This is a genomic window from Buttiauxella brennerae ATCC 51605 (assembly GCF_001654925.1).
Taxonomy (GTDB): Bacteria; Pseudomonadota; Gammaproteobacteria; order Enterobacterales; family Enterobacteriaceae; genus Buttiauxella; species Buttiauxella brennerae.
The window spans coordinates 460,936-517,621 of the sequence record NZ_LXER01000006.1 but is presented as its reverse complement, the minus strand read 5'-3'; the positions used below and the strand labels follow the sequence as shown (position 1 = coordinate 517,621).

Genomic DNA, 56,686 nt, shown 5'->3' with positions numbered 1-56,686 from the left:
CTAGCGCATTACTCTGCGTACTATTGCTCGCCATCTGCGCGGCCTTTTGCTTTTTATATGCCAGTGCAGATCCTGGAACTGGCGTCACCTTGCCGGTTTCCATCCAATTACGCAGACGGTTCGCATCTGCAAAATGGGTGTATTTCCCGAATGCATCCAACACGACTAATGCCACCGGGCGGTTATTGATCATGGTGCGCATCACCAGGCAGTGCCCGGCATTGTTAGTAAAACCGGTTTTGGTGAGCTGAATATTCCACTTATTGTTGTAAACCAAATGGTTGGTATTACGGAATGGCAGCGTATACGGCGGGTTGCTGAATGTTGCCATATCTTCTTTAGTGGTACTCAACTGGCCGAGCAGCGGGTATTGCTTCGATGCGATCAGCATTTTCGACAAATCACGTGCCGTGGAAACGTTTTGAATCGAAAGTCCGGTCGGCTCGACATAACGCGTGTGAGTCATGCCAAGAGATTTCGCTTTAGCGTTCATCGCGCGAATAAATGCGTTGTAGCCGCCAGGATAGTGGTGGGCAAGGCTCGCCGCCGCGCGGTTTTCTGATGACATTAACGCCAGCAGCATCATGTCTTTACGATCGATTTTACTGTTCAGGCGCACGCGGGAATAAATTCCTTTCATTTCCGGCGTTTGGCTGATGTCGACGCTCAGCATCTCATCCATCGGCAACTTCGCATCAAGAACCACCATCACCGTCATCAATTTGGTGATCGAGGCAATCGGGCGCACTAAATCTGGATGGCTGGAATACAAAACCTGATTGGTTTGCAGATCAACGATCATGGCACTGCCGGAAGCGATTTCCTGCGCGGCACTGGCCTGTTGTACGGTGGCTTTAGTTGCAGCCTGGGAAGCGAATGGTACGGCAATCATCAGCGCAAGGCTGAGCAACGATAGACGGATTTTTGTCGGCATGTTGACACTTCTATAATTATTCAAAAAAATAATGTGTCCTTCGAATCTCTTCACAGCGCGTATGAATAGACGAGGCGCCAGCATAATACTCTGACGCCCCGGAAAACTGCCACAATTGATTCGTAAGCGAGTATCAAAAAAGCCTGTAACCATAACCCCAGAGAATAACACTGAGGGCTAACAGCACTTCAAGGACCAGCACACCAATGGCGAGAGTGGAGCTGGAAAAACTCATTCCTTCTTCTTTATTGATGCCAAGGAACTCGGGCACGCCCACATACAACAGGTAGCCGGTATAAATAAGCGCCGCTGCGCCAACCAAAACACACAGCCAAACCAGAGGGTACAGCGCCACGAGGCCACTCAGAAACAGCGGCGTCGCAACGTAGCCTGCGAAGACCATACAACGCGCAAGAGATGGCCGATGCGGGTAGTTCCGTGCCATCCACCAGATAACACGCCCCATGACGGCAACACCTGCCAACATCAATGCATAAAACAGTACGCCTAAATAGAATCCGGTAAACATCGACAATTGAACGTACGTACCATCACCAAAATTCCAGCCAATTTGGGTCGTGCCAATAAACGCACAGATAACCGGAATGGCCGCCATGATTAACACATGGTGAGTGTAGTGATGTGAAACCGTTTCGTTCTCGCGTTTTATGTCCTGCATTTCACGATTGGGATGAGAAAAAAGCCCCCAGACATGACTCATAACGCCTCCTGACACCTCAAAAAAAACGATTGAGCACAGTCAAAGTATAATGCACAGCGGCTTGATTGTTTTTTAATCACCTAAAAATTACTCAGGCATCAGAGTCGCGGAATAAAGCGCGCTATATTGACGAAACGGCAAAAGCGTCATATTTAAATAACAGCCGCTATAACTGACCAGGATTGTGTCCGATGTAATGCCATTGCCAATAAGACTGTAACCACACGATTACTTTGTTATTTCTCGCAACTGCCGGGAAATGCTCACTTATTGGATTATGTCATGATAAAAGCACTACACCAGACCCTGGCTCGCACGCCGTGGTTGCTGTTCCTCGGGCTCTCTTTTGTGGTCTCATCCGTTGGGAATGGCATTACCTATATCGTTATTTTCAGTGAATTAATTCGCTTGTCGGTCCCTGCGACATCCCTTGCTCTTGCCTATGTTCTTTCAACCGTGCCGGGTTTCATCGGCAGCAAAATAGGCGAACGGTACTGCCGAAACAACAACCCTTTCCAGCTCCTTATTTGGGGCGAATGCTTAGGCATGTTGGGCCTTGCCGCACCTTTTGGTGCAGTGATGACAGGGTCTGTTCCGCTATTTTTCGTGGCCCAAACTGTCTCGGCATTTACCATCGGCATGACTTTCCCGGCGATGAGTAAAATCTTCAAAGCAGGACTTTCGGAGCAAGAACTTCCGGTTGCCACCTCGCTCGAAACCCTAATCTTCGCCTGCAATGTGATTTTGGGCGTCGGGCTTGGCCTGCTGTTACTGGGGCGCATCGGCGTGATGTCGCTGCTCTTTATCGACCTGTTAAGTTTTGCAGCAGCACTGCTGTTGCTGAGATCGGCAAAATCACGCTTCAGTAAGACTTTCACGCCGGTATTTTCCACCACGGTCAGCCTCCGGTGGAAAACGCTGTCGGGCACCCAGCGGCGTGGAATTTTGTTGCTGCCACTTCTGGCGTTCGCTGGCGCACCCGCAATGGCGTTATTGCCAGGCCTGGTTCCCGCAACACTTTCAGGTGAGGAGGCGCATAGCATGGCGTTGGCGCTGCTTTTCGCCCGCAGTCTGGGGCAACTCGTCGGCCCACTCATCCTCAACCCGGATAAATTCGAAAAACGCAGCAATAGCAATATGCTGATGACCGCCTGCCTTTGCGCATTTATCGCCTGCTACGCGTTAATCCCCTTTTCACCCTCAATCTTTCTCGCACTGGCTATTGGTTTTTACTGCACATATTTTCTCAAACGTGGTGTTTGCACTGGCGATTTACACCATCCTGAAACAGTTTGATGAGCATCTTGTCTGCGCGGCGATGGCAAAAAGTTACCGTCTTCAGATGGTGATTACCGCTCTGGTTTCCATCGGTGCGGGTTATTGCGCGCAATATTTTGGCGTGGTTACCGCACTCTATTTGTTTAGCGGGACAGGCTTTGTGCTCATCATAATGTTGACGTTAGGCGGGCATTGGCTGAAGCAGAGATCGGCACTGCTACGGGCGGACCAGAAATAACAAAAGAAGCACACCGTGGTGATGGCGGTGTGCTTATGCCACGGTAACCTGTAACAACCGCTATACTGTTGTTGTAGAAGAACAAGGAGTTACATCATTCATTGTGGATATTAATAATCTGATTGAGCATTACGGCTACGCAGCCCTGGTTGTGGGTAGCATGGCGGAAGGGGAAACAATCACGCTGTTGGGTGGCGTGGTGGCACACCAGGGGCTGCTCAAATTCCCGCTGGTCGTGTTGTCTGTCGCACTCGGCGGCATGATTGGTGATCAACTGCTGTATCTGGTTGGCAGGCGTTTTGGTGGCTCAATTTCGCAGCGTTTTAAAAAACATCAAAAGAAAATCACTAAGGCTCAGAAGCTGATTAACCGCCACCCTTACTGGTTTGTGATCGGCTCACGCTTTATGTACGGTTTCCGTGTGATTGGGCCGATTTTAATCGGAGCCAGTCGCCTCCCCCCGAAAATCTTCCTGCCTCTCAACATTGTGGGGGCATTAATTTGGGCAACGCTTTTCACTACCCTGGGTTACGTGGGCGGGGAAGTGATTGGCCCATGGCTGCATAACCTGGACCAACATATTAAGCATTGGATTTGGTTACTCGGCGTGGTCGCCGTGGTGTGGCTGGTGCGCTTGTGGTTTAAACACCGCGAGAACAATCAGCAAGATTAACCTTTCGGTTTAAAATGCGGGTTGGCAAACATAAAACCGCCGTCGACGATAAACGATTGCCCGGTGGTGTAGCTGGCGCTTTCTGAACAAAGCCACGCGACAAGACTGGCAATTTCTTCGGTATCCCCCGCTCGCCCCAGCGGGATTTCAGGGATCTTGCTCCCCGCGCCGTCACCTTCTTTCATGTCGTTCATCGGCGTGGCGACGGCTCCGGGCGCCACGGCATTGACCAAAATTTTATAGTGCACCAGCTCCATAGCCATTGATTTAGTTAACCCGCCCAACGCGTGTTTTGCCGCCGTGTACGCGCAGGCATCGGGAAGCGGCGTGTGTTCGTGAACAGAGGTGATATTCACGATTCGCCCACCCTCACCTTGCGAAATCATCGCGCGGGCCACTTTTTGCGAGCACAAAAACGCACCGTCCACATCGACAGTAAAAAGTTTGCGCCATTCTTCGAGGGTGACATCAAGGAAAGGGTTTTTGCTCATCGCCCCGGCGTTATTCACCAGTGCGTCAACACGCCCGAAACGGGCTATCAGCTCATCAATGCCCGCAGCACCATCCGGAAGGTTGGCTAAATCAAGCCAGGCGATTTCAGCTCGCCGCCCGAATCCTCTGACCTGCTGCGCCGTTTCTTGCGCGCCCTGTTCATCGGAATGCCAGGTGATACCGACGTCGTAACCCTGCTGCGCCAGCAGCAGCGCACATTTCTTGCCAATACCCGAATCCGACGCCGTGACGATGACCACTTTGTAAGCCGCACTCATTTCCACCTCCAGACTGTTTTTTAGCCAGAGTCTAATTATAGGAGGTGGTGAGTCATTCGCGGCTGTTACGCTTTTCCGGCCTGGTAGCCACCGCCAAGTGCTGAGACTAACTGCACGTCCGCGTTAAGCCATTTGCCATGCAACTGGATAGCTTTTGCCTGCTCTGACAAGTCCGGCAGTGTTGCAGCACTCATTCTCGCCCCGGAAATCAGGCCCGCTTTATAGCGCGCGGTGGCGAGGGTTTTCAGTTTTTGCGTACCTTTCAAAATAGTCAGCTGATGCTCATTTTCCGCAGCAACCGCATTGAGCTGGCTGGCTGCTTTCTCGACATCATTAACCGCACCAATCACGGCTTTGTTGTAACTGGCAATCGACAAATTGCTTTGTGCACGCACAATATCAAGATTGGCATTCAGACGACCACTGTCGAAAATAGGCAATGTGAAGCCACCAATGATGCCCACTTGCTGCGCTGAACCCCGGAACAAATCACTCAAGTGCAGTGCGTCATTTTGCAAGAAGGCACTCAGATTAACGTCCGGATAAAATGCGGCTTTGGCGGCGTCAACGCTGCTCAGTGAAGACTCGATGTACCAGTGTGCTTCCTGGAGATCGGGGCGACGAGCCAACAGTTCATAACCCATGTGGTCCGGTACACTGCTTTTCACCTGTGGGAGCGGCGCAGGTTTGATGTTTGATGCGGCATGAGCGTCACCCGTAATCGCGGCGAGCTGCGCTTTAGCCATATTGATACGCCCATCAATATCATCCAGTTGCTGCTGGGTTTTCACGAAATCAATATTGTTTTCAACGCCATCGACCGATGAGTTAATCCCCTGCCCGTACAACTCAAGTTGCACATCAACGATATTTTTCTGCGCCACGAGCGTTTGCTGTTTCACATCTTTCAACGCCAGCAAAGTTTGCACATCCCAGTACAAACGCACCACGTTTGCGGAGATAACCTGTTTTGCTTGTGCCAGTTCAGCCTGCTTCGCTCTCATGACACCCACACGGGCTTCTACTTCGGAACGATTCTTGCCCCACAAATCCAGATCCCAGCTGGCCGTCAGCCCAAAGTTACCGTTGGTGTAATACGGGCCTGTCGTCCCTGCTGCCGGGTCAGTCAGGGCAAACGGCCCCATCAGCCCTTCCTGGGACATTTTCTGGCGCTCTACATTTGCGGAGAAATCCAGTTGCGGGCCATCACCCGCTTCCTGCATTTGCGTCTGTGCCTGAGCCAGTTTGATACGCTGTTCTACGACGGCGAGATCGGGAGAATCTTTAAGTGAGGTTTCTACCAGCTTGTCTATCTGGCTGTCGTGATAACCCCGCCACCAGTCGCTGCCCGGCCAGCCGTGTGCCAGTTCGAGAGGGAGTTTGGTTTCAAGCTGCTGCGCAGGTGTTTTTTGTGTGAGTTGTGCATCTTCGTTATGCATTGGCGCACAGCCAGATAAAGCCAGCATCAGCGCAATAGCGGATGCTGCCAGAGGGAAACGTGAGGAAGTCATAATCAGCCACAGAGAAAAAGAAAGAGTAGAGATTACGCACTCCCGACGAGAAAATTTTAGGTTTCAGTGGCAATACACAAGCGGTTAAAAAACGAAACAAATTGAAATTGATTTATGATTGTTATTATAAGCGAGATACAAATAACCATGGCAAATATCACCATGAAAACTAAACTCCCGAACGTTTGCGCTCTGCACTAGGCGTAACGCCAAAAACTTTTTTATACGAAGTGGTGAAGTGATTACTGTTGGCAAAACCACACAAGAAAGCCACTTCTGTGATGGTCATATCGGTCTCTTTAAGTTTTACCCGTGCAGACACCAGCCGCAAACGCTTGAGGTAATTTTCGGGTGTCAGGCCGGTCACTTCTTTGATATGGCGAGATGCAGTGCGCTGCGTCAGGTGAAACTGGTTAGCGAGTTGTTGCCAGTCAATTTCGTTAAAACAATTTTCCTGCAAGTGGCTGAGCAATTTATGCAGTTTGTAACGAGTGTTGCTGTACTCTGCCTGGGATTGGGCATAAAGAATCGTGGTCACTAAATTAAAAAACAGTGACTCTTTTAATGCCTGGTTTCCTGTAGTTGACATCTCATCGCGGAAAATATCAGCAATCAGCCTCTTACAAAGCATTTTTGTTTCAGGAGTAAGCCAGCCGTAATTTGCCGCACAACTTCCTGCAATGCAGTTTAATAGTACTTCTATTTGAGTTAGATAAACAAACTGCACCTGCGGGTTAATTAGAATATTGATAAGTTTTAACGTGCCTAGTTCGTCGTAAAAATGAACATCGTTAACGCTAATAAAAAAGACATCCCCCTGCTGGATAAAAATAGGCTTACCGTTAATCACATGCAGACCATGCCCTTCTTCAACAATGACCAGTTCCTGAAAGCTGTGGCTATGCTCGCAGTTGTTATCTTCCGGATCGCTGCGGTAAAGCGAAAGCTTTGTTTGTTCATTGGGGAAATACTTACTGACTTCAAGCTTATTCATCGTAACGCTCACTTCAAACCAACCTGTCTATACCTGTCGGCAAAATAAAACACTCCAGCCCAAATAACGATCTCGATTTTACAATTTGTGATCGGCCGCATCGGCACCCCACTGAAAATGCCATCCGCTAACAATTACTGGCAACCTGAGAATAGCTGGCAGAAAGACTCCCACCATAAACTCAAGTCATTGCTTCATCATTAAGGACTCGGTATGTCACAGGCATTACAACAAAATGGACACCTGAAGATGGTTCGCCACCCACAAATTCAGGCAAAAGCACAGGCTCTTATTCCTGAGATCTATCATCATGATATTTTCCCACAGGCGATAGTCCGTGCTGAGCAAGATGGCCAGCAAATACACGGTTGGCGTGCAGAGGTAGTGAACACTTCGGAGAAGTTCTTCCAGCAAGATTTTTTCCAGGGCGAGCATGTCATCATTGATTTTGGCCAGCACTGCGTCGGCTTTCTGGAGTTTGCTTGCGAGGCCGTAGGTAGCCCACCAGATGCACCTGCGCATCTGCAATTTATCTTTGGTGAAACGCTCGCGGAAGTGGTCGAACCCTTCTCAGAATACAGTGGATGGCTGAGCAGTAGTTGGCTGCAGCAACAAGATTGCTATTTGGATGAACTGCCGCAGCGTACACGCCTTCCTCGCCGCTATTGCTGTCGATATTTACGCATTAACATCGTGGCGCTGTCACGCAAATTCCAGCTACGTTTCACCGCATTAAAACTGGATACTGTGACCTCCGCATCGCTTGCAGACCTCCCGCCCTGCACAACTTCTGACCCTCAGCTTAAGCGGATTGATGACGTTGCAGTGCACACATTGAAAAACTGCATGCACGACGTGTTTGAAGATGGCCCAAAACGTGACCGCCGTCTGTGGCTAGGAGATTTGCGCCTCCAGGCATTGGTGAATGATGTCACCGTCAAAAATTACGATTTGGTAAAGCGCTGCCTTTATCTGTTTGCCGCCATGACGCGCGAAGACGGTATGGTATCGGCCAACATATTTGTTAAACCGCAGGTGATTGCTGACGACACTTTCCTGTTCGATTACGCACTGTTTTTTGTCGATGTGCTGCAAGAGTACGTGGCAGTTACCGATGACAGCGAAACCCTGGCCGAACTTTGGCCCGTTGCATGGCGGCAAATTGAACTTGCCCTTGAACGAGTTGCAGAAAATGGGATTGTGCGCGACAGCAATGATTGGTGGTCTTTTATCGACTGGCATCAGGATCTCAACAAGCAGGCAGCATCCCAGGGTGTGCTCATTTATTGCCTGAATAAAGCGTTACTGATTGCTCGCCAATATGACCCGACGAAAAGCGATTTTCTTGAGCATCAAATTTCACGCCTTAAAGCTGCGGCCTTGCGCAAACTTTGGGACCCACAAAGCGGCTTTTTCACCAGTGGCGATTCCCGGCAAATATCCTGCGCCTCGCAAGTCTGGCTGGTGCTGGCGGATGTCGGCACATTAGAAAGCCAGCAACAGCTCTTAGCTCGCATCAAAAGCCACCCACCAGAAATTCAGATGAATACCCCGTACATGATGCATCATTACGTCGCGGCGCTGTTGCATGTGAATGAGATTGAGCAAGCGACTCGGGAGATTAAACGTTACTGGGGTGCCATGGTGGAATACGGGGCCGATACCTTCTGGGAGCTTTTCGACCCCCAGCAGCCTGATTTTTCACCTTATGGCAGCAAGCTCATCAACAGCTATTGCCACGCATGGAGCTGTACTCCTTCGTGGTTCATTAGAAAGTACCTACTGTAAAACAACAACGTCGAGAACCTACTTATGTCTACCTCAACTCTATGGCGGCAACGCTTCGGCTACGGTATTGCAGACTTATCCTGCAACCTCGTATGGCAAATGATCTCATTGTACCTGATGTACTTTTATACTGATGTTATGGGTCTACCGGCCTATTACGTTGGCCTTATGTTCCTGGTGGCCCGCTTGGTTGATGGTGTGGCAGATGTATTGATGGGGCTGGTAATTGATAATACAAGTACTCGCTGGGGCCGTTGCCGACCGTACTTGCTGATAGGGGCAGTACCATTCGGTTTATTGTGTGTTCTGGCGTTCTACGTTCCGGACTTTGGCACCACGGGCCGACTCATTTACGCCTTTGTCACATACTTATGTTTGTCGTTTCTTTATACCATCGTCAATATTCCATTTTGTGCGATGCTGCCTTTCTTGACCAGTGAGTCGAAAGAGCGCACCACCCTTTCTACAGTGCGTATTCTACTGGGTTCACTTGGCTCAACAATTGTTGCCGTCGCCACATTACCGCTCGTCAAAACACTCGGTCAGGGTAATCAGGAGCATGGTTTTTTATATACCGCGATGGTCTTTGGCGTGGTTGCTACCTTCTTTTTGCTGATTAGTTTTCGAAATGTCGAAGAGAAAATTAATATTAATGCTGAGCCGATGACATTAAAACGCGCCTGGACTAGCCTGCGTAATAACCCGCCATGGTTTGTTTTTGCGGTGAATATTTTCCTGATGTGGGGTGCATTTTTCTTCCAGACTGGCGCACTGGTGTACTTCTTTAATTACTACGTTGGGAACACTGAATTAACTGCATTGATTGCCGGGATCTCTACCTTCGTTCCGCTATTAGGCACGCTCACTGTCCCACTTCTGGCAAAGCGGATGAAAAAACGCCACGTCTATTTGGTCGCTTCCACCATCAATTTAATTGGTATGGCAGTGATGATTTTTGCCGGTGTTAATGTCATTGGGCTAGTTGTCGGAGCGGTTATTTTATCGTTGGGTGCAGGGCAACGTACCGCTATTTACTTCTCTATGCAGGCCGATCCGGTCGATTATGGTGTATGGAAAACCGGGATTAATACTGCAGGAATATTAACCTCTATTAACGGTTTCCTTGGCAAAGTGGCGATGGCTGGTGCAGGGGCTATTACCGGTATTATGCTTTCCGCCAACGGTTATGTTGCCAACCACGTACAAAGCGTTGATGCATTGTTCGCCATTAAAGCCTGTTATCTCTATATCCCTGCAGCATTAATCATCGTGTCGATGTTCTGGATTGGTAAGTTTTACCGTCTCGATGACCAATATGAAAAAATACGCGCCGACTTAGATTCTGGTATCAACGCCAACACTTCCGACCCAGTATTTAATTTGAATAAGAGCCGTGCTGTGTAATCTGGAATTTTAATTAAAAAATAAATCTGATTTTCACAAGGAATTAATTAATGCGTATCACAAAGATTAGCGCAGGGGTTCTCTGCGCACTTTTTGGACTGGGCTATTACTCCTCGGCTCAGGCTTCAACCACTTTATCAATAGAAGAAAGATTGGCATTGCTGGAGTCGAGATTAAATCAGGCAGAACAAGAAGCAAGTCAAGCAAAGCTTCGGGCTGACAAAGCAGAAAAGCGCACCATCGCCGCCGAACAACAGCTTGCGCAGGTAACGAAGAAACAAGAAAAACAAACACAACAAATCGAAACGGTGGAAAAAAATAAACGTGATGATGGCTTTGAGTTTTCCGCTTACGCCCGTTCAGGGCTGCTGATTAATGAGCATGGGAAAGGCGGTCGCGGTGGGCCAGGTGTTTCACCTGCCAGTTCATTAAATGGTGATGCGCATGTCGGTCGTCTTGGCAATGAAAAAGATAATTACGTCGAATTAAGTTTCAATAAGAAAATGAGTTTTGATGACGGTTCATGGGCACATTTCAAAACCATGCTAGCCGATGGAGCTAATAACCCAGACCCATGGGTTCAGGATAATGACAGCCACCATATCAATATTCGCCAGCTTTATGTCGAAATGGGGGATTTAGCGAGCTTTGGTGGCGTAGCAGAGCACGCAACATTATGGGCAGGGAAGCGCTTTGACCAGGATAACTTCGATATTCACTTTACGGACAGTGACATTATGTTCCTTGGTGGTACGGGCGGAGGAATAAACGATGTCCGATGGACAAATAATTTCAAATCTGACTTTAACGTTTATGGCCGTAATTTTGGCGACCTCGGCAGCGATAATTACAACGACAATGATATTCAAAACCTGATGTTTACTGCCAATAACTTCTACAACAACTGGCAGTTGATGTTAACTGGCATGACCGCACAAGGAAATGATGACTTAAAAGACAACACCTCAACCACCGGAAGCTACGCTTTGCGCAGCGATAATACCGCCAAAAATGGTTATTACGCGATGCTGGCCTACCATGATAAATCCCGGTTCTATGGCCTGGCCCCGGGTGTTTCTGAGACAGCACTACAATATGGCGGTGGCTTGGGTGCAGAAGCACGCCAGCCTGGTAGCGACGGGGATTTAACCGAGAATGCTAAATCCTTACGCTTTGCCTCTTACGGCATCGTACCGGTGAGTAAAAACTGGGAACTGGCTCCATCGGTTATTGCCCAGCATAGTGAGGATCGCTATCGCGATGGCGATCGTTACGACTGGGCGACCTTTAACCTACGAGCTTCCCAGGCTATTACGCAAAACTTTGCCCTGCTTTATGAGGCCTCCTGGCAATATATGGATTTAGATCCGAATGGCCGAAGCTATACCTCAGACGGCACAATCTATAATTATCAGGCGGTAAAAGGTGACTTCTATAAACTGACCTTTGCGCCAACATTTAAAGTCGGCAATGTATTCGATATCAAAGCACGCCCGGAAATTCGTTTCTTCGCCACCTGGATGAACTGGTCAAAAGAGCTAGACCATTACGCCATCAACGATGATTTCGGCAGTAGTGGTTTCACCGCAGGCGGCAACTGGAACTTCGGCGTACAGACGGAAATTTGGTTCTGACACGTCAAGCTGCAACCGTTAGCGAGGGGAAGCCCTTTCCCCTCGTTGATAACTTCACTAGACTTCTCCTGCCAATTACGGCTTTGCGAACAGGAGTTGCAATGACACAAAACATCTACGACAACCCGGCTTTTTTTGAAGGTTACGCCACACTCGACCGCTCGATTAAAGGATTGGATGGCGCACCTGAATGGGCAGCAATGCAAACACTGTTGCCTGAATTGCAGGGCAAATCGGTGGTCGACTTAGGTTGCGGTTACGGCTGGTTTTGCCGTTACGCACGCGGCCAGGGTGCCGCAAAAGTACTGGGGCTGGATGTCTCGGTAAAAATGCTGGAGAAGGCGCAGGAGATGACAACTGGCGAAGGTATTGTTTATCGCCGTGAAGATCTCGAACAATTGCAGCTTGAGCCACAAAGTGTCGATCTGTTTTACAGCTCACTTGCCCTGCATTATCTGGAAAATATAGACGCGCTGTTCGCAACGCTTCATCAGGCGCTGGTGCCCGGTGGCATGCTGGTGTTTTCAGCAGAACATCCGATTTATACCGCACCAATGCAACAGGGTTGGCTGGCTGACCAGACCGGGCAAAAATCCTGGCCTGTGAACCATTATCAACAAGAGGGCGAGCGCATCAGTAACTGGTTTGCCGACGGCGTGAAGAAGCAACACCGCAAACTTTCGAGCTGGATAAATACGTTGATCGCTCGCGGTTTTGTTATCGAAAAACTTGATGAATGGGGCCCTGACGCGCAACAAATCGCGCAAAATCCGGCGCTTGATGAAGAAAAAGAACGCCCAATGATTTTCCTGCTGGCGGCACGTAAACCCCTAATCTAGCTACCTTCAATTTATCTGAGTTTCTGCAATCGGGGAGGCAACTCCCCCGCTTCCTCTCATCCTTGCCTATACTCTTTAAACACTAGCCATAAAACAGGAAGCATTGATGAAAATTATTCTATGGGCAGTTTTGATTATCTTTATTATTGGCTTACTGGTCGTAACTGGCGTGTTTAAGATGATTTTCTAATGACAACGGGTGCCAAAATAGTGGCACCCTTTACTTTACCCCTGCCTTCATACTGTCATTAACCGCCACCCAATCCCCCTGATCTTCCCGTCAACAAAGCTAAAAATGCCGCCATCGCTTTCATTTTGCCCTCATCAAGTCAGTTGAACTTGCGGACAGTATTGGTGAAGCTTTATTATCACTCCAATTGATTGGAGACATAATGACTATCAAAGAAAGTGATTTCCGCAAAATCGACCTCAACTTGTTGATTGCTTTTGCGGTGTTATTTCGCGAACAGAGCGTTTCGATGGCGGCAGATAAGCTGCATCTTGGCCAGCCCGCAGTAAGCGGTTCGCTCGCTCGCCTGCGTGAAATGTTTGACGACCCACTCTTTATTCGCAGCGGCCATCGCATGCAGCCCACGGCTCGTGCAACGGAGTTGCACACTGAACTGATGCCATTGCTAGAACAATTGCAAAGTGCGCTGTTTCAGCAAGCTCAGTTCGACCCCGCCTGCGCAAAAGCGACCGTAACTATCGGCATGACCGACTGGGTAGAAATGTGGTTGATGCCGCAACTGGTGCCTGCATTACGCGAGCAAGCGCCAGGCGTGCGCCTGAACGTGGTCGCAAGTGATCCTTTCACTGACGCACAGCGCCTGGAAGGGGGTGAGCTGGATATGGCCATCAGCGTGGCAAACCAGTCTGCACGCTGGATGGAGCGTGAGCTTCTGACACCAATGGAGTTTGTTACGCTCTGGCACCCATCGCAACTACAGCTGGACACCCCACTGTCTGCGCAAACATATGCCGCGCAACAACATGTCATGGTGAGCTACCGTGAGGCCAGCAGCAGCCATATCGACACGCTGTTAGCACGCCAGGGCATGAAACGTGAGATTAGTTACACCACGCCGCATTTTTCCGCATTGCCAGGTTTGTTAAGCAAGATGCCTTCGCTTGCGACTGTGCCGCAGGGGCTTTGTGAGAACTGGCAGCAAACATGGGGTTTACGCAGCAGCCCAGTTCCACTCGAAATGGAGCCGTTAGAAGTGGCATTGTTGTGGCATCAGCGCCATAACAGTGATGCGGCGCTGATGTGGGTACGTGGGTTTATCAAGCGACTTGTGGGGTAGAATGGCCCTCACCCCGGCCCTCTCCCAGAGGGCCGGGGTGAGGCTGTAAATCACTTAAACGATGACTTCAAACTCTCACCATTACTGGCAATCACTTCTTTATACCAGTTGAAACTTTTCTTACGGCGGCGCTCAAGCGTGCCGTTGCCCTGGTCATCGCGGTCGACATAAATAAAGCCATAGCGTTTAGACAACTCAGCTTTTGACGCACTCACCAGGTCAATTGGCCCCCAGCAGGTGTAACCCAGCACTTCAACGCCGTCTTCAATTGCTTCACGCACTTGCACTAAATGGTCGTTGAGATAGCTGATGCGATAGTCATCATGCACTGTGCCATCGGCTTCGAGTTTGTCTTTAGCACCGAGGCCGTTTTCAACAATAAACAGTGGTTTTTGATAACGGTCCCACAGCTTGTTGAGCAAAATACGCAGACCAACTGGGTCGATTTGCCAGCCCCACTCGGAACTCGGCAGATGCGGGTTTGGCACCATATTCAAAATATTGCCACGCGCTTTCTGATTCAGTTCTTCATCGGAGGTGACACAGCCCGTCATGTAATAGCTGAACGAGATAAAGTCGATGGTGGTTTTCAGCGCTTCGCGATCGCTGTCCGAGATCTCAAGCTTAATGCCGTTATCGCGGAAGTAACGCAACATATAGCCCGGATACTCGCCACGGCACTGCACATCACCAAAGAACAACCAGTTACGGTTTTCCTGCATGGTTTCCAGCACGTCTTCTGGCTTACAGCTCAGCGGGTACACCAGACCACCAAGCAGCATGTTACCAATGCGCGCATCGGGAATGATTTCATGGCAGGCTTTCACCGCCAGCGCACTGGCAACCAGTTGATGGTGAATCGCCTGGTAAATTTCTGCTTTGCTGCTGCTCTCACGCAGACCCACGCCGGTCATCGGCGCATGCAGTGACATGTTGATTTCGTTAAACGTCAGCCACAGTTTCACTTTGTTTTGGTAACGGGTGAACACTGTGCGGGCGTAGCGCTCAAAGAATGTGATGACTTCACGGCTGCCCCAGCCGCCATAATTTCTCACCAGGCCCCACGGCATTTCGTAGTGAGACAGCGTCACCATTGGCGTGATGTTATGTTTTGCCAGTTCATCAAACAGACGGTCGTAATACGCAAGGCCCGCTTCATTTGGCTGAGTTTCGTCCCCTTGCGGGAAAATACGCGTCCAGGCAATAGAGACTCGCAGGCAGCTAAAGCCCATTTCTGCAAATAGCGCGATATCTTCTGGATAGCGGTGGTAGAAATCAATGGCGACATCTTTAATGCCAAAATCTCCTGGCTTGCGTTCGGCAACATCACCAAATACGCCATGCGGTTGAACGTCGGACGTTGAAACCCCCTTCCCGTCTTCCTGCCATGCGCCTTCTACCTGATTTGCGGCAATCGCGCCGCCCCACAAAAACGTCTTAGGAAATGCTTTCATCTACTTCTCCTTTGTTTAGCGGGTGACCGTCAGGAACGGCATGCCCGAATCAATCGAATGGCTATTTGTCATACGCGTAACAGCAGTGTATTCGTCGCTGTTACTGATAATCACCGGCGTTGCCAGATCATATCCCGCATCCAGAATCGCCTGGCGGTCGAACTCAATCAGCAGATCGCCAGGCTTAATTTTGTCACCCACTTTCACATGGGAGGTGAAGTGCTGACCATTCAGTTTTACCGTATCGATACCGATATGAATCAACATTTCTATGCCACTATCACTAAGCAAACCAATGGCATGGCGCGTCTCGAAGAGCGAAGCCACTTCCCCCGAAAACGGTGCGATAACCTTGCCGGTAAGAGGAATAATCGCCGCACCGCCACCGAGCAAACCGCTGGCAAAGGTGGAGTCCGGTACCTGATTCATCTCCAGAACCGTTCCGCTCATCGGTGCAAGAATGTCGTTTTCGCTTGCCTGAGCAACAACTGGCACGTCTGTTTCACTGCGCGGCAGGCCTGCGATGCAGGTCAGCACACAGGATAAGACCAGTGCGACAAACATCCCGATAACCGCACCCCATACGCTCGCATCAATTCCACCCGGTGGAATCATTTGCGCGATGGTAAAAATGTTCGCGAAACCAAATGAATAAACGTTACTGTGGCTAAAGCCAACAATCGCGCCACCCACTGCTCCGGCAATACAACCGAAAATAAACGGGCGGCGATGAGGCAAAGTGACGCCATAAACCGCAGGTTCAGTAATACCAAAGATCCCAGCACTCGCCGCAGAACCCGCCAGCATTTTCATACGGGTATCACGAGTACGCAGGAATACGCCAAGACACGCGCCGACCTGCCCCATAATCGCCGGAAGCAGCAGCGGTAACAGTGTGTCGTGTCCAAAGACGGAAAGGTTGTTGATCATCAGCGGCACCATGCCCCAGTGCAGGCCGAAGATAACGCACACCTGCCAGATGGCACCCATCACCGCCCCGGCAAGCCACGGTGCAAAAACGTAGATTGCCTGGTAACCATACGCCAGCATCTGGCTAAGCCAGGTCGCTGCCGGGCCAATGAGCAGGAATGTCAGTGGCACGGTTATGGCGAGGCAAAACAGCGGCGTAAAGAAGTTACGCACCGCAGATGGCAGCACTTTGTTGCTCTGTTTTTCTATCCAGCAGCTTGCCCATGCGGCAAAGACAATCGGGATCACTGATGAGCTGTAGTTGATGAAGGTGATAGGAATGCCGAGGAAATGCTCGGTCGCCGCCCCTGCCTGGCTGGTGGCATCCAGCGCCTGCATCACTACCGGGTGCGTTAATGCACCACCAATCGCCATGGTCACAAACGGGTTGCCACCAAATTTTTTCCCGGCGGTAAACCCAAGCACCAACGGGAAGAAGTAAAACAGTGAATCGCTTGCGGCAAACCAGAGCTTATACGTCCCGCTGTCGGTGCTAAGCCAGTCGAAAACGACCGCCATCGCCAGTAAGCCTTTAAGTATCCCGGAGGCCGCCATAACGCCGATGAACGGTGTGAAAATAGAAGAAACAATATCGATAAGCCGATTAAACAGGTTCACCTTCTCACCGGTCTCTTGCGGCTGTTGGACGCTGTCATCCTTGATGCCCGCTTGTGCACAAACTTCGTTGTACACATCATGAACATGGTTGCCAATCACCACCTGGAACTGGCCGCCACTTTCCACCACCATAATCACGCCGGGATTTTTTTTGAGCGCTTCGGCATTAGCTTGTTTCTGGTCTTTTAATTTAAAGCGCAACCGCGTGGCACAGTGGACCAGGCTTGAAATATTCTCTTGCCCACCAACATGGGTCAGAATATCTCTTGCAACCTCTTGATATCCCATAATTGTTTCCTTTCACCTTTCAGGCATGTGTGTCTGAGTAAAAATCAAAAAAAAACCTGAGACTGGAGTCCCGTTTAGGGACCAGTGCTCAGGTTTTGCCTGCCGAAGCAGTAACAATCCTTATACCCTGCATATTTCAAATTTCAGGGCTGTTGGCTGCGTTTTCTTGCCGCCTGGCTGAAACTCGAATTATTTTAAGTATTTAATCGTACGCCTTTCGACGCACGCTTCTTAAGCCTTGCGGCTCTCTTTACGCACTCGCTCAATATGAATAGCGAGGAACATAATTTCTTCTGTCGTTAACTCACGCTGGTATTCAGTGACCAGATGCGCGCTGATCTTTTCAGCACAGCGCCACGCGTGAGGGTAATTATCTTTCACTGCGTCATGAAGCGTTGCATCATCATCTGCGACAACGTTGCGGCTCAGCATCCGTTGTGCGAAGAATTTCAGGTGCGTGACGAAACGCTGATAACTGAGGCTGTCTTCGTCATACTCGACCCGCAGTTGATACTTCACGATGTGCAAAATTTCCTGCATCACACGGGTCACGTGCATCACTTCCGGCATTTCACTGTTCAACTGTGCCGTCACCAGATGCAGCGCGATAAAACCGGCTTCATCTTCCGCCAATTGCACATCAAGTCGTTTTTCAATGATTGCCCGAGCTTCCTGGCCTAACAAAAACTCTTTGGGATATAGACGCTTAATTTCCCACAACAGCACGTTGCGAATCGCTATGCCTTTCTTTTGCCGCTCAATGGCAAAATGGCAGTGGTCTGTCAGCGTAATGTAGAGGCTGTCTTGCAGCTTCCCTAAACGCTGGTGCGAAAGCTCGATAATGCGGTCGCAGGTGGTCATCACTTCCAGCGGAATTTGGCTTAAAAGCTCGCCTAAACGTGCCACCAGTTCATCGCTTTGCAGAGCAAAAACCTTCTCGACTTTCTCCTTTTCAAGCAGCTCACCGGGCTGTTTCTGGAAGCCCAGACCACGCCCCATCACCACTTGTTCACGTCCTTGTTCGTCCAGAATCACCACTACATTGTTATTGAGTATCTTGGCGATCTTCATTCGTACCCCAGAAACAAAAAAACCTGACTCCCGGCACAGGCCAGAAAATCAGGTTTTGCCTGCCGTAGCAGTAACAATCCAACTATGACACTCTATCAGCTTCGAAATATCACTCAAATGAATGAATTAAAAATCGTGATGAAGATCTCGGCTTAACGTACCGGGTTACAAATCACACGGGCGATGTCCGCAGAATGCTTGAGTGTACGAATCGCAGTAAACAAGTCCGTTGCTTCAACGTATTCTTTACGTAAATATCCCAGCCACTGTTTGATACGCGCAACGTGATACATCCCCGTATCGCCCTGCTTTTCAAGCTGGCTGTATTTTTGCAGTAGTTTCACCACATCTGGCCACGGCATACGCGGCTCATTGTACTTAATCACGCGGCTTAAATTAGGGACGTTAAGCGCCCCGCGGCCAATCATCACGGAGTCACAGCCCGTTGCCGCCATGCAGTCTTGCGCACTTTGCCAGTCCCAGATTTCACCGTTGGCGATAACCGGAATAGACAAGCGTTGACGGATTTCGCCAATCGCCGCCCAGTTGATGCGCTCTGCTTTGTAACCGTCTTCTTTGGTGCGCCCGTGAACCGTAAGTTCTGTGGCACCTGCCTGCTGCACGGCATCAGCAATTTCAAACTGGCGCGCGTCGCTGTCCCAGCCGAGGCGGATTTTCACCGTAACGGGCAAATGCACAGGCACCGCTTCACGCATCGCTTTTGCGCCACGGTAAATCAGATCGGGGTCTTTGAGCAGTGTGGCACCGCCGCCGCTACCATTCACCAGTTTGGATGGGCAGCCGCAGTTAAGATCAACACCGCAGGAACCCAGTTCCACAGCACGCGCAGCGTTTTCAGCCAGCCATTGTGGATGTTGCCCCAGGAGTTGAATACGGACTAACGTACCGGACTGAGTGCGGCTGGCGTGTTCAAGTTCCGGGCAAAGTTTATGGAATGATTTTGCCGGCAAAAGCTGGTCGACCACGCGCAAGAACTCGGTGATACACAAGTCGTAGTCATTGACCTCTGTCAGCAGTTCACGAACCAGTGAGTCGAGAACCCCTTCCATTGGCGCAAGCAGTACACGCATAGCGTTTTTCCGGTAAAAAAAAGAGGCGCTATGTTAGCGCCTCTGTTTGAGTAGGCAAAGCCTAATTAATTAGACGAAGCTGGCTTGCGTGCCGGACGACGACGAGCGTTAGCACCAGCAGGTTTCGCGCCATCTGCCTGTGGGCGAGATGGGCGACGCGGTGCGCTGCTGCGATCGGATGATGCGCCGCCGCTATTGCCACCACGACGTTGACCCTGGCCCTGACCACCGCCGTTTCCACGACCGCCGCCACGTTGCTGCTGGCGACCGTTGACGATTGGCTCAGCTGGAATGGACGGATCCACTTCATAACCTGGCAGTGCCATACGCGGAACTTCACGCTTAAGGACACGTTCGATGTCGCGCAGCAGTTTGTGTTCATCAACACACACCAGAGACAGCGCTTCACCGGTTGCTGCCGCACGGCCAGTACGGCCAATACGGTGCACGTAATCTTCTGGTACGTTAGGCAGCTCGTAGTTCACGACGTGCGGTAACTCTTCGATATCAAGACCACGCGCGGCGATGTCAGTTGCCACCAGCACACGAATGCCGCCGTTTTTGAAGTCAGCCAATGCACGAGTACGTGCGCCCTGGCTCTTGTTACCGTGGATAGCCGCAGCGGTAATGCCATCTTTGCCCAGCTGTTCTGCCAGGTGGTTTGCACCGTGTTTGGTACGGGTAAACACCAGCACTTGCTGCCAGTTACCTTCACCAATCAGCTGTGACAGCAGTTCTCTTTTACGTTTCTTATCAACGAAATGAACGTGTTGAGTCACTTGCTCGGAAGCTGTGTTACGACGCGCAACAGACACTTCTTCTGGATTATGCAGCAGCTTTTCAGCCAGCCCTTTAATCTCATCAGAGAAGGTCGCGGAGAACAGCAAGTTCTGGCGGCGTGCAGGCAGTTTTGCCAGTACACGGCGGATATCGTGGATGAAGCCCATATCCAGCATACGGTCAGCTTCGTCCAGCACCAGAATTTCGACCTGGTCGAGTTTCACGGCGTTCTGGTGTTCCAGATCTAGCAGACGGCCAGGTGTTGCCACCAGCACATCAACACCGCTACGCAGTTTCATCATCTGCGGGTTAATGCTCACGCCGCCGAAAACCACCAGCGAGCGGATATCTAAATATTTGCTGTAGTCGCTTACGTTTTCGCCAATCTGAGCTGCAAGCTCACGGGTTGGCGTCAGGATCAGCGCACGAACCGGGCGGCGACCTTTGGCATGCGGCTGATTGTCGACCAGGCGCTGCAACAGCGGCAAGGTAAAGCCAGCTGTTTTACCGGTGCCGGTTTGGGCACTGGCCATCAGGTCACGACCTGCTAAGACGACCGGGATCGCCTGGCGTTGAATAGGGGTAGGCTCACGATAGCCCTGCTCTTCCACTGCACGCAGAATATCGGCGTTCAGGCCGAGAGAATCAAAAGACATAGGTACTCCAGAATCGCCCTGACCGCGAGGTGCGGTGTAGTTTCCAGGGGTTCATATGACGCCAGTCATTCTGGCGCGAGAGAGGGGCACAAACCACGGTGCCGTAAGCCGCGCAGTGTAACAGGTTTTGTGACTTTGCGCACAAATTCTATTTTTCGGCCCGTTCACAAGATAAATGTTTGGGACTGGACACTACGATATCGGGAGCCTACTCTTAATCAATCGATTGATTAACTTTTTAAGAGGTCGGTATGAACGCAACACCGGCACCGGCCACCTCCCGTGGCGAGCAGGCAAAAAACACGCTAATTACTGCTGCCATCGCGCAATTTGGTGAGTATGGGTTACATGCCACCACCCGCGATATCGCCGCACTTGCCGGGCAAAACATTGCCGCCATTACCTACTACTTCGGTTCGAAAGAAGAGCTGTATATGGCGTCAGCGCAATGGATTGCTGACTTCATCACCCACAATTTCAAGCCGCATGTTGAACGCGCCGAGGCGATTCTCAACCAGACGCAGCCTGATAAACAGCAGATCCGCGAGCTTATCCACACCGCATGCGAGCACATGATTATGTTGCTGACCGCCGATGAAACGCTGAATCTGAGCAAGTTTATCTCTCGAGAACAGCTCTCGCCAACGCCTGCGTATCAGTTAATTCACGACCAGGTGATTGCACCAATGCACTCGCATCTCACAAGCCTGGTCGGGCGTTATACCGGAAATTGCCCGAACGATACCGCCACTATTCTCCATACCCATGCGCTGCTTGGGCAGGTGCTGGCTTTTCGTCTCGGGCGTGAAACCATTTTGCTTCGTGCAGGGTGGTCAACGTTTGATAAAGACAACGTGAAGCAAATCAGCGATGTGGTACGCAGCCATATTGATTTCATTTTGCAGGGGTTATCCGCGCAACGAGGAACAACGAGCAATGAAAAGTAAAAAGCCGATAGTTATCGTGGTGGTTGTCGCGCTTATTGTTGCGGGACTGGCCGGCTGGATATGGTACAGAAGCCAGCAAGACCAGGGGCTGACGCTCTATGGCAATGTTGATATTCGCACTGTCAATCTGAGTTTCCGCGTCGGTGGTCGCCTTGCCGCGTTACAGGTCGACGAAGGGGATGCAATTAAAGCCGGGGAAACGCTGGGCGAACTGGACCAGGGGCCGTATCAAAACGCCCTGCTTCAGGCGCAGGCAAATGTTGCTGCTGCACAGGCAAAATTTGACCTCGTGATTGCCGGTTATCGCGACGAAGAAATTGCCCAGGCCGCAGCCCAGGTGAATCAGGCTCAGGCCGCATTTGATTATGCGCAGAACTTTTATCAGCGCCAGCAAGGCTTGTGGGCGCGCCGGGTTATTTCTGCCAATGAACTGGAAAACGCCCGTTCATCCAGCGATCAGGCAAAAGCGACGCTGAAAGCGGCGCGAGACAAGCTCAGCCAGTACCGTACAGGGAACCGCCCGCAGGAAATTGCCCAGGCGCAGGCCAGCCTGCAACAGGCGAAAGCGCAACTTTCGCAGGCGCAACTCGATTTGCAAGACACCACGCTGATTGCACCCTCTGACGGCACGTTACTGACCCGCGCAGTTGAACCCGGCACCATGCTGAATGCCGGTAGCACCGTGTTAACCCTGTCCCTCACTCGCCCGGTTTGGGTGCGTGCTTATGTGAACGAAGTAAGTCTGAATCAGGCAAAACCAGGTACAGAGTTGCTGGTTTATACCGACGGCCGCCCGGATAAGCCTTATCACGGCAAAATTGGATTTGTCTCGCCAACGGCTGAATTCACCCCGAAAATGGTGGAAACACCAGATTTGCGCACCGATCTGGTTTATCGCCTGCGAATTATCGTGACGGACGCCGACGACTCCCTGCGCCAGGGAATGCCGGTGACCGTGAAATTCAACGACGAGAAAGCACATGAGTAGCCAGGACGGCATCATTCGCCTGCAGGGGCTGATGAAGCGCTTTCCGGGGCAGGAAAAACCAGCGGTCGCGAGCCTTGATTGCGAAATTCATCAAGGCTCAGTCACCGGATTGGTCGGCCCGGATGGCGCAGGGAAAACCACGCTGATGCGCATGCTGGCCGGTCTTTTGAAACCGACAGAAGGTAGTGCGCAGGTGATTGGTCTTGATCCCATTAACGACGATCGCGCTTTACACGCCGTTCTGGGATATATGCCGCAAAAATTTGGCCTGTATGAAGATCTCACGGTGATGGAGAACCTGAACCTGTACGCTGATTTACGCAGTGTGGTGGGTGCTGAACGCGAAGAAACCTTTAAGCGCCTGCTGGAGTTTACTGCACTCGGCCCATTCACCACGCGCCTTGCCGGGAAGCTCTCCGGCGGGATGAAACAGAAACTCGGCCTTGCCTGCACGTTAGTCGGGCAGCCAAAAGTATTGCTGCTTGATGAGCCTGGTGTGGGTGTTGACCCCATTTCACGGCGCGAGCTGTGGCAAATGGTTCATGAACTGGCAGGCGACGGCATGTTGATTCTGTGGAGCACATCTTACCTTGACGAAGCCGAACAATGCCGCGACGTGCTGCTGATGAATGAAGGCGAACTGTTGTATCACGGCGCGCCTAAAGAGCTGACTCAGCAAATGGCCGGGCGCTCGCTGTTATTGAGTCACGGCGAAGAGAACAACCGCAAGTTATTGCAACGTGCGCTGAAATTACCGCAGGTCAGCGATGGCGTAATTCAGGGGCGTTCGGTGCGTTTAATTCTCGCCAAAGAGTCGTCAGTTGAAGAACTGACTCAGGCGCTCAATGTGCCAGAAGAGGCTATCTCGCAAACCGAACCGCGCTTTGAAGATGCATTTATCGACCTGCTCGGCGGTGCGGCCACACAGGAATCCCCGCTGGGCAAAATCCTGCATACCGTAGATGGCATCCAGGGTGAAACGGTCATCAAAGCGGAAGCCTTAACCAAGAAGTTCGGTGATTTTGCTGCCACAGATAACGTTGATTTCACCGTTCAACGTGGGGAGATATTTGGTCTGCTGGGGCCAAATGGCGCCGGGAAATCCACCACTTTTAAAATGATGTGTGGCCTGCTGGTGCCAACTTCAGGCAAAGCGCTGGTGCTGGATATGGACTTAAAAACCAGTTCCGGAAAAGCACGCCAGCATCTTGGCTATATGGCTCAGAAATTCTCGTTGTACGGCAATCTTACCGTGGAACAAAACCTGCGATTTTTCTCCGGCGTGTATGGCCTGCGCGGCAAAGCGCAGCAGGAGAAAATTAACCGCATGAGTGAAGCCTTCAGCCTGCAACCGATTATGAACAGCGCCACGGACGCACTGCCGCTCGGCTTTAAGCAACGTCTGGCGCTGGCCTGTTCCCTGATGCATGAACCGGATATTTTGTTTCTTGATGAACCGACCTCCGGCGTTGACCCGATCACGCGCCGCGAGTTTTGGCTGCACATCAATAGCATGGTGGAAAAAGGCGTGACCGTTATGGTCACCACGCACTTTATGGATGAAGCAGAATACTGCGACCGCATCGGGCTGGTGTATCGCGGCAAGTTGATTGCCAGCGGCACGCCAGATGACCTGAAAGAGCAAGCGGCCAACGACGAGCAAACTGACCCCACCATGGAGCAGGCATTTATTACGCTTATCCATCAGTGGGATAAGGAGCACGAAAATGCGCGAGCATAATCAGGCCGTTTCCTGGCGGCGTGTGCGCGCCCTGTGCGTGAAAGAGACACGCCAGATTGTGCGCGACCCCAGCAGCTGGCTGATTGCGGTGGTGATCCCGCTATTGCTGCTGTTTATTTTCGGTTATGGCATAAACCTTGATTCCAGCCGCCTGCGCGTTGGCGTTTTGCTGGAGCAGCAAAGCGAGGAAGCACTGGACTTCGCCCATACGATTACCGCATCGCCCTATATTGAGCCCACCGTCAGCGATAACCGCCAGCACCTGATCCAACTGATGCAGGCGGGGAAAATTCGTGGGCTGGTGGTGATCCCAACTGATTTTGCACAAAACATGGCGCGCGCTGGAGCCACCGCACCCGTGCAGGTCATCACCGATGGCAGCGAACCCAACACCGCTAACTTTGTGCAGGGTTACATGGAGGGGATCTGGCAAATCTGGCAGCAACAACGCGCGGAAGATCGGGGTGAAAAGTTTGAGCCGCTTATCGACGTGCAACTACGCTACTGGTTTAACCCAGCGGCTATCAGCCAGCATTTTATTATTCCCGGTGCCATAACCATCATCATGACGGTGATAGGCGCGATCCTGACGTCGCTGGTGGTGGCGCGTGAGTGGGAGCGCGGCACCATGGAAGCACTACTGTCCACACAAGTGACGCGCACCGAATTATTGCTGTGCAAACTGCTGCCCTATTACGTGTTGGGTATGCTGGCGATGCTGTTATGTATGCTGGTGTCGGTGTTTATTCTTGGCGTACCGTATCGCGGTTCGTTACTGATTTTGTTCCTGATAACCAGCCTGTTTTTACTGAGCACGCTTGGCATGGGGCTGCTGATTTCCACGATTACCCGCAACCAGTTTAATGCAGCACAGGTCGCGTTAAACGCGGCGTTCCTGCCATCAATTATGTTGTCGGGCTTTATCTTCCAGATTGACAGTATGCCGGCGATTATCCGCGCGGTGACCTATATCATTCCGGCACGTTATTTCGTCAGCACTCTGCAAAGCCTGTTTCTGGCCGGAAATATTACGACGGTATTAGTCATCAACGTGCTGTTTTTAATTGCCTCGGCGGTGATGTTTATCGGCCTCACGGCACTCAAAACCAAGCGCCGCCTTGATTAGGGGAACACGATGCTATATCGGTTATGGACTTTAATTCGCAAAGAACTGCAATCCTTGCTGCGCGAGCCGCAAACGCGGGCGATTTTGATTTTGCCCGTCGTGTTACAGGTGGTGCTGTTCCCGTTTGCTGCCACACTTGAAGTCACGAATGCGACCATTGCCATTTATAACGAAGACAACGGCAGCCACTCGGTTGAACTCACCCAACGTTTTGCCCGCGCAAAAGCATTCAGCCATGTATTGCTGCTGAAAAGCCCGCAGGAGATCCAGCCGACTATTGATAATCAAAAAGCCCTGTTACTGATTCGCTTCCCGGCAGAGTTTTCGCGCGACATCGCCAGCCAGCAGCAGGCAAAACTGCAGATTATTCTCGATGGGCGTAATTCAAACAGTGCGCAAATTGCGGCGAATTACCTGCAACAGATCGTAAAAAACTACCAACAGGAACTGGTGTCCGGGCAACCCAAACCGAATAACAGTGAGCTGGTCGTACGCAACTGGTACAACCCGAATCTGGATTACAAATGGTTTGTGGTGCCGTCGCTGATTGCCATGATCACCACGATCGGCGTAATGATTGTGACCTCGCTTTCCGTGGCTCGCGAACGTGAACAAGGCACGCTTGATCAGCTGCTGGTTTCCCCACTGGCAACCTGGCAAATATTTGTCGGCAAAGCGGTGCCTGCACAAATTGTCGCCATCGGCCAGGCAACCATTGTGCTGGGCGTTGGGATTTGGGGTTATCACATTCCGTTTTCCGGCTCGCTGCTGCTGTTTTACTTCACAATGCTGATTTATGGCTTGTCGTTGGTGGGGTTTGGGTTGCTGATCTCATCGCTGTGTTCAACACAACAACAGGCGTTTATCGGAGTGTTTGTCTTTATGATGCCTGCGATTTTGTTGTCGGGTTACGTGTCGCCCGTCGAGAACATGCCTGTGTGGCTGCAAAACCTGACGTGGGTAAACCCTATCCGACATTTCACCGATATCACCAAGCAAATTTATTTGAAGAATGCGAGTTTTGACATTGTGTGGGGAAGTGTGTGGCCACTATTAGTCATAGCGGCCACAACGGGTTCAGCGGCGTATTGGATGTTTCGTCGCAAAATCGCCTGATGCCTTATCTTTAACCAGCAGCGAATAGATAATTGGCCCGGCTATCATGGCGATGCCGGCGCCTGCCAGCAGAAATTTGTTTTCGACCACGCGTGACAGCAGCCACAGCGCAATCATGGCTGAGCCGAAGTACCAGGTAGTGGTCAGCTCTTCCAGAAAATCAGCAATATCGCGTAACCGCCCGCTGCGAAACGGCTGCAGGGCAAACATCACCACCACGGTCGCAACATACACCAGGCATAACCCAATACCGACATGAATCAAAGTGGCGGTTTTCCATCCAACGAGCAGAGCACAGACCACCAAAAGATGCAGCATTATCTGCCAGCAGCTTAGGCCTGTTGTCACTTGTACACGTTGTTGCCATTTCATTATTTATCTCCTGGCCGCAATTTCCTGTCATTCAGAGTACCGCAGTATGCGGAAAATTCCGTAACCCGACACCTATTTGTGACAGAGACTACACTTTATTTTCATCAGGATGTTAACAATGCCGGGAGAAGCATGGGTAACAAGACTCCGCACTTTTCCTTTAAAGTGCTCACTATTAATACACACAAAGGTTTTACCGCCCTCAACAGGCGCTTTATTTTGCCGGAGTTGCGCGAGGCAGTACGTGCAACTTCTGCGGATATCGTCTGCTTGCAGGAGGTGATGGGCGCACATGAAGCGCATTCCCTAAAGTTTGAAAGCTGGCCGACCACCAGCCATTACGAATTTCTCGCTGACACAATGTGGCGCGATTTTGCCTATGGCCGCAACGCGGTTTATCCCGAAGGGCATCACGGTAATGCCGTTTTATCTCGCTTCCCCATCAGCCATTTTGAAAACCGCGATATTTCAGTAGAAGGCCACGAAAAGCGCGGCATGCTGCACTGCCAGATAAACTTACCGGGTGCCAATATTCGTGCACATGTCATTTGTGTGCATCTCGGTTTGCATGAAGCGCACCGTAAAGTACAGCTCGATATGCTCTGCCAACTGGTGAATGAATTGCCTGAAGGCGAACCTGTGGTGGTGGCCGGAGATTTCAATGACTGGCAGCAACGCGCCAACCGCCAATTAAAACAAACGGGTTTGGATGAAGTGTTTACGCGCGCATCTGGTCGCCCGGCTCGCACCTTCCCTGCCCGCTTTCCGCTGCTTCGCCTCGACCGAATTTATGTGAAAAATGCATCCGCAAGTGCACCGACGGCGCTGCCGTTGCGGCAATGGCGGCATCTCTCCGACCATGCGCCACTCGCCGTGGAGATCCATCTATGAAAAATAACTGGCGTGACGGGAACCGGATTTCATTACTCGAAAACGGTGACCAGTTTTTCCCGGCGGTATTTCAAGCCATTGAGAATGCACACAGCAAAGTGATTCTCGAGACATTCATCTGGTTTGAAGATGAGGTTGGAAAACAATTGCACGGCGTTTTACTTAATGCGGCTCGTCGCGGCGTTAGCGTAGAAGTTCTGCTTGATGGCTACGGTTCACCGGATTTAAGCGATGAATTTGTTAGCCAACTCACCACTGCCGGTGTGATGTTCCGCTACTACGATCCGCGCCCATTAGTGTTTGGCATGCGGACCAATCTGTTCCGCCGTATGCATCGCAAAATTGTGGTGGTCGACGGCACGGTGGCGTTTGTCGGCGGCATTAACTATTCCGCAGAACAAATGAGCGATTACGGCCCGGAGTCAAAGCAAGATTACTCGGTCAAAGTTGAAGGGCCGGTGGTGGATGATATTTACCAGTATGTGATTTCTAACTTACCTGGCCACGATGATAAACGCCGCTGGTGGCGACGCCGCCGAAACCCTGCGCAAGACAACCTGACGCCCGGCGAAGCGCAAGCATTGTTTGTCTGGCGCGACAATAACCAGCATCGCGATGATATAGAACGTTACTATTTGAAAATGCTCAGCAAAGCGAAGCGCGAAGTGATTATTGCCAACGCCTATTTCTTCCCGGGCTATCGCTTGCTTCACGCCATGCGCAATGCTTCACGACGCGGCGTTTCGGTAAAACTGATTGTTCAGGGTGAGCCTGATATGCCAATTGTGAAGGTCGGCGCACGCCTGCTGTACAATTACCTGGTGCGTTCCGGGGTGAAAATCTATGAATACCATCGCCGCCCCCTGCACGGCAAAGTCGCCATCATGGACGACCATTGGGCAACGGTCGGCTCCAGCAATCTTGATCCGCTGAGCCTGTCGCTGAACCTCGAAGCGAACCTGATTATTTACGATCGCACATTCAATGACACCTTGCGTGGCAACCTGACTGGCTTGATTGCCAAAGATTGCCACCCTGTCGTTGAATCCATGCTGCCAAAACGTACCTGGTGGAATCTGGGTAAAAGCGTGCTGGCGTTCCACTTCCTGCGCCACTTCCCGGCGATGGTCGGCTGGTTGCCGGCACACACACCAAAGCTTGCGCAAGTGATGCCCCCGGCTCAGCCCCATATGGAAACGCAGGATCGGGTTGAAACGGACAATCCGGGGGTGAAATATTGATGTCGCACTCGCATCCAAAATGGCGCAAAGCAAAGAAAATCCTCACCTGGCTGTTTTTCATTGCCGTCATCGTGCTGTTGGTGGTGTATGCAACGAAAGTTAACTGGCAGGAAGTCTGGGAAGTTATTCGTAATTACAACCGCATGGCGTTGTTCAGCGCCGTCGGCCTGGTGATTCTGAGCTACCTGATTTACGGCTGTTACGATTTGCTGGCGCGGTCGTATTGCGGGCACAAACTGGCAAAACGGCAGGTGATGCTGGTGTCGTTTATCTGTTACGCCTTCAACCTGACGCTAAGTACCTGGGTCGGCGGCATCGGTATGCGCTACCGGCTCTATTCACGGCTTGGCCTGCCCAGCGCCACTATTACGCGCATTTTTTCATTAAGTATTTCCACTAACTGGCTTGGCTACATTCTGTTGGCTGGCGTGATTTTCACCATCGGCGTAGTGCAGTTACCGGATCACTGGTACATCGACGAAACAACCCTGCGAATTTTAGGTGGCGTGCTGCTGGCAATGATTGCGGTTTATCTGTGGTTTTGTGCTTTTGCTAAACACCGCCATATGACGATTAAGGGCCAGCGCCTGGTGCTGCCCTCGTTTAAATTCGCCCTGGTACAGCTGGTGGTTTCATGCTGTAACTGGATGGTGATGGGCGCAATTATCTGGCTGTTGTTGGGTCAGCAGGTAAATTATTTCTTCGTGTTAGGCGTGCTGTTAGTCAGCAGCATTGCCGGGGTAATTGTGCATATTCCTGCCGGGATTGGTGTGCTGGAAGCGGTGTTTATCGCGTTACTGGCAGGTGAACATGTCAGCAACGGCACGATTATTGCCGCACTGCTGGCTTACCGAATGCTCTATTTTATTGCCCCGCTGCTGCTGGCGATTGTCTGTTATTTAGGGCTTGAGAGTCGGGCGAAGAAGATACGGGTGAAAAATGAGAAGAAGCTGGGAGAAAACAACCCTCACCCCAGCCCTCTCTCTGAGGGAGAGAGGGAAAAGGAAAAGAACATTCGGTTTTCCCCTTCTGCTGGGGGAGAAGGCCGGGATGAGGGCGAAAGAACTTAACGGCGGTTGCCGAAAATACGCAACAGCATCAGGAACAGGTTGATAAAGTCGAGATACAACGTCAGTGCGCCAAGGATGGAGTACTTGCGCATGGTTTGCGTATCACGGGTATCAATTTGCTCACCGATATTTTTCAGCTTCTGGGTGTCGTAAGCCGTCAGGCCAACAAACACGACCACGCCGATATAGGTCACAGCCCACATCAGCGCCGAGCTTTTCAGCCAGATATTCACCAGTGATGCCAGCACGATACCAATCAGCGCCATAAACAGCATATTGCCAAAACCGCTTAAATCACGCTTGGTGGTGTAACCGTAAAGACTCATCGCACCGAACATCCCACCCGCCACCACAAATGTGCTGGCGATAGATGAATAGGTATAAACGATAAAAATGCTGGAAAGCGTCAGGCCAGTCAGAGCCGAGTAAAGCATAAACAAGCTGGTTGCCATGCCAGCGCTGAGCTTATGAACCATGCCTGAAAGCACAAAAACCAGGCCCAACTGGACGATGATCAAACCAAAGAAGGTAATTTTGCTGGAAAAGACGAATTCCATCACCGCTGGCGTGTTCGCCGCATACCAGGCGACAAATGCCGTCAGTAACAGGCCGCAGGTCATCCAGCCATAAACTTGTGCCATATATGCCTGCAAACCCGTTCTGGCCTGCTGCACGATGGTGTCATTGGAACGTGGGAATCGATCCATGATGCTTCCTTAAAGTGAATTATGTTGACCGAATTTCAGGCTTGAAAGCCTGTACCTTAAGATTAACACAACTGCGTGAAGGTGCCTGTTACCAGCGTTTTGCCGCCTGTTTGTCAGTATCACGCGCTTCTACCCAGCGATCGCCGTCAGCCGTGGCTTCACGCTTCCAGAATGGCGCTCGCGTTTTCAGATAATCCATAATGAATTGTGCAGATTCAAACGCAGAGCTGCGATGCGCCCCGGTCACACCAACGAAAACAATTTCGTCGCCAGGCCATAATTCGCCGATGCGGTGTATCACGCTTACGCGTTGCAGCGGCCAGCGCTGGCGTGCTTCTTCGATAATTTCTGCCAGCGCCTTTTCCGTCATGCCCGGATAGTGTTCGAGCGTTAAGGCACTCACGCTATCGCCAAGATTATGGTTGCGCACTTTACCGGTAAAAGTCACCACAGCACCGTCTTCATCGCACTGCGCAAGCCATTGGTACTCGTCGCCAACGTTGAAGTTCTCAGGGCTGACACGAATTCGGGTGTTTTCCATTTCAGCCTCCGGTAACCGGTGGGAAGAAAGCCACTTCATCACCGTCGTTAAGCGGATGATCAAAACTCACCAGCGTCTGGTTTACCGCTGCCAGCAATTTTCCGGACTCTAACGCCAGCGCCCAGCGTTCGCTTTTAGCGGCCAGGTTTTGGCGCAGATGCTCAACATCGTTAAAAGTTGCGTCCAGTTGCAGACTGTCGCAATCGACCAGTTCACGCACCTGGGCAAAAAACAGGACGTTAATCATTGCTCCACCTTGCTATCAACCTTAAAGTCGCCAGACTTCCCACCGCTTTTCGCCAGCAGGCGCACCGGGCCAATCACCATGTCTTTTTGTACCGCTTTGCACATGTCGTAAATGGTTAACGCGGCAACCGATGCGGCAGTCAGCGCTTCCATTTCCACGCCGGTTTTGCCGGTCAGTCGGCAGATGGATTCAATGCGCACGCGGTTGTGTTCGGGCTCGGCGGCCAAATTCACTTCGACTTTGCTGAGCATCAGCGGGTGGCAAAGGGGAATTAAATCCCAGGTGCGCTTCGCGGCCTGAATCCCGGCAATACGCGCCGTGGCAAAGACATCACCTTTGTGGTGGCTGCCTTCGATAATCATGGCAAGTGTTGTGGCTTCCATGGTGATGAACGCCTCAGCACGCGCTTCGCGCACCGTTTCAGTTTTGGCGGAAACATCAACCATGTGCGCTTCGCCTTGCGCATTAATATGAGTCAGTTGCGACATAGTTTATTTCTTGATGTGGGGGTGGAAATTACAAGGGCGCACGCGGGCATCCAGTTGTGGCTGGATGATATTTTCCCACGCGGTGTGGCAAGCTTTAGTTGAGCCTGGCATAGCGAAAATCAAAGTGCGATTGGCGATGCCCGCTAACGCGCGCGATTGCAGCGTTGAGGTGCCGATTTCTTCAAAAGAGAGCATGCGGAACACTTCACCAAAGCCTTCGATTTCACGGTCAAACAGGGGCAACAATGCTTCTGGTGCCTGGTCGCCATCAGTAAAACCCGTGCCGCCATTAATTAACACCACCTGCACGTTATCGTCAGCAATCCATTGGGACACCTGAGCGCGGATAGCGTAGCGATTTTCTTTCACAATCGCTTTGGCAACCACGTGGTGCCCCGCTTCTGTTGCCGCTTCACGCAGATAGTGGCCGGAGGTATCGTCTTCTTCACCCCGGCGGCTTGAGACGGTCAGAATGGCAATATGTACCGGGACAAATTCGCTACTAATCTGGCTCATTGTTATCTTCCTTTTTATACCCAAAATCATTGGGATACAGCGGGTTTTAGCCGCCGATATACGACAGATTCTGCGTAATGCCGGTTTCACCGTCATGCAGGAAATGGGTCTGTTTCTTGTGCGTTAAAGCTTCAGCGATACGCGCCTCAAGCTCGTCGATTTGCCCGTCATCCGCTAAGAGATCTCGCAGGGAGATGCCCTGCTCACCAAACAAACACAGATGCAGGTTGCCGACCGACGACACGCGCAGGCGGTTGCAGCTGGCACAGAAGTCTTTTTCATACGGCATGATAAGGCCAATTTCACCCTGGTAATCCGGGTGGCAAAAGACCTGCGCTGGCCCATCGCTGCGGCTGCGTAGCTGGTGAACCCAGCCGCGAGCCAGTAACTGGTCGCGAATGGTTTTGCCGGAAATATGGTGTTTGCGGAACAGATCGCCACCGTCGCCAGTTTCCATTAGCTCAATAAAACGCAGCTGGATTGGACGAGTTTTGATCCATACAAGGAAGGTGTCGAGTTCGTGATGGTTCACATCGCGCATCAGCACAGTATTGACTTTCACACGCTCAAAACCGGCGGTGAAAGCGGCATCAATACCGTCCATTACCTGGCGGAATTTATCCTGCCCGGTAATGGCGTGAAACTGGCGGGCATCGAGGCTATCGACGCTAACATTCACCGCAGTCAGCCCGGCATCACGCCACTGCTGAATATCACGCGCAAGGCGATAACCATTGGTGGTCATCGCAATCTGGCGAATACCGGGGTTTTCGCGCACGGCGGCGATAATATCGGTGAAGTCTTTACGCAAAGAGGGTTCGCCGCCCGTCAGTCGTACCTTTTCAGTACCGAGGGCCGCAAATGCACGCGTAACGCGGCGAATTTCATCGACGTTGAGGAAACTTTTGTTCGCCACACCATGAGGCTTGTAGCCATCAGGCAGGCAATAGTTGCAACGGAAATTGCAAACGTCGGTAATTGACAGACGCAGGTAAAAAAACTTACGAGCGTAAGCATCGGTAAGTTGGGTAGCCATGTACACCTTCCAAATACGGGAGATGCAGGCATTTCTTTCTGCACCCTGGTGACTCAAGGTCACGGCCAAAGCACCGTATCTTTCGACTTAGGTCCAGAGGCTTAGTGTTTTAGAGCGATAAGCGATAGTAGCGCGTGACGGCGTTAACTGCCATAACAGCTTTCGTTATATAAATACACACATAACGAACTAATCGTTCAATTTCGCCACAGACTACGCGAAAAGCAAGCTTTTGCTTTGATATACATCATTAAGGTCCGAGGCTTAATCGTATTTTGAGATCTTTTACGCTACCTTATTTCGATAGTTCGTCATTAGGAATAGTTATGCGCAATCGTACGTTTGCGGATTTGGATCGGGTAGTCGCTCTCGGCGGCGGGCACGGTCTGGGAAGGGTCATGTCGTCCCTCTCCTCTTTGGGTTCACGTTTAACCGGTATTGTCACCACCACCGATAACGGCGGTTCCACAGGGCGTATTCGTCGCTCCGAAGGGGGGATCGCCTGGGGTGATATGCGCAACTGTTTAAATCAGTTAATTACTGAACAAAGCGTTGCTTCAGCCATGTTTGAGTATCGTTTTGGTGGTAATGGTGAACTTTCCGGCCATAACCTCGGAAACTTGATGTTAAAGGCGTTAGATCACCTGAGCGTGCGGCCTTTAGAAGCCATCAACCTGATTCGTAACCTGCTAAAAGTGGATGCGTTTCTGATTCCGATGTCTGAACAACCGGTTGATTTGATGGCAACAGACGCTGACGGCCATTTTATTTATGGTGAAGTGAATATTGACCAGCTTTCTTCGCCGCCACAGGAGTTATCCCTGTATCCAAAAGCGCACGCCACACGCGAAGCGGTGCAAGCTATTGCCGAAGCAGATTTGATTCTGATTGGCCCTGGTAGTTTTTACACCAGCCTAATGCCAATACTGCTGCTTGAAGATATGGATCAGGCGCTGCGTCGGACCCCTGCCCCGGTGGTGTTTATCGGTAACCTCGGGAAAGAGTTAAGTACTGCGGCGGCCAACCTGTCACTCGTGCAAACGCTGGAGATTATGGAACAACGTGTGGGGAAACGCATCATTGATGCCGTGGTCGTTGGCCCGCAGGTGGATACGTCGGAAATCACGGACCGCGTAGTGATTAAGGAGCCGCTGGAAGCGAGCGATGTTCGTTATCGCCACGACAGGCGCCTTCTGCGCCAGGCGCTGGAAAATGCCCTTCAGCAGTTGGGATAAGTGATCGATTGATGTCGGGTGTCGCTCACGCTAACCCGACTGATAAAACCCCATCAGCGGCATCAACACTTTACGACGTCGCGATAAACAATTGACGCAGTTGATGAAGCTGATCACGGATCTGCGCCGCCTCTTCAAATTCCAGGTTTTGCGCATGCTCCAGCATCTTCCCTTCCAGCTGGTGAATTTTCTGCTGCAAGGCTTTTGGCGTCAGGATGATTTCATCATCTTCAATCACGCTGCGCGCTTTGCTTTTCATCCGGCCTTTCGTTTTCGCCATTCCTTCACCAAGCTGAAGGACATCGACGACTTTTTTGTTCAACCCTTGCGGCGTAATCCCATTTTCTTCGTTGTAACGCTGTTGTTTCTCACGACGACGCTCCGTTTCACCAATCGCTTTCGCCATTGATGGTGTGATTTTGTCGCCATATAAAATCGCTTTACCGTTGATATTACGTGCCGCGCGGCCAATGGTCTGAATCAGTGAACGCTCGGAGCGCAGGAAGCCCTCTTTATCGGCATCCAGAATCGCCACCAGCGACACTTCAGGCATATCCAACCCTTCACGCAGCAAGTTGATGCCCACCAGCACGTCGAACTCGCCAAGGCGCAAATCACGAATGATTTCCATACGCTCGACGGTATCGATATCAGAGTGCAGGTAACGCACCCGCTCGCCGTGCTCTTCGAGATATTCGGTTAAGTCTTCAGCCATGCGCTTGGTAAGCGTGGTGACCAGCACGCGTTCGTTAACCTCAACGCGTTTGCGAATCTCAGAAAGCAGATCGTCAACCTGAGTACCGACTGGGCGAACTTCGATAATCGGGTCTAATAAGCCGGTTGGCCTGACGACCTGATCGACAACATCGCCGCCCGATTTCTCAAGCTCGTAATGGCTTGGTGTTGCCGAAACATAAATTGTTTGCGGTGCCAGCGCTTCAAACTCTTCAAACCTCAGCGGGCGGTTATCAAGTGCTGATGGCAAACGGAAGCCATACTCCACCAGTGTTTCTTTGCGCGAACGGTCACCTTTGTACATGCCGCCGATTTGCGGAATCGTCACGTGGGATTCGTCAACAATCAGCAAACCATCTGCCGGCAGATAATCAAAAAGCGTTGGCGGTGGCTCGCCAGGACCACGCCCGGAAAGGAACCGTGAATAGTTTTCGACACCAGAACAGTATCCCAGCTCGTTCATCATCTCTAAATCAAACTGGGTGCGTTGCGAGAGGCGTTGCTCCTCAAGCAATTTGTTATTCGCCAACAGCACTTTCCTACGATCTGCCAGCTCAACTTTGATCTCTTCCATGGCTTGCAGAATTCGTTCACGCGGTGTGACGTAATGCGATTTTGGGTAGACCGTGAAACGCTGGATAGCCTGGTCAACTTGCCCGGTCAGCGGGTCAAACAGCGATAGACGTTCGACTTCTTCATCGAACAGCTCAACGCGTAAGGCGAGGTCGTCCGACTCGGCCGGGAAGATATCAACCACTTCACCGCGCACGCGGAAAGTACCACGCTGGAATGCCTGGTCGTTGCGGGTATATTGCAGCTCAGTCAGGCGACGTATTATTGAACGCTGATCGATGATCATCCCTTTGGTCAGGTGAAGCATCATCTTCAGATATAAATCCGGGTCGCCCAGGCCGTAAATTGCCGACACCGACGCCACCACAATCACATCCCGCCGCTCCAGCAACGCTTTGGTCGCCGACAAACGCATCTGCTCAATATGTTCGTTAACCGAAGAGTCCTTTTCGATAAACGTATCAGAACTCGGAACGTAGGCTTCCGGCTGATAGTAGTCGTAATAAGAGACAAAGAACTCAACGGCGTTATCTGGAAAGAACTCTTTCATCTCGCCATACAACTGCGCGGCCAGCGTTTTGTTAGGAGCCAGCACCATAGTGGGGCGTTGTAAATCAGCAATTACATTTGCCACGGTAAAGGTTTTACCAGAGCCCGTCACACCCAATAAAGTCTGATGGGCAAGCCCATCTTCCAGACCTTCTTTAAGGCGACGAATGGCCTCTGGCTGGTCGCCAGAAGGTTTAAAAGCTGAATTTAATTTGAACGCTTTACTCATGAAGAGGCTACCTGATGAAGAAACGAGCGGGCCGGAGGATAATTTTACTCGGCACAGGAAATTTTGCCAGAAAAAGATACTGGATGAAAAACCAGTTCCTTGCCGTTGCGTTTATGATACTTCGCCACTTTACCGTCTGGTTTGCCGGTAAAATAACCAGCTATCAGATATTTCAGCTGACCAAAATGGTTATCCCCAGATTTTTTTACCTTTTAACATTTGTCAAGCAGTGTCATAAAAGCGTAAGGAACATCTGTGGCACTTTTATTGCACCGATTGATTTTATTCAACTCATTAATTTTTAACACTTATTCCGAAAAGTCTGGTTTAACGCCAATTCATGCGCAAGCCGCGCCCGCTCTCGCTTACCGCAAGTTTTCTAACTCTAATGCACATGGTTATCCACAGGAATAGTGGATAACTGCTCTCAGCCCTTTCGCGGCGCACACCGCAAAAAACCCCATTTTCCCTGTGCCAGGCCCTAAAAAAATTTTTCGTTATTTTTTTTGGCTCTTTTTTGCCACCAGGGAGCCGATGATTTCTTATGATCCTGCTCACGAAACACGCATTTGTATGGGGCAACAGCGCCACATTGCACCAAACCCAGAAAGCGCCAGGCACTGACAAAGTGCAGCAGGTTTTTTGAGTGGTAGTGGCCGAAGGTTTATTCACCCTTTTTCATGAGGCTTTTCTCAAAGTTGCAATGTTCTGCTGGACGTTGCGGTTAATGGCAAGGGAATTGCACAGTTCTATTCGTCTGTTTGCACGTTACAAAAGTCGTTCAAAGTTGTTACCCCTGCCAGAAGGAGAATGTCGATGTTGAGTCTGCGAGCTGTTAACCAGTTTTATGGTGAAAGCCATATTCTGTGGAATCTGGATCTTGAGCTGACGCCAGGCGAATGCACCTGCGTTCTTGGCGCACCAGGTATGGGAAAAACAACACTGGTTAATTGCATAACGGGTTATTTGCCAGTGCAAAGCGGCAGTATGTTCTGGCTGGAAGCCGGACACCCGCCACAGGATTTACTCACCCAGCCAATTGAAGGCCGGGCCGCGCTGGGAATGAGCTATGTCTCACAGGACAGGCGGATCTTTTCCCAACTGAGTGTTGAGGAAAACCTGCAAATAGCACTTCTGGCAGCCCGCGTACAATCACGGACGATACCAGGCATGGTGTATGAACTTTTCCCTGAACTCTACAGCCTGCGCCATATGCGAGGTGGGGAGTTATCCGGCGAACTTCAGCAACAGCTGGCGCTGGCACGGGCGCTGGTCACGGATCCGAAGCTGTTAATTCTTGATGAACCGACGTTAGGCAGCGGCCAGCGTTTTATCAATGACTTAAGCAATATTATCAGGCGTCTAAGCCGTGATTTCGGCCTGACGGTATTACTGGTTGAACAGCGGCTTTCGTTTATTCGCCGCGTGGCTGACCGTTTCTGCCTGCTTCACCGTGGCCGCAACGTCGCACAAGGAAATGTCGCTTTACTGGATGACAAACTCGTCTCCAGCTGGATAGATCCATGATGGTGTTTCACTCGACGGCAAGAACACCCAGCACGTTCTGCCGTCACAATTGACCGAGTTGTTTTTGTACTTTCACGTCCAGATCGGCAAGTTCACGCTGCAAATTACATTGGCGGGTCACCGCTGATAATTCCACTAGCGGCAATGGCACTTTAGAAACACCTGCTTCACGCATCCAACGCAGCACCGGCTCCAGGTGCCAGATTGCGGTTTTACCGTCATGCACCGGTTGAGGAAACGCTTCGCGGCTCACCATCACTTTGCGCATGTACTGCCGGGAAAAACCCAGCAGCTCGGCGATATCCGTTAGCCCGACCAGATCCGGCATAACTTCAACCAACGTAGCGCCTGGAATAATACGTTTGACATCTTTAATCGCTGAAACAACGGCCTGTTTGGCATCCGTTGATTCACGAATGAAATTCAGCGCAATTCGCCCTGTGACGCCCACGCCAACCAGCGCATCATCGCAACCTTGTGCGCCCAATGCTTCAACCCATTGTTCCGGGTCCTGGCTCTTTTCTGGCAGCGTGAAAATCAACGTGAAGCTAAATTCTGACATATTCTGCTCCTTGAAACTTAATGTCTGATGATGAGTGGTATGCCCTGCTGGCTACAGTTATCAACAACCCGCCGTATTTGCCTGGCATGGTTATAGGCACTGCGCGGCGTGCTCCAGATACAGCTGATACAAAACTCACCGCAACGGCATGCTTTGTCATTCCAGGGACAATACATTTTCCCCCAGCAATGTGCCCCACCGGGCCGCACTTGCCAGCCCTGACATTCGGCATAACTTAATGCTGCTTCAATGTCCTTATTCGGGTGAATGCGCCGCTTCATAAAACCTCCTGGCTATACTCGCAAAAAAGTTGTCACATGACAACATAAAGTTGAGAGACAATTTACCTGCGAGGTATTTTTCTACAAAGGAGAAGATCTGGAAATTATCGGCATATGGAAGAGCGCCCGAAAGATTTATCGGGCGTTGCAAAAACGAACGGTGAATTTGCGAGTTACTGCGAAAGAAGCGAAATATCCAGGTAGCCGCCTAAAGGCGTTTGACTGTCGATATTCGGGCAGAATGGAATTTCGCCCAGCATGGGGGCTTTTAAAACATCACGTAGCGTTGCGATATACTCAGGGTGACGCTTTCCGGTGGGTTGCACATCGTTAGCAATCCAACCCGCCAGACGCAGCCCTGCACTTTGGACCGCGAGCGCAGTCAGCATGGCATGGTTGATACAGCCCAACTTAACCCCAACCACCAGGATCACGGGTAACTGCTCTTGTATCACCCAATCCGCAAAGGTTTTGCTGGAAGAAAGCGGTGTAAACCAACCGCCCGCGCCTTCTACCTGTAGCCAGTCCGCCTGAGAAGTCAGCGCTTCAAAGCCTGCGGATATCTGCGAAAACTCAATGGGCCGCTGCTCTTGCGCACTCACGATATGCGGAGATGTCGGCTCCAGAAAGGCGTAAGGGTTAACCTGTTCGTAGCTTAACGGGACACTGCTATTAAGCTGTAAGGCCAGTGCATCCGTGTTACGGATCCCCTGCCCGGTCATTTCACTGCCCGACGCCACCGGCTTATAGCCCGCGGTGCGGTAACCTGCGTGTGTTGCAGCCTGCAGCAAAGCACAGCTGGCAACAGTTTTACCGACTTCCGTATCGGTTCCAGTGACAAACCATTTTTTAATCACGTTCAATGACTCCACAAACGAGCTGCCAGGTCAGGGGAAATCGCCCCTCTTTTTGAGGCCAGGCAAGGCTCAATTTTTGTAACTGTTGGCGGGTCATCAATGACGTTTTACGACCGTCATGAAGATGCGTCGCACCAATACCTTTTAGCGAGTGCATCGCGCTCATTACACTATAGAACGACTGGCTAATCTCATGAGTTTGCAGGGAATAATGCCACCCATCGCACGCTTCATGAATCTGCGAAATCGGCAGAAATTTATTGGCATGAGGCCGTTCATCTACCGCCTGCCAGGCGGTGTGCAATTCGGATAAAGACTCGGCCGCAAGGGTAGTAAATGCCACACATCCGCCAGGGCGTGTTACGCGGTAAAGTTCACTTAAGCCTGCGCGTAAATCATTGCACCACTGTACCGCCAGGTTGCTCCATGCCAGGTCAACATGGCTGTCTTTAAGATTGATGGCTTCGATATCACCTTCGAGATAACGATCTGCCGAGCCTTGCTGCGTGGCATGGTTCAACATGTCTGTCGAGAGGTCCAACGCCGTCACATGGCAGCCTTTTTCACGCCAGGCACGGCTGTACCAGCCCGTCCCGCATCCTGCATCGAGCACGTTTGAAATGGTGCGCCCTTCGAGCATACCCGCCAGCAACGCGCCACTGGTGCGCTGCAATTCGGCATGGCGGTCATAAGTCATTGCCGCCCGGCCAAATGCCGCAGCGACTGCCGCTTTATCAACGAGCCGCGTCATACAGAGCCTCCAGAAGCATGTCGATATCCGCATCGGTGTGGCTGGCGGTCAGCGTAATACGCAGCCGTGCCGTACCCGGTGGAACGGTTGGTGGGCGAATAGCCGTCACCCAGATCCCACGTTCACGCAATGTGGCGGCAAGATTCACAGCTGGTTGGTTTTCTCCAACAATCAGCGGCTGTATCGCCGTTTGCGAAGACATTAATTGCCAAGGAAGTGACTGAGCACCTGCACGGAAGCGAGCAATATTGGCCTGCAACATCAAGCGCCTTGAATCATCACGGCGAATCACGTTTAACGCAGTGGACAATGCACACGCCTGCGCAGGCGGCATCGCCGTGCTGTAGATGAGATGCCGGGCAAATTGCAGCAGGTAATCAGCCATTGATTCACTGCACAACACAGCGGCTCCGCTGGCACCAAACGCTTTGCCAAAGGTCACCACCAGCAGGTCTGGTTTAACTTGCAAGTGGTCACAACTCCCGCGCCCCTGATTACCCATGACGCCAATGCCATGGGCATCGTCGACCATCAACAGGCCCTGGGCATGACGCGTCACCTGCGCAATTTCAGCCAATGGCGCTGCATCACCATCCATGCTGAAAACACCTTCGGTGATCACCAGTTGTTGGCCATCAATGGGCTGTTCGAGCAACGTTTGCAGTGAGTCCACATCATTATGGGCAAAACGCCGTAACTGCGCCGGGCTATGCATCGCCGCTTCAAGAAGCGAGGCGTGGCTGAGTTTATCGGCAACGATACGGTCTGATTTTTCAGTGAATGCCGCGATCAGTGCCTGATTGGCCGCAAAACCTGAAATAAATAGCAGCGCGCGCGGGTAGCCAAGCCAGTCAGCCAACTGTTCTTCAAACAGCTGATGCGCTTCGTTATACCCGGTAACATGCCCGGAACCACCGCTTCCAACACCGTATATCTCAGCCCCCTGCTGCCAGGCGCTAATCACCTGCGCATGCTGGCTTATCCCCAGATAATCATTACTGGAAAAATTCAGGTAGCGGGTGCCGTTCTGCATAAGGTAGCGCGCGCTACCTTGTTGATTGACCGTGCGGGTTCGAAAGCTGCCGTTGGTTTTCCGCTGCTCGAGCGCGCGATCAATTCGCTGCTGCCAACTCATACAGCCGCCGCGTTGTAGTATTTCTCCGTATCCGCTGACAGCAATTGATCGGCCAGTTGTTGTTGCTGTTCGTTGTCGCCCGCATGGGTGGTAGTTTGCTGTGGGTTAAGCCCCAGCTTGCGGAACAATTGCAGGTCTTTGTCTTCTTCCGGGTTTGGAGTGGTGAGCAGTTTGCAACCATAGAAAATTGAGTTCGCCCCCGCCATGAAACACATTGCCTGGGTCTGCTCGCTCATCTGCTCGCGTCCGGCGGAAAGCCGCACGAAAGACTTTGGCATCATGATGCGTGCCACCGCGATTGTGCGAATAAAATCAAATGCATCAACGTCTTCGTTATCCGCCATCGGCGTGCCTTTGACTTTCACCAGCATGTTAATTGGCACGCTTTCTGGTGGCGTTGGTAAATTGGCTAATTGCAGCAGCAACCCGGCGCGGTCGGTGACCGTTTCACCCAAACCAACAATGCCGCCAGAGCAGACTTTAATGCCGGCATCGCGCACTTTATCCAGCGTGTCGAGGCGCTCCTGATAAGTACGAGTGGTAATAATATTGCCGTAAAATTCTGGCGAGGTATCGAGGTTGTGGTTGTAGTAATCAAGCCCGGCAGACGCAAGTCGCTGGGCTTGTGAATCGGTTAATGTCCCGAGCGTCATGCAGGTTTCCAGCCCCATTTCACGTACCCCCTGCACCATTTGCTCGAGGTATGGCATATCGCGATCATTAGGGTTTTTCCACGCAGCGCCCATGCAGAAACGGGTAGAACCGGCATTCAGCGCTTTACGAGCGGAGTCCAGTACTTGCTCAACTTCCATCAGGCGTTCGGAAGCCAGTCCGGTTTTGTATCGCGCGCTTTGCGGGCAATATTTGCAGTCTTCCGGACAGGCACCGGTCTTAATCGACAACAATGTGCTGACCTGCACATGACGAGGATCGAAATGCTGGCGATGCACAGTTTGTGCTTCAAACAGCAGTTCTAGGAAAGGTTTTTCAAATAAAGCAGTGACCTGCGACATTGACCAGCGTGCGTGGTGAGCCATGGGGCGTCTCCAAAAAGGGTGTTGTTAGCCATTGATTGACGTTATACTTGTAAACCTAAATCTTTTTTAAATGGTTTACAAGTCACCCTATGACCCCTGCTGATTTAGCGTTCGACCAACAACATATCTGGCACCCGTATACTTCCATGACTCAACCGTTACCGGTTTATCCGGTGGTGGGGGCGACGGGCTGCGAACTGCAACTTGCTGATGGTAAAGCCCTTGTTGACGGGATGTCGTCCTGGTGGGCGGCGATTCATGGCTACAATCACCCGCGCTTAAATCAGGCAATGAAAGACCAGATTGACCAGATGTCGCATGTGATGTTTGGCGGGATCACGCACCCACCCGCAGTAGCGCTGTGCCGCAAACTGGTCGCGATGACGCCTGAAAATCTCGAATGCGTATTCCTCGCTGACTCCGGCTCCGTTGCCGTCGAAGTCGCAATGAAAATGGCACTACAGTACTGGCATGCCAAAGGCGACCCGCGCCAACGCTTTCTCACTTTCCGTCATGGTTATCATGGCGATACGTTTGGCGCGATGTCAGTCTGTGACCCGGATAACTCGATGCACAGCCTGTGGCAAGGCTACCTGCCAGAACATCTATTTGCCCCGGCACCAAATTGCCGTTTTGACGATGAATGGGATGAAATGGACATCGTGCCGTTCGCACGTTTAATGGCCGCCCATCGCCATGAAATCGCTGCGGTTATCCTTGAGCCAATTGTGCAAGGCGCGGGGGGAATGCGTTTCTATCATCCGGAATGGTTGCGTCGAATCCGCCGCATGTGCGACCGCGAAGGAATTTTGCTGATTGCCGATGAGATAGCGACCGGTTTTGGCCGCACGGGCAAACTTTTTGCCTGCGAACATGCTGGAATTTCACCGGATATTCTGTGTCTGGGCAAAGCGCTGACCGGCGGTACGATGACGCTTTCCGCAACGCTCACCACACGCCTGGTGGCGGAAACGATCAGCGACGGCGAAGCCGGGTGCTTTATGCATGGCCCTACTTTTATGGGCAACCCATTAGCCTGTGCAGTAGCAGCCGAAAGCCTTGCATTGCTCGAAGAAGGCCACTGGCAACAGCAGGTTAAAGCACTTGAAGCACAGTTGCTGGAAGGACTTGAGCCTTTACGTGATGGTGAGCAAGTGGCGGATGTGCGCGTGCTTGGCGCGATTGGCGTGGTAGAAACTCATCACCCGGTGGATATGGCGGCACTTCAGGCATTCTTCGTTGAGCAAGGAGTCTGGATCCGTCCCTTCGGGCGTTTAATTTACCTGATGCCCCCATACGTTATCAGCCGTGAACAACTGGCAAAATTGATTAAAGCGGTGACCCTTGCGGTGCAAAACCCTGCATTTTTCAAAAGCTGAGAATCTGCAGGCCGCTCGCTGATGCACTACACTTCGAGGATCTTTTCACGTCCCCAACAGGGAGATTTAGATGAAAATCCTCATGGTTTTAACCTCGCACAATCAGCTGGGCAATACCGGCAAACCCACAGGCTTTTGGCTTGAGGAGTTTGCCGCGCCGTATTATGTCTTTCACGACGCAGGGCTCGATGTCACGCTGGCATCGCCAAAAGGCGGGCAACCCCCGCTTGACCCTGTAAGCGATGAGCCTGATGCACAAACGGATGACACCCGACGCTTTCGCAGTGATACCGCCGCACAAAAACTATTAGCCAACACCGAAAAACTTGAAAGCATTCGCGCCGATGATTATGACGCAGTGTTTTACCCCGGCGGCCACGGCCCGCTGTGGGATCTGGCAGAAGATAATCACTCCATTAAATTGATTGAGCATTTCTGGGCCGCGGGCAAGCCCGTTGCTGCGGTTTGCCATGCCCCAGGCGTGTTACGCAAAGTCACTAAGCCAAACGGTGAGCCACTGGTCAAAGGCAAACGAGTGACCGGGTTTACCAACAGCGAAGAAGACGGCGTTGGCTTAACCGCCGTGGTGCCTTTTTTGGTGGAAGATGAACTGAAAAAAGCGGGTGGATTGTTTGAGCGCACCGATGACTGGGGTGAATATGCTGTGGTTGACGGGCATTTAGTGACCGGGCAAAACCCGGCATCGTCAGCGATTGCGGCCGAAGAACTGCTTAAGCTACTGAAACTCTAGTGACTGAAACTCTAACCATCAGGAGCGAGCATGAAATTAATAAGTCAGGACTTCAAAGATGGCGACAAACTTCCTCACCGCCATGTCTTTAACGGAATGGGTTACGACGGCGACAATATTTCTCCGCACTTAGTGTGGGACGATGTTCCCACCGGGACTAAAAGTTTCGTCGTCACCTGTTATGACCCGGATGCGCCTACCGGTTCAGGTTGGTGGCATTGGGTGGTGGTCAATCTGCCAGCCGATACACGCGTGTTGCCACAGGGCGCGGGTTCTCATTTAGCGGCTTTGCCAGAGCCTGCCCTTCAGACGCGTACCGATTTTGGTAAAGCGGGTTATGGCGGGGCTGCGCCGCCAAAAGGCGAAACTCACCGTTATATCTTTACCGTTTATGCTCTGGACGTTAAAGAACTTGAGGTTGATGAAAATGCATCGGGTGCCATGGTCGGTTTTAATGTCCATTTCCACTCATTAGGAAGTGCTTCCGTCACCGCGATGTTCAGTTAATCCTCTTTTTATAAAGCCGATTTTCATAATCGGCTTCCTGTTTTGCTCAACTTAGTATAAAAAAGCAGGCTTTATGATCCCCTTTTAAATTTGCACTGCAAGGAGCAACCCTTGAACACCTTCTCTGTTTCTCGTCGGGCAGCTGTGCTCGCTTTTGCTGTGGCGCTATCGGCCTGTAGCTCTACACCGCCAGAAGAAAAACCGTCCACGCAAGTGGCACCTGGAACGCAGTCTCGTCCGATTTTGTCGGCAGATGAAGCGCAAAACTTTGTTCAGGCGCGTTACTTCTCATCCAAAAATAAAGATGAAGCGCCGTGGACTCCGTCTTCTATTCGCCTTCCGCAGCAGCCTGACTTTGTTGTTGGCACTGCCGGTGGCGAAGGTGTGACTCACACCTCTATTCAGGCCGCTGTCGATGCAGCCATGATGAAGCACAGCAACACCCGCCAGTACATTGCTATTCAGCCAGGCGAGTATGTCGGCACCGTTTATATTCCAGCAGGTTCCGGCAGCGTGACGCTGTACGGCACCACGGACAACGCCAGTGATGTAAAAATCACTATGCCGTTGGATTCTGAAATTGATGTGAACACCTGGCGCCGTGCGGTTAACCCGGGTGGCAAATATATGCCGGGTAAACCCGCCTGGTATATGTTTGATAGCTGCCAGAGCAAGCGTAACGCCACAGTTGGCGTGATGTGTTCTGCCGCAGTCTGGTCACAGAACAATGGCCTGCAGATGCAAAACCTGACCATCGCTAATACCCTGGGTGACAGTGTTGATGCCAGTAACCATCAGGCTGTAGCACTGCGTACCGATGGCGACAAAGTTCAGTTGAACAATGTTCACCTGCTGGGCCGCCAGAACACCTTCCTGGTGACTAACAGCGATGTGCAAAACCGCATGTTGACTGACCGCCAGCCACGCACGCTGGTAACTAACAGCTACGTCGAAGGTGATGTAGATGTCGTTGCAGGCCGTGGTGCAGTGGTATTTGATAACACTGATTTCCGCCTGGTGAACAGCCGTACCCAGGAAGGCTATGTGTTTGCACCAGCAACACAGCCAAACCTGTATTACGGTTTCCTGGCAATCAACAGCCGCTTCACCGCCGCAGGTGATAACGTCGCGCAACTGGGCCGTGCCTGGGATATCGAAGCAACGGAAAACGGTTACGCCGCAGGCCAGACATCTAATGGCCAGGTTGTTATCCGTGACAGCGTGATCAACGAAGGCTTCAACAGCGCGAAACCTTGGGCAGATGCCGCCAGTTCTAAACGTCCATTTACCGGCAATATCGGTACTAAAGGCGAGAAAGGCGAAATCCAGCGCGACCTGAATGATGCTAACGCCAACCGCCTGTGGGAGTTCAACAACCGCGGTGTAGGTAGCACGGTAGTTGCCGAGTAAAATCAGCGCTGTGCACAAAATAAAAAACCTCGCAATCGCGAGGTTTTTTTTATCAGCATAATTAAAAATTTATACTGCGTTTACCACAACCCACATCGGCCCCTGGCCTACGGCATAACGGCCCTTCTCTTCCAGCAAGCCTTGCTCACCGTTAATCTGATAAACCGCGATATGGTGCGATTTCTGCCCGGCTGCAATCAGATATTTACCGCTGTGGTCAATGTTGAAACCGCGCGGTTGCGTTTCAGTTGGCTGGTAGCCTTCCACCGCAAGCACACTGCCATCTTCTGACACGCTAAATACCGTGATAATGCTGGCGGTACGGTCACAGGTGTAAAGATGACGACCATCAGGTGTAATGTGGATATCTGCGCCCCAGCGAGTATCTGAGAAGCCTGGAGGCATCATATCCAACGTCTGCACGCATTCAATTTTGCCGTTAGCGTTTTTCAGCTCCCAGACATCAACAGAACCATTGAGCTCATTGACGCAATAAGCATATTTTTGATTTGGATGGAACGCCATATGGCGCGGCCCGGCACCTTCTACAGTGGTCACTTCCGCAGGAGTCTGCGCAACCAGGTTGCCGTCGTCTGACAGCGTAAACTGGCAAATGCGATCTTGCTTGAGCGCAGGCACCCAAAGCGTGCGGTTATCAGGGGAAATATTGGCTGAGTGGCAACCTTCTAACCCTTCAACAACATCAACAACTTCGCCCGGTAGGCCATCATTACTCAGGCTGACAACGCTTACGCTGCCTGAATTGTATGAAGCGCTGAACAAGAAACGCCCCTGATGATCGGTAGAAATGTGTGTCGGACTGCCCGGTATTGACGCAACTCCCGCTTCGGTGAGCGAGCCGTCGTCTGGCGTAATGCGGTACGCGATAACGCGAAACTCTGGGCGCACGCCAACGTACAGGTAACGTTTGTCAGGGCTGATAACCATTGGCTGAACCTGGCCTGGAACATCAACCACTTGCACAAGCGTAAGCTCACCACCAGGATTAAGCTGCCAGACGTGAATTTGCTGGTTTTCCGGGCTGGCGGTATAGACTGTTTGTTTCATGAAATCTCTCTCTCCCAACGTCTTGAGTAATAGTCACAAGGGTAGTGCGTTTTACCGACTCGTGTTGGCATTTTGAACAACACCACATGGAGTGTAAAATCGGCACAGGCCTTATGATTCTAAATTTGACTGGAACCCTAAATGACTTATCGCGTAATCGCCCTTGATCTCGACGGCACGTTACTCACGCCGCAAAAAACCATTCTTCCTGAATCACTGACAGCTTTACAACGCGCACGTGACGCTGGCGTGAAAGTTGTCATTGTGACGGGCCGTCATCACGTTGCCATCCATCCTTTTTATCAGGCACTGACCCTGGATACACCTGCAATTTGCTGTAATGGCACTTATTTGTATGATTATCATGCGAAAAAGGTTCTTGAGTCCGATCCATTACAACCGCAGCAGGCCAATCAGTTGATTGATTTACTGGATACCCACAATGTTCATGGGCTGATGTATGTCGATGATGCAATGCTGTATCAGGCGCCAACTGGCCATGTTTTGCGTGCCGAAAACTGGGCAAAATCATTGCCGGAATCGCAGCGTCCGGTGTTCCGCCATGTGGACTCTCTGCGTGAAGCCGCCCATGAAGTTAACGCTATCTGGAAATTTGCGCTGACTGATGAAGACACCACGAAATTGAAAAACTTCACTCAGGTTGTCGAACAAGAGTTGGGGCTGGCTTGCGAATGGTCATGGCATGATCAGGTTGATGTTGCACAAATCGGCAACAGCAAAGGCAAGCGTCTGGCGCAATGGGTTGAGTCACAAGGCTTATCAATGAGCCAGGTGATTGCGTTTGGCGATAACTTCAATGACTTAAGCATGCTGGAAAGCGCGGGTCTTGGCGTGGCGATGGGCAATGCCGTTGACGAGATTAAAGCGCGTGCGGATTTAGTGATTGGCACCAACCTGGAAACAGGTATCGCAGAAACGATTTATAAGCATTTAATTTAGTTTGGTGAAAAGCGGTGGATGTCGCTTGCGCCCATCCCCCGACAAAAAATCACGCGGTAATCGAAACACTCTTAATTTGTGCGTACAGCCACTGGCCCGGTTTAATCATGAGCTCATCCCGCGCCCACGGGCTGATACGCGCCCAGAGCGTTCTTGAACCCACTTCCAGTTGCACTTCCACCTGCCCTTCATCGTCATAACACTGGGCAACTTTGGCGCGCAACACGTTACGGATACTGCTGTTCACCGGCGGCTGGAGAATCAATGAAACATCCGACGCCTGAATACGAATACGCAATGCCGTCTGCAATGGCCTGTCGAGCTTATTGACCCACAAATGCTGGTCACCCAGCGCCAGCGCGGTCATGGCGTAATGCGGATGATGTTCCAAAACTGTCACTTTCAACACGCTACTTTGCTGCTCTTTCGGCAACCACGGGTGCATGACACTGCTGCCCCATACTTCTTCCAGGTTGCCAAAGGCTTTCACTTCGCCGCCGTCGAGTACCAGCACTTTATCCGCCAGATGTAGGATCTCTTCCAGCGAGTGGCTGACATACAGCATCGGGATATTAATTTCCCGCGCCAGGCGTTGCAGATACGGCAGCAGTTCACGTTTACGTGGGATATCCAGCGAAGCCAGGGGTTCGTCGAGCAGCAGCAGTTCTGGCGAGGTTAACAAAGCGCGACCAATCGCGACGCGCTGTTTTTCACCACCCGACAAACTCCATGGGAAGCGTTCTAACAGCGGTTCAATTCCCAGCAATGCCACTAGTTTGTCGAACTGTCCGGCGGCGGATCGCGGCATACCGTATTTCAGGTTGCCGCGCACGCGGTAGTGCGGGAATAGCCGCGCATCCTGGAACACGTAACCGATACGCCGTTTCTCAGGAGCAAGGAAACGTTTATTTTCCGCATCACTTAATACACGGTCGTTCAGGACGATTCGCCCCTCTTGCGGGCGAGTCAGTCCGCTAATGGCGTTAATCAGCGAGGTTTTCCCTGCGCCTGAAACGCCAAATACCGCAGTAATTCCCTGCCCAGGTAAGGTTTCATTGATGGCGAGTCGGTGGTCGCCCAGCGTCTGAACGAAATTCAGCTCCAGCATCAGAATGCCCCTATCCGTTTACGGCTCTGTCGTGCCAGCCATTCGGCCACCAGCAAAGAGACCAGCGCCAGCACGATGGAAATGACACACAATCGCGCCGCTGCATTTTCGCCACCAGGGGTTTGAATCAGGGTATACATCGCCGAAGGAATGGTGCGCGTTTCGCCGGGGATGTTTGAAACGAAGGTGATAGTGGCACCGAATTCACCGAGTGAACGCGCAAATGCCAGCACGGTTCCGGCAATAATGCCGGGCAATGTCAGGGGCAGCGTGATGGTACAAAACACGCGCCAGCGCCCGGCACCGAGCGTGCGGGCCGCCTGTTCGAGTTTCATATCCACGCCTTCCAGTGCCAGGCGAATTGCCCGAACCATCAGCGGGAATGACATCACCGCGGCGGCAAGCACCGCGCCGCGCCAGCTAAACGCGAAAGTGATACCAAAAACGTCGTAAATCCAGGAGCCAATCACCCCACGCCTCCCCATCGCAATCAGCAATAAATAACCGACCACAACGGGCGGCAGCACTAAGGGGAGATGGATAATGCTGTCGAGTAAGGCTTTACCCGGGAACCGGCAACGCACCAGCACCCAGGCAAAGAAGATCCCAAAAGGAAGACTAAACAATACCGCAAGGGTTGAGACTTTCAGGCTCAGCAGTACCGCCTGCCATTCGGGATCGGTCAATATCATTTGATTGTCGTAAATCCGTAACGTTGGAAGATAGCTCCCGCTTCCGGTCCTTTCAGATAGGTGTAGAACGCACTTACCGTTGGGTTGTCGTGGCCTTTCACAATGGCAATCGGGTATTCCACTTTTTTGTGGGAATCTTCAGGGAATGTGCCAACAACTTTCACGCCTTTGCTGGCAACAGCATCTGAACCATACACGATACCAATCGGTGCTTCGTCGCGTTCAACCAGCGCCAGTGCGCCACGGACATCTTCTGCAGGAGCAAGTTTTGGCGAGAGCGTATCCCACGCGCCCAATTTTTGCAGCGCTTCTTTGGCATAAATACCTGCCGGAACGTGGTCCGGGTCGCCAACAGCCAGGCGGCCGCCTTTCAGCAATGAAGCCCAGTCGGTTTTCGCATCAATCGCAACATCGCCAAGTTTGCTGGCTTTAGGCGCAACAACCACAAGGCTGTTGCCAAGCAAAGTGATACGGGAATCAGCTTTAATCGCGTCTTTGCTAACGGCGTAATCCATCCATTTCTGGTCGGCAGAGATGAAGAGATCCGCAGGCGCACCCGCTTCAATCTGGCGTGCCAGCGTTGAAGATGAGGCAAACGAAGAAGCGATTTCAACGGTTTTACCTTTCTGATACTGGGTCGCAATATCCTGCATCGCATTGGTTAAAGATGCTGCTGCAAAAACGGTAATTTTACTGTTATCGGCAGATGCCTGCGCGACCATTGTGACGCTCAACGCGGCGCCTAATGCCAGATGTACCCACTGCTTAGCCATGTTTTACTCCATTGAGTTTCGTTATGTATTACATAATATAACGATGCTACGAAGGAAACTACAGAACTTATCGGCACGGCAGCGGGAAAGTTTACCTGGCGAGCCGATTCATTCGGTAAAAGCTAAAGCAAGAATATCGTTGCGAGCCCAAGGAAAATAAAGAACCCCCCGGTGTCGGTAATAGCGGTTATCAGTACGCTCGAACCAACCGCCGGGTCTTTCCCCAGCCGCATCATGATCATTGGGATCAGCACGCCCATCAGCGATGCCACCAACAAATTGAGCACCATCGCAAGCGTCATCACGCCACCAAGTGCCAGGTCGTCGTAGAGAAGCCAGGTGACGCAGCCCATTACGCCGCCCCAGACAATCCCGTTAAACAAGGCCACGCCAAGTTCACGCAACACTAAGAACGAGAAGTTCCCCGGCTGGATATGTTGCAGCGCCAGTGCCCGCACAATCATGGTGATAGTCTGGTTGCCGGTATTTCCGCCAATGCCTGCAACAATCGGCATGAGCGAAGCCAGTGCAACAAGTTGGGAAATGGTGTGTTCAAACAGGCCGATAACACGTGAGGCGACAAAGGCGGTGCACAGGTTAATGGCAAGCCATGCCCAACGTGCTTTTACCGCTTTACTGACCGGAGCGAAGACATCTTCTTCGGCACTCAAACCACCCATACGACGCAAATCGTTATCGGTTTCTTCATAAACCACGTCAACGATTTCATCGATGGTCAATCGGCCAATCAGTTTGCCACTGCTGTCGATAACCGCCGCACTGACTAAGTCATCACGTTCAAAGGTACGCGCGGCAATTTCATCGTTATCTTCCGGGGCAAAACAGGTGGGGTTGTCGTCCATGACATTCAACACCAACGTCTGCGGCGCGTGCAGTAAAATGGTGGTCAATCCTAATTCGCCTATCAGGGTTTTATCACGCGTGGTGACAAAAACCTTATCGGTGTTTTGCGGCACTTTACCGCGTAAACGCAGGAAACGTTGCACTACCGCAAGCGTGACATCTGCCCGCACAGTAATGACTTCGAAATCCATAATCGCGCCAACACTGTGTTTGTCATAGTGCAGCACTTGTCGTACGCGGGTGCGTTGTTCCTGCGGCATGGTTGCCAGCAAGCGCCCCATCAAGTCACGCGGCAAATATTGCGCGAGGTAAATCTGGTCGTCGATATCCAGCGGGCGAATGATATTGAGCAACGCCTTGTCGCTCATGCCTTCAATCAAGTCATCCCAGACGGTTTCGGCGGCCTCAATCAGCACTTTACCGCGCTGGTCGTCTTTTAAAAGGCTCCACAACGCGTGGCGCTCTTCCGTCGGCAATGCTTCCAGCACGTCAGCAAGATCGGCGGCCGGCAGCCTCGCCACCAGCGAGACAATCTCTGAAATATCCTGTTCGGGAGTTTGTGCTTCAGGCTGCGGCAGCTTGCCCAGAATACCTGTGGCAACGGCTTTATTGGTTAACAGAATTTGGAGGATTCGGGCTCGGTCTTGCGCGCGGTGTTTAGTACTGTACTTTGAAGTGACAGACATCTGGCATTTTTCCCTGAGAACGACGAGCTAAGTTATAGCCCTTTCAAGCCCATAAAACAAAAAACCAGCCGATTAAGGCTGGTTTTATTGATCAGTTGTCAGTTCTCGCGACGGCATCTCTTGAGGCATGCTCGCGCTCGTGGCCGGTTAATTCACTGAGTTGCCCCTGGCGCATTTCCAGTAACCGGTCAGCATGAATAAAGTAATGATCGTCATGGCTGATGGCAAAAATGGTTTTGCCCATTTGCTGCATCAGTGGCAACAGCGTCTGGTAGAACTCGCGGCGGAAATGCGGGTCCTGGTCGGCGGCCCATTCATCGAGAAGAATGATGTCGCGCTCTTCCGCTAACGCCAGCAGTAAAGCGACGCGTTTTTTCTGCCCTTTCGAGAGTTTGAGATTGAGGATGGTGCCATTTTCCAGCTCTAACTTGTGGCTCATTTTCAGGCGCTCAAGCCAGGTCGCCACCAGCTCAGGATTCGCCTGTTCACCCTGCGGGCCGAGCAGGCGATCAAACAACCAGACATCGGTAAATACCGCAGAAAACAGTTTGCGATAATCATCCTGATTGCTGGCATCAATCTTTTTACCATCCAGATAAATTGCGCCAGATACCGGCTGGTAAAGCCCGGTCAGCAACATCGCCATGGTAGATTTTCCGCTGCCATTGCCGCCAATCAAGAACAGCAGTTCGCCTCGTTCAATTTTGAAGTTCAACGGCCCGACGGAGAAGGTGTTATCACCGTACTGGAACACCACATCGCGCATTTCCAGGGTTTGCCAGTGCGCAGGTTCAAGACTGCGTGGGAACGCAGCATCGTAAGGCGCCAGGTGGAATTTGTTGAGTTTGTTGAACGCGACTTGTGCCGTCAATAATGTTGGCAATGCGCCAATGGCCGACAGCATCGGCGTGCGTAAGAACAGGAGTGTGAGGGAGAACGTCGCGGCAACATTGGTATCGGACCAGCCGAGGCTGTTTGCCATCCAGAACACCAGGCCAATCACGCCGAGCATCATAATATTCGACCAGTTCACCGCACTCAGATGGTAGGTATCCGCGCGAATAATATGGCTGCGATAATCGTTAGCATGAGGAGTGTAAGTGTCTTCATAGACGCGTTCAGCTCGTTCGCGGTTTAACGCCAGTTCTTTGCGCCCTTCAATCACGGTCTGGTAATCGTTGTAAAGCTGGTCTTCAATTTCACGCAACTGCGCCAGGTGCTTGTAAACTCGCGCCACCAGAACATAGCCACCATAGATGGTTACCGCGACCCAAATCGCCGTGACACCGAGCATTTTTGGCGATAACCACGCCAGGTACGCCGCTGAACCAAAGGTCAAAATAATCCCCTGAACCAGTTCCGGCAGGCGTACAAAGGCAATGGTAATGTTGCGCACATCGCTGGTTAAACCTGCCAGCAGTGCCGCATTGCCGAGTTGTTCAACCCGTTCGACGTGCGTATCCATCAGGCGTTTAATAAATTCGCTGCGTAGACGGAACACAAAATGGTGGCCGAGTGTGGTTAGCGCCAGCTGTGAGCCTAATGTCACCGCCATTAACAGCAACAACAGACCGAGAAATTCCGGTAGCACCGAAAGAGAGAGATCGGGCGTTTCAATCAGCCGCAGATTAATAAAGGCGATCAAACCGATACCTAACGCCGCGCTGAGCAGGCTCAATGCCATAACTATCAAGAAAGGCCAGCGATACTGCCGGTAAACCACACGCAAAAGTTCCATGACTCACAACCCGTAAAACGAAAACAGCGAGCAGTTTAAACGGCTCGCTTCTAACAGCAAGAATAATTCTTATTAATATTCGTGTTAACGGGTGTGGCGGAACGTCAGATTAAAACGAAACTCACCGGTAGCAGGATGATGCGCGGGTTTAAGCGGTAAAATCCCATGATAAAACAGCCGCGAAGGCCCGCCCCACACCACCACATCGCCGTGCTCCAGCATCACTCTTTTTAGCGGGTCGTTACGATTCAGGCCGCCAAACTGAAACACCGCCGGTAAACCCAGCGAAACCGACACAATGGGCTGTTGCAGGTTGAGTTCGTCTTTATCCTGATGCAGCGAAAGTTTGGCGCCTGGTGCATAGCGGTTTATCAGGCAGGCATCGGGGGTAAAATCCACATAGCCCGCCGCCTTTGATGCGGCATCGGATAAACCCCGGTAAATATCCGGCATCGCGGGCCAGGGGTGTGTGGTTAGCGGGTCAATCGGGGAATAAAGATAGCCGTGTTGATTGGTCGTCCAGCCCACGTCGCCACAGTTGGTCATCGCCACTGACATGGTATAACCGCCTGGCGTCACCATCTGGCGAAACGGAGAAAGTGCGGCGAGGGCCGAAATTTGCGCAATCAATGCCTGCGCATTAGCACAGGCAAAGCGGCGCAGGATAACCGCGCCATCAGCCAGCGGCTCTTGCCACGGCGCTTCATCGGCAAATAAATCGAGCATCACTCACTCCCCCTGCTGTTCGGCCTCAATCTCAAGAAGTTGGCGCTTACGTTCAACGCCCCAGCGGTAGCCAGAAAGCGCCCCGTCGTGGCGCACCACACGGTGACACGGGATAATGACGGCCAGTTTATTTGCCGCACATGCCCCAGCCACGGCGCGAACCGCCTGCGGTTTACCAATGCGTTCGGCAATGTCGCGATAGCTCGCCGTCTGCCCGACAGGGATTTCACGCAGCGCCTGCCAGACTTGCTGCTGAAATGCCGTGCCCTGAATATCCAGTGGCAATGCAAGCTGCTGGCCTGGGTGTTCAATACAACTCACGATTTGCGCCACTCGCCGGGAAAACTGTTCATCACCTGCGGTTAATGAAGCGTGCGGGAACAATGTTTCCAGCTCAGCAATGAGCGTTTTTGCATTGCTGCCTAACAGTATGGCGCAAATACCGCGTTCACTCTGTGCGACCAAAAACTCACCCAGACGACAAGTACCCACAACAAAATGAACCCAG

General features: G+C 51.6%; 57 protein-coding genes and 1 riboswitch (2 of these 58 running past the window's edge). Of the genes, 25 read left to right on the top strand and 32 right to left on the bottom strand.

Annotation, left to right across the window (positions count from 1 at the left end):
• Both pbpG and M975_RS03590 read right to left on the bottom strand, forming a co-directional pair.
• A protein-coding gene (gene pbpG / locus M975_RS03595; protein ID WP_064557363.1) for a D-alanyl-D-alanine endopeptidase crosses the window boundary here: on the bottom strand, positions 1-934 show its 5' portion. The gene continues 8 nt to the left of window position 1, outside the view; the window shows 934 of its 942 coding nt (coding positions 1-934); it begins with the start codon at positions 932-934; its stop codon lies beyond the left edge, outside the window.
• Between the two features lie 133 nt (positions 935-1,067).
• Positions 1,068-1,655, bottom strand: a complete 588-nt coding sequence (locus tag M975_RS03590; protein WP_064557361.1) for a Yip1 family protein — start codon at positions 1,653-1,655, stop codon at positions 1,068-1,070.
• Positions 1,656-1,937: 282 nt separating this feature from the next.
• Between M975_RS03590 and M975_RS03585 the strand changes: the two genes are divergently transcribed.
• The 3 genes from M975_RS03585 to M975_RS03580 all read left to right on the top strand — a co-directional run bounded on the left by M975_RS03585 (position 1,938) and on the right by M975_RS03580 (position 3,844).
• Positions 1,938-2,951, top strand: a complete 1,014-nt coding sequence (locus M975_RS03585) for an MFS transporter (RefSeq protein WP_245164287.1) — start codon at positions 1,938-1,940, stop codon at positions 2,949-2,951.
• Complete coding sequence (locus M975_RS23295; protein ID WP_245164279.1) at positions 2,908-3,171, top strand: hypothetical protein; 264 nt, start codon at positions 2,908-2,910, stop codon at positions 3,169-3,171. The genes M975_RS03585 and M975_RS23295 overlap by 44 nt, the downstream gene beginning before the upstream one ends.
• A gap of 103 nt (positions 3,172-3,274) precedes the next feature.
• Positions 3,275-3,844 (top strand): DedA family protein, encoded by a 570-nt coding sequence (locus tag M975_RS03580; protein ID WP_064557359.1) that lies wholly within the window; start codon positions 3,275-3,277, stop codon positions 3,842-3,844.
• Here M975_RS03580 and M975_RS03575 read toward each other — a convergent pair.
• The 3 genes from M975_RS03575 to M975_RS03565 form a co-directional block, all read right to left on the bottom strand.
• A complete protein-coding gene (locus M975_RS03575) occupies positions 3,841-4,614 on the bottom strand; it encodes an SDR family oxidoreductase (protein WP_064557357.1) in 774 nt (257 codons plus the stop codon). The genes M975_RS03580 and M975_RS03575 overlap by 4 nt on opposite strands.
• Positions 4,615-4,679: 65 nt before the next feature.
• Complete coding sequence (gene mdtQ, locus M975_RS03570; RefSeq protein ID WP_064557354.1) at positions 4,680-6,125, bottom strand: multidrug resistance outer membrane protein MdtQ; 1,446 nt, start codon at positions 6,123-6,125, stop codon at positions 4,680-4,682.
• A 169-nt stretch (positions 6,126-6,294) separates the two neighbouring features.
• A complete protein-coding gene (locus M975_RS03565; protein WP_064557353.1) occupies positions 6,295-7,119 on the bottom strand; it encodes a helix-turn-helix domain-containing protein in 825 nt (274 codons plus the stop codon).
• A gap of 213 nt (positions 7,120-7,332) precedes the next feature.
• On the opposite strand from M975_RS03565, the gene M975_RS03560 reads away from it, so the two are divergent.
• From M975_RS03560 to M975_RS03540, 6 genes are all read left to right on the top strand, one after another.
• The gene (locus tag M975_RS03560; protein WP_064557352.1) at positions 7,333-8,907 is read left to right on the top strand and encodes an alpha-L-rhamnosidase-related protein; all 1,575 of its coding nucleotides are present in this window, start codon (positions 7,333-7,335) and stop codon (positions 8,905-8,907) included.
• 24 nt (positions 8,908-8,931) lie between these two features.
• Complete coding sequence (locus M975_RS03555; RefSeq protein ID WP_064557350.1) at positions 8,932-10,311, top strand: glycoside-pentoside-hexuronide (GPH):cation symporter; 1,380 nt, start codon at positions 8,932-8,934, stop codon at positions 10,309-10,311.
• Between the two features lie 50 nt (positions 10,312-10,361).
• On the top strand, positions 10,362-11,945 hold the full coding sequence (locus M975_RS03550) for a carbohydrate porin (RefSeq protein WP_064557348.1): 1,584 nt from the start codon (positions 10,362-10,364) through the stop codon (positions 11,943-11,945).
• 101 nt (positions 11,946-12,046) lie between these two features.
• Positions 12,047-12,784 carry a class I SAM-dependent methyltransferase gene (locus M975_RS03545; RefSeq protein ID WP_064557345.1) on the top strand — a complete coding sequence of 246 codons (738 nt, stop codon included), beginning with the start codon at positions 12,047-12,049 and terminating at the stop codon, positions 12,782-12,784.
• A 106-nt stretch (positions 12,785-12,890) separates the two neighbouring features.
• Positions 12,891-12,974 (top strand): small membrane protein YohP, encoded by an 84-nt coding sequence (yohP, locus tag M975_RS23480; RefSeq protein ID WP_072009412.1) that lies wholly within the window; start codon positions 12,891-12,893, stop codon positions 12,972-12,974.
• Positions 12,975-13,176: 202 nt separating this feature from the next.
• Positions 13,177-14,091 carry a LysR family transcriptional regulator gene (locus M975_RS03540; protein WP_064557343.1) on the top strand — a complete coding sequence of 305 codons (915 nt, stop codon included), beginning with the start codon at positions 13,177-13,179 and terminating at the stop codon, positions 14,089-14,091.
• A 50-nt stretch (positions 14,092-14,141) separates the two neighbouring features.
• Here the strand turns inward: M975_RS03540 and M975_RS03535 are convergent, their stop codons facing one another.
• From M975_RS03535 to rhlE, 5 genes are all read right to left on the bottom strand, one after another.
• Positions 14,142-15,545, bottom strand: a complete 1,404-nt coding sequence (locus M975_RS03535; protein ID WP_064557341.1) for a glycoside hydrolase family 1 protein — start codon at positions 15,543-15,545, stop codon at positions 14,142-14,144.
• Positions 15,546-15,560: 15 nt separating this feature from the next.
• Complete coding sequence (gene bglF, locus M975_RS03530; RefSeq protein WP_064557340.1) at positions 15,561-17,420, bottom strand: PTS beta-glucoside transporter subunit IIABC; 1,860 nt, start codon at positions 17,418-17,420, stop codon at positions 15,561-15,563.
• A gap of 231 nt (positions 17,421-17,651) precedes the next feature.
• Positions 17,652-18,491 carry a BglG family transcription antiterminator LicT gene (gene licT / locus M975_RS03525; protein WP_064557338.1) on the bottom strand — a complete coding sequence of 280 codons (840 nt, stop codon included), beginning with the start codon at positions 18,489-18,491 and terminating at the stop codon, positions 17,652-17,654.
• A gap of 152 nt (positions 18,492-18,643) precedes the next feature.
• Positions 18,644-19,582 carry a tRNA dihydrouridine(16) synthase DusC gene (gene dusC, locus M975_RS03520; protein WP_064557336.1) on the bottom strand — a complete coding sequence of 313 codons (939 nt, stop codon included), beginning with the start codon at positions 19,580-19,582 and terminating at the stop codon, positions 18,644-18,646.
• 65 nt (positions 19,583-19,647) lie between these two features.
• Positions 19,648-21,018: an ATP-dependent RNA helicase RhlE gene (gene rhlE, locus M975_RS03515; protein ID WP_064557335.1), complete on the bottom strand. Its 1,371-nt coding sequence runs from the start codon at positions 21,016-21,018 to the stop codon at positions 19,648-19,650.
• 251 nt (positions 21,019-21,269) lie between these two features.
• Between rhlE and cecR the strand changes: the two genes are divergently transcribed.
• The 5 genes from cecR to M975_RS03490 are packed head-to-tail and all read left to right on the top strand — an operon-like array spanning position 21,270 to position 26,936.
• Positions 21,270-21,965: a transcriptional regulator CecR gene (gene cecR / locus M975_RS03510; RefSeq protein ID WP_064557333.1), complete on the top strand. Its 696-nt coding sequence runs from the start codon at positions 21,270-21,272 to the stop codon at positions 21,963-21,965.
• Complete coding sequence (gene hlyD, locus M975_RS03505; RefSeq protein ID WP_064557331.1) at positions 21,955-22,953, top strand: secretion protein HlyD; 999 nt, start codon at positions 21,955-21,957, stop codon at positions 22,951-22,953. Before cecR ends, hlyD begins: the two co-directional genes overlap by 11 nt.
• Positions 22,946-24,694 carry an ATP-binding cassette domain-containing protein gene (locus M975_RS03500; RefSeq protein WP_064557330.1) on the top strand — a complete coding sequence of 583 codons (1,749 nt, stop codon included), beginning with the start codon at positions 22,946-22,948 and terminating at the stop codon, positions 24,692-24,694. Before hlyD ends, M975_RS03500 begins: the two co-directional genes overlap by 8 nt.
• Positions 24,681-25,820, top strand: coding sequence for an ABC transporter permease (locus tag M975_RS03495; RefSeq protein WP_064557328.1), 1,140 nt, complete (start codon positions 24,681-24,683; stop codon positions 25,818-25,820). The genes M975_RS03500 and M975_RS03495 overlap by 14 nt, the downstream gene beginning before the upstream one ends.
• Positions 25,821-25,829: 9 nt before the next feature.
• Entirely contained in the window at positions 25,830-26,936 is a 1,107-nt protein-coding gene (locus M975_RS03490; RefSeq protein ID WP_064548474.1) for an ABC transporter permease, read from the top strand.
• On the opposite strand, the gene M975_RS03485 is transcribed toward M975_RS03490, so the two are convergent.
• Positions 26,898-27,308, bottom strand: coding sequence for a YbhQ family protein (locus tag M975_RS03485; RefSeq protein WP_064557326.1), 411 nt, complete (start codon positions 27,306-27,308; stop codon positions 26,898-26,900). The two genes, M975_RS03490 and M975_RS03485, sit on opposite strands and share 39 nt — an antisense overlap.
• A 132-nt stretch (positions 27,309-27,440) precedes the next feature.
• Here M975_RS03485 and M975_RS03480 point away from each other — a divergent pair, with 132 nt between their 5' ends.
• Genes M975_RS03480 through M975_RS03470 form a run of 3 tightly spaced genes read left to right on the top strand, consistent with a single transcriptional unit; the run spans position 27,441 to position 30,510 of the window.
• A complete protein-coding gene (locus M975_RS03480; protein ID WP_064557323.1) occupies positions 27,441-28,199 on the top strand; it encodes an endonuclease/exonuclease/phosphatase family protein in 759 nt (252 codons plus the stop codon).
• The gene (gene clsB / locus M975_RS03475) at positions 28,196-29,440 is read left to right on the top strand and encodes a cardiolipin synthase ClsB (protein WP_064557321.1); all 1,245 of its coding nucleotides are present in this window, start codon (positions 28,196-28,198) and stop codon (positions 29,438-29,440) included. Before M975_RS03480 ends, clsB begins: the two co-directional genes overlap by 4 nt.
• Complete coding sequence (locus M975_RS03470) at positions 29,440-30,510, top strand: lysylphosphatidylglycerol synthase transmembrane domain-containing protein (protein WP_083967833.1); 1,071 nt, start codon at positions 29,440-29,442, stop codon at positions 30,508-30,510. The genes clsB and M975_RS03470 overlap by 1 nt, the downstream gene beginning before the upstream one ends.
• On the opposite strand, the gene M975_RS03465 is transcribed toward M975_RS03470, so the two are convergent.
• The 6 genes from M975_RS03465 to moaA form a co-directional block, all read right to left on the bottom strand.
• Positions 30,507-31,217 (bottom strand): Bax inhibitor-1/YccA family protein, encoded by a 711-nt coding sequence (locus M975_RS03465; RefSeq protein WP_064557320.1) that lies wholly within the window; start codon positions 31,215-31,217, stop codon positions 30,507-30,509. The two genes, M975_RS03470 and M975_RS03465, sit on opposite strands and share 4 nt — an antisense overlap.
• Positions 31,218-31,305: 88 nt before the next feature.
• Positions 31,306-31,758, bottom strand: a complete 453-nt coding sequence (moaE, locus tag M975_RS03460; protein ID WP_064557318.1) for a molybdopterin synthase catalytic subunit MoaE — start codon at positions 31,756-31,758, stop codon at positions 31,306-31,308.
• A 1-nt stretch (position 31,759) separates the two neighbouring features.
• On the bottom strand, positions 31,760-32,005 hold the full coding sequence (moaD, locus tag M975_RS03455; RefSeq protein ID WP_064557316.1) for a molybdopterin synthase sulfur carrier subunit: 246 nt from the start codon (positions 32,003-32,005) through the stop codon (positions 31,760-31,762).
• On the bottom strand, positions 32,002-32,493 hold the full coding sequence (gene moaC, locus M975_RS03450) for a cyclic pyranopterin monophosphate synthase MoaC (protein ID WP_064557314.1): 492 nt from the start codon (positions 32,491-32,493) through the stop codon (positions 32,002-32,004). Before moaC ends, moaD begins: the two co-directional genes overlap by 4 nt.
• A gap of 3 nt (positions 32,494-32,496) precedes the next feature.
• A complete protein-coding gene (moaB, locus tag M975_RS03445) occupies positions 32,497-33,009 on the bottom strand; it encodes a molybdenum cofactor biosynthesis protein B (protein ID WP_064557313.1) in 513 nt (170 codons plus the stop codon).
• 46 nt (positions 33,010-33,055) lie between these two features.
• A complete protein-coding gene (gene moaA / locus M975_RS03440; protein WP_064557311.1) occupies positions 33,056-34,045 on the bottom strand; it encodes a GTP 3',8-cyclase MoaA in 990 nt (329 codons plus the stop codon).
• A riboswitch (molybdenum cofactor riboswitch) is annotated at positions 34,033-34,164 on the bottom strand. Its footprint overlaps the gene before it by 13 nt.
• 207 nt (positions 34,165-34,371) lie before the next feature.
• Here moaA and yvcK point away from each other — a divergent pair.
• Complete coding sequence (yvcK, locus tag M975_RS03435; protein ID WP_064557309.1) at positions 34,372-35,280, top strand: uridine diphosphate-N-acetylglucosamine-binding protein YvcK; 909 nt, start codon at positions 34,372-34,374, stop codon at positions 35,278-35,280.
• Positions 35,281-35,350: 70 nt separating this feature from the next.
• Here the strand turns inward: yvcK and uvrB are convergent, their stop codons facing one another.
• Positions 35,351-37,366, bottom strand: a complete 2,016-nt coding sequence (uvrB, locus tag M975_RS03430) for an excinuclease ABC subunit UvrB (RefSeq protein ID WP_064557307.1) — start codon at positions 37,364-37,366, stop codon at positions 35,351-35,353.
• 14 nt (positions 37,367-37,380) lie between these two features.
• On the opposite strand from uvrB, the gene M975_RS22675 reads away from it, so the two are divergent.
• Together M975_RS22675 and M975_RS03420 are read left to right on the top strand one after the other, a co-directional pair.
• On the top strand, positions 37,381-37,671 hold the full coding sequence (locus M975_RS22675; RefSeq protein WP_157093322.1) for a hypothetical protein: 291 nt from the start codon (positions 37,381-37,383) through the stop codon (positions 37,669-37,671).
• Between the two features lie 511 nt (positions 37,672-38,182).
• Positions 38,183-38,893 carry an ABC transporter ATP-binding protein gene (locus tag M975_RS03420; RefSeq protein ID WP_064557303.1) on the top strand — a complete coding sequence of 237 codons (711 nt, stop codon included), beginning with the start codon at positions 38,183-38,185 and terminating at the stop codon, positions 38,891-38,893.
• A gap of 43 nt (positions 38,894-38,936) precedes the next feature.
• Here the strand turns inward: M975_RS03420 and M975_RS03415 are convergent, their stop codons facing one another.
• The 6 genes from M975_RS03415 to bioB all read right to left on the bottom strand — a co-directional run bounded on the left by M975_RS03415 (position 38,937) and on the right by bioB (position 43,516).
• A complete protein-coding gene (locus tag M975_RS03415; RefSeq protein ID WP_064557300.1) occupies positions 38,937-39,455 on the bottom strand; it encodes a helix-turn-helix transcriptional regulator in 519 nt (172 codons plus the stop codon).
• 17 nt (positions 39,456-39,472) lie between these two features.
• The gene (locus M975_RS23290) at positions 39,473-39,736 is read right to left on the bottom strand and encodes a hypothetical protein (RefSeq protein WP_074388313.1); all 264 of its coding nucleotides are present in this window, start codon (positions 39,734-39,736) and stop codon (positions 39,473-39,475) included.
• 173 nt (positions 39,737-39,909) lie between these two features.
• On the bottom strand, positions 39,910-40,593 hold the full coding sequence (gene bioD / locus M975_RS03410) for a dethiobiotin synthase (protein ID WP_064557298.1): 684 nt from the start codon (positions 40,591-40,593) through the stop codon (positions 39,910-39,912).
• Entirely contained in the window at positions 40,586-41,344 is a 759-nt protein-coding gene (gene bioC / locus M975_RS03405) for a malonyl-ACP O-methyltransferase BioC (RefSeq protein ID WP_064557296.1), read from the bottom strand. The genes bioD and bioC overlap by 8 nt, the downstream gene beginning before the upstream one ends.
• Positions 41,328-42,479: an 8-amino-7-oxononanoate synthase gene (bioF, locus tag M975_RS03400; RefSeq protein WP_064557294.1), complete on the bottom strand. Its 1,152-nt coding sequence runs from the start codon at positions 42,477-42,479 to the stop codon at positions 41,328-41,330. Before bioF ends, bioC begins: the two co-directional genes overlap by 17 nt.
• Positions 42,476-43,516 (bottom strand): biotin synthase BioB, encoded by a 1,041-nt coding sequence (gene bioB, locus M975_RS03395; RefSeq protein WP_064557292.1) that lies wholly within the window; start codon positions 43,514-43,516, stop codon positions 42,476-42,478. The genes bioF and bioB overlap by 4 nt, the downstream gene beginning before the upstream one ends.
• 89 nt (positions 43,517-43,605) lie before the next feature.
• On the opposite strand from bioB, the gene bioA reads away from it, so the two are divergent.
• From bioA to M975_RS03375, 4 genes are all read left to right on the top strand, one after another.
• Positions 43,606-44,895 carry an adenosylmethionine--8-amino-7-oxononanoate transaminase gene (gene bioA, locus M975_RS03390; protein WP_064557290.1) on the top strand — a complete coding sequence of 430 codons (1,290 nt, stop codon included), beginning with the start codon at positions 43,606-43,608 and terminating at the stop codon, positions 44,893-44,895.
• A 70-nt stretch (positions 44,896-44,965) separates the two neighbouring features.
• Positions 44,966-45,646 (top strand): type 1 glutamine amidotransferase domain-containing protein, encoded by a 681-nt coding sequence (locus tag M975_RS03385; RefSeq protein WP_064557288.1) that lies wholly within the window; start codon positions 44,966-44,968, stop codon positions 45,644-45,646.
• A 30-nt stretch (positions 45,647-45,676) separates the two neighbouring features.
• Positions 45,677-46,153 (top strand): kinase inhibitor, encoded by a 477-nt coding sequence (locus M975_RS03380; protein WP_064557285.1) that lies wholly within the window; start codon positions 45,677-45,679, stop codon positions 46,151-46,153.
• Positions 46,154-46,264: 111 nt separating this feature from the next.
• Positions 46,265-47,563, top strand: a complete 1,299-nt coding sequence (locus tag M975_RS03375) for a putative acyl-CoA thioester hydrolase (RefSeq protein WP_064557284.1) — start codon at positions 46,265-46,267, stop codon at positions 47,561-47,563.
• 69 nt (positions 47,564-47,632) lie between these two features.
• Here the strand turns inward: M975_RS03375 and pgl are convergent, their stop codons facing one another.
• A complete protein-coding gene (gene pgl, locus M975_RS03370; protein ID WP_064557282.1) occupies positions 47,633-48,631 on the bottom strand; it encodes a 6-phosphogluconolactonase in 999 nt (332 codons plus the stop codon).
• A gap of 141 nt (positions 48,632-48,772) precedes the next feature.
• On the opposite strand from pgl, the gene M975_RS03365 reads away from it, so the two are divergent.
• Complete coding sequence (locus tag M975_RS03365) at positions 48,773-49,591, top strand: pyridoxal phosphatase (RefSeq protein WP_064557280.1); 819 nt, start codon at positions 48,773-48,775, stop codon at positions 49,589-49,591.
• 49 nt (positions 49,592-49,640) lie between these two features.
• Here M975_RS03365 and modC read toward each other — a convergent pair whose 3' ends face one another.
• The 7 genes from modC to ada form a co-directional block, all read right to left on the bottom strand.
• Positions 49,641-50,699: a molybdenum ABC transporter ATP-binding protein ModC gene (modC, locus tag M975_RS03360; RefSeq protein WP_064557278.1), complete on the bottom strand. Its 1,059-nt coding sequence runs from the start codon at positions 50,697-50,699 to the stop codon at positions 49,641-49,643.
• On the bottom strand, positions 50,699-51,391 hold the full coding sequence (modB, locus tag M975_RS03355; protein ID WP_064557276.1) for a molybdate ABC transporter permease subunit: 693 nt from the start codon (positions 51,389-51,391) through the stop codon (positions 50,699-50,701). Before modB ends, modC begins: the two co-directional genes overlap by 1 nt.
• Complete coding sequence (modA, locus tag M975_RS03350; protein WP_064557275.1) at positions 51,388-52,164, bottom strand: molybdate ABC transporter substrate-binding protein; 777 nt, start codon at positions 52,162-52,164, stop codon at positions 51,388-51,390. The genes modB and modA overlap by 4 nt, the downstream gene beginning before the upstream one ends.
• Before the next feature lie 122 nt (positions 52,165-52,286).
• Positions 52,287-53,714 carry a magnesium transporter gene (gene mgtE / locus M975_RS03345; protein WP_064557273.1) on the bottom strand — a complete coding sequence of 476 codons (1,428 nt, stop codon included), beginning with the start codon at positions 53,712-53,714 and terminating at the stop codon, positions 52,287-52,289.
• Between the two features lie 91 nt (positions 53,715-53,805).
• Complete coding sequence (locus M975_RS03340) at positions 53,806-55,452, bottom strand: multidrug ABC transporter permease/ATP-binding protein (protein WP_064557271.1); 1,647 nt, start codon at positions 55,450-55,452, stop codon at positions 53,806-53,808.
• Positions 55,453-55,536: 84 nt separating this feature from the next.
• A complete protein-coding gene (alkB, locus tag M975_RS03335) occupies positions 55,537-56,178 on the bottom strand; it encodes a DNA oxidative demethylase AlkB (RefSeq protein ID WP_064557663.1) in 642 nt (213 codons plus the stop codon).
• 3 nt (positions 56,179-56,181) lie between these two features.
• On the bottom strand, positions 56,182-56,686 hold the 3' portion of the coding sequence (ada, locus tag M975_RS03330) for a bifunctional DNA-binding transcriptional regulator/O6-methylguanine-DNA methyltransferase Ada (RefSeq protein ID WP_064557269.1). 566 nt of this gene lie beyond the right edge of the window; the window shows 505 of its 1,071 coding nt (coding positions 567-1,071); its start codon lies beyond the right edge, outside the window; it ends in the stop codon at positions 56,182-56,184.

Excerpts from the sequence above, each read along its gene's own strand:
- M975_RS03420 (WP_064557303.1), top strand. The coding sequence starts at position 38,183 with ATGTTGAGTCTGCGAGCTGTTAACCAGTTTTATGGTGAAAGCCATATT.
- hlyD (WP_064557331.1), top strand. The coding sequence starts at position 21,955 with ATGAAAAGTAAAAAGCCGATAGTTATCGTGGTGGTTGTCGCGCTTATT.
- bioF (WP_064557294.1), bottom strand. The coding sequence starts at position 42,479 with ATGAGTTGGCAGCAGCGAATTGATCGCGCGCTCGAGCAGCGGAAAACC.
- mdtQ (WP_064557354.1), bottom strand. The coding sequence starts at position 6,125 with ATGACTTCCTCACGTTTCCCTCTGGCAGCATCCGCTATTGCGCTGATG.
- rhlE (WP_064557335.1), bottom strand. The coding sequence starts at position 21,018 with ATGTCTTTTGATTCTCTCGGCCTGAACGCCGATATTCTGCGTGCAGTG.
- bioB (WP_064557292.1), bottom strand. The coding sequence starts at position 43,516 with ATGGCTCACCACGCACGCTGGTCAATGTCGCAGGTCACTGCTTTATTT.
- modB (WP_064557276.1), bottom strand. The coding sequence starts at position 51,391 with ATGATATTGACCGATCCCGAATGGCAGGCGGTACTGCTGAGCCTGAAA.
- M975_RS03575 (WP_064557357.1), bottom strand. The coding sequence starts at position 4,614 with ATGAGTGCGGCTTACAAAGTGGTCATCGTCACGGCGTCGGATTCGGGT.
- moaB (WP_064557313.1), bottom strand. The coding sequence starts at position 33,009 with ATGAGCCAGATTAGTAGCGAATTTGTCCCGGTACATATTGCCATTCTG.
- modC (WP_064557278.1), bottom strand. The coding sequence starts at position 50,699 with ATGCTGGAGCTGAATTTCGTTCAGACGCTGGGCGACCACCGACTCGCC.
- M975_RS03340 (WP_064557271.1), bottom strand. The coding sequence starts at position 55,452 with ATGGAACTTTTGCGTGTGGTTTACCGGCAGTATCGCTGGCCTTTCTTG.
- M975_RS03550 (WP_064557348.1), top strand. The coding sequence starts at position 10,362 with ATGCGTATCACAAAGATTAGCGCAGGGGTTCTCTGCGCACTTTTTGGA.
- M975_RS03490 (WP_064548474.1), top strand. The coding sequence starts at position 25,830 with ATGCTATATCGGTTATGGACTTTAATTCGCAAAGAACTGCAATCCTTG.
- moaA (WP_064557311.1), bottom strand. The coding sequence starts at position 34,045 with ATGGCTACCCAACTTACCGATGCTTACGCTCGTAAGTTTTTTTACCTG.
- M975_RS03385 (WP_064557288.1), top strand. The coding sequence starts at position 44,966 with ATGAAAATCCTCATGGTTTTAACCTCGCACAATCAGCTGGGCAATACC.
- bglF (WP_064557340.1), bottom strand. The coding sequence starts at position 17,420 with ATGGGATATCAAGAGGTTGCAAGAGATATTCTGACCCATGTTGGTGGG.
- modA (WP_064557275.1), bottom strand. The coding sequence starts at position 52,164 with ATGGCTAAGCAGTGGGTACATCTGGCATTAGGCGCCGCGTTGAGCGTC.
- mgtE (WP_064557273.1), bottom strand. The coding sequence starts at position 53,714 with ATGTCTGTCACTTCAAAGTACAGTACTAAACACCGCGCGCAAGACCGA.
- moaD (WP_064557316.1), bottom strand. The coding sequence starts at position 32,005 with ATGATTAACGTCCTGTTTTTTGCCCAGGTGCGTGAACTGGTCGATTGC.
- M975_RS03535 (WP_064557341.1), bottom strand. The coding sequence starts at position 15,545 with ATGAAAGCATTTCCTAAGACGTTTTTGTGGGGCGGCGCGATTGCCGCA.
- M975_RS03590 (WP_064557361.1), bottom strand. The coding sequence starts at position 1,655 with ATGAGTCATGTCTGGGGGCTTTTTTCTCATCCCAATCGTGAAATGCAG.
- M975_RS22675 (WP_157093322.1), top strand. The coding sequence starts at position 37,381 with ATGAAGAAACGAGCGGGCCGGAGGATAATTTTACTCGGCACAGGAAAT.
- M975_RS03540 (WP_064557343.1), top strand. The coding sequence starts at position 13,177 with ATGACTATCAAAGAAAGTGATTTCCGCAAAATCGACCTCAACTTGTTG.
- M975_RS03470 (WP_083967833.1), top strand. The coding sequence starts at position 29,440 with ATGTCGCACTCGCATCCAAAATGGCGCAAAGCAAAGAAAATCCTCACC.
- M975_RS03500 (WP_064557330.1), top strand. The coding sequence starts at position 22,946 with ATGAGTAGCCAGGACGGCATCATTCGCCTGCAGGGGCTGATGAAGCGC.
- uvrB (WP_064557307.1), bottom strand. The coding sequence starts at position 37,366 with ATGAGTAAAGCGTTCAAATTAAATTCAGCTTTTAAACCTTCTGGCGAC.
- bioC (WP_064557296.1), bottom strand. The coding sequence starts at position 41,344 with ATGACGCGGCTCGTTGATAAAGCGGCAGTCGCTGCGGCATTTGGCCGG.
- alkB (WP_064557663.1), bottom strand. The coding sequence starts at position 56,178 with ATGCTCGATTTATTTGCCGATGAAGCGCCGTGGCAAGAGCCGCTGGCT.
- M975_RS03555 (WP_064557350.1), top strand. The coding sequence starts at position 8,932 with ATGTCTACCTCAACTCTATGGCGGCAACGCTTCGGCTACGGTATTGCA.
- M975_RS23290 (WP_074388313.1), bottom strand. The coding sequence starts at position 39,736 with ATGAAGCGGCGCATTCACCCGAATAAGGACATTGAAGCAGCATTAAGT.
- M975_RS03545 (WP_064557345.1), top strand. The coding sequence starts at position 12,047 with ATGACACAAAACATCTACGACAACCCGGCTTTTTTTGAAGGTTACGCC.
- M975_RS03465 (WP_064557320.1), bottom strand. The coding sequence starts at position 31,217 with ATGGATCGATTCCCACGTTCCAATGACACCATCGTGCAGCAGGCCAGA.
- pgl (WP_064557282.1), bottom strand. The coding sequence starts at position 48,631 with ATGAAACAAACAGTCTATACCGCCAGCCCGGAAAACCAGCAAATTCAC.
- licT (WP_064557338.1), bottom strand. The coding sequence starts at position 18,491 with ATGAAGATCGCCAAGATACTCAATAACAATGTAGTGGTGATTCTGGAC.
- M975_RS03480 (WP_064557323.1), top strand. The coding sequence starts at position 27,441 with ATGGGTAACAAGACTCCGCACTTTTCCTTTAAAGTGCTCACTATTAAT.
- yvcK (WP_064557309.1), top strand. The coding sequence starts at position 34,372 with ATGCGCAATCGTACGTTTGCGGATTTGGATCGGGTAGTCGCTCTCGGC.
- M975_RS03415 (WP_064557300.1), bottom strand. The coding sequence starts at position 39,455 with ATGTCAGAATTTAGCTTCACGTTGATTTTCACGCTGCCAGAAAAGAGC.
- M975_RS03365 (WP_064557280.1), top strand. The coding sequence starts at position 48,773 with ATGACTTATCGCGTAATCGCCCTTGATCTCGACGGCACGTTACTCACG.
- M975_RS03565 (WP_064557353.1), bottom strand. The coding sequence starts at position 7,119 with ATGAATAAGCTTGAAGTCAGTAAGTATTTCCCCAATGAACAAACAAAG.
- moaC (WP_064557314.1), bottom strand. The coding sequence starts at position 32,493 with ATGTCGCAACTGACTCATATTAATGCGCAAGGCGAAGCGCACATGGTT.
- cecR (WP_064557333.1), top strand. The coding sequence starts at position 21,270 with ATGAACGCAACACCGGCACCGGCCACCTCCCGTGGCGAGCAGGCAAAA.
- clsB (WP_064557321.1), top strand. The coding sequence starts at position 28,196 with ATGAAAAATAACTGGCGTGACGGGAACCGGATTTCATTACTCGAAAAC.
- M975_RS03485 (WP_064557326.1), bottom strand. The coding sequence starts at position 27,308 with ATGAAATGGCAACAACGTGTACAAGTGACAACAGGCCTAAGCTGCTGG.
- yohP (WP_072009412.1), top strand. The coding sequence starts at position 12,891 with ATGAAAATTATTCTATGGGCAGTTTTGATTATCTTTATTATTGGCTTA.
- bioA (WP_064557290.1), top strand. The coding sequence starts at position 43,606 with ATGACCCCTGCTGATTTAGCGTTCGACCAACAACATATCTGGCACCCG.
- M975_RS03560 (WP_064557352.1), top strand. The coding sequence starts at position 7,333 with ATGTCACAGGCATTACAACAAAATGGACACCTGAAGATGGTTCGCCAC.
- M975_RS03585 (WP_245164287.1), top strand. The coding sequence starts at position 1,938 with ATGATAAAAGCACTACACCAGACCCTGGCTCGCACGCCGTGGTTGCTG.
- M975_RS03495 (WP_064557328.1), top strand. The coding sequence starts at position 24,681 with ATGCGCGAGCATAATCAGGCCGTTTCCTGGCGGCGTGTGCGCGCCCTG.
- M975_RS03380 (WP_064557285.1), top strand. The coding sequence starts at position 45,677 with ATGAAATTAATAAGTCAGGACTTCAAAGATGGCGACAAACTTCCTCAC.
- dusC (WP_064557336.1), bottom strand. The coding sequence starts at position 19,582 with ATGCGTGTACTGCTTGCGCCAATGGAAGGGGTTCTCGACTCACTGGTT.
- moaE (WP_064557318.1), bottom strand. The coding sequence starts at position 31,758 with ATGGAAAACACCCGAATTCGTGTCAGCCCTGAGAACTTCAACGTTGGC.